The organism is Propionibacterium acidifaciens (assembly GCF_003798325.1).
In the GTDB taxonomy this organism is placed as follows: domain Bacteria; phylum Actinomycetota; class Actinomycetes; order Propionibacteriales; family Propionibacteriaceae; genus Propionibacterium; species Propionibacterium acidifaciens.
This window is the reverse complement of the sequence record NZ_CP033719.1, coordinates 2,983,545-3,040,934: the sequence shown is the minus strand read 5'-3', so window position 1 is coordinate 3,040,934 and position 57,390 is coordinate 2,983,545. Positions and strand designations below refer to the sequence as shown.

At 71.9% G+C, this 57,390-nt stretch carries 45 protein-coding genes and 3 pseudogenes (1 of these 48 cut by a window edge); 15 read left to right on the top strand and 33 right to left on the bottom strand.

Annotated features, from left to right (window positions below; all coding sequences use genetic code 11):
- Nucleotides 1-55 precede the first annotated feature (55 nt).
- The 3 genes from EGX94_RS13055 (at nucleotide 56) to EGX94_RS13045 (ending at nucleotide 3,007) form a co-directional block, all read left to right on the top strand.
- On the top strand, nucleotides 56-1,012 hold the full coding sequence (locus EGX94_RS13055) for an aldo/keto reductase (protein ID WP_021796288.1): 957 nt from the start codon (nucleotides 56-58) through the stop codon (nucleotides 1,010-1,012).
- Between the two features lie 323 nt (nucleotides 1,013-1,335).
- Nucleotides 1,336-2,898: a sodium-dependent transporter gene (locus EGX94_RS13050; RefSeq protein WP_021796314.1), complete on the top strand. Its 1,563-nt coding sequence runs from the start codon at nucleotides 1,336-1,338 to the stop codon at nucleotides 2,896-2,898.
- Nucleotide 2,899: 1 nt separating this feature from the next.
- Complete coding sequence (locus tag EGX94_RS13045) at nucleotides 2,900-3,007, top strand: methionine/alanine import family NSS transporter small subunit (protein WP_123826403.1); 108 nt, start codon at nucleotides 2,900-2,902, stop codon at nucleotides 3,005-3,007.
- A gap of 250 nt (nucleotides 3,008-3,257) precedes the next feature.
- Here EGX94_RS13045 and EGX94_RS13040 read toward each other — a convergent pair whose 3' ends face one another.
- A complete protein-coding gene (locus EGX94_RS13040; protein WP_081707268.1) occupies nucleotides 3,258-4,913 on the bottom strand; it encodes a subtype B tannase in 1,656 nt (551 codons plus the stop codon).
- Nucleotides 4,914-5,379: 466 nt separating this feature from the next.
- Between EGX94_RS13040 and EGX94_RS13035 the strand changes: the two genes are divergently transcribed.
- From EGX94_RS13035 to EGX94_RS13025, 3 genes are all read left to right on the top strand, one after another.
- Complete coding sequence (locus EGX94_RS13035; RefSeq protein WP_319014255.1) at nucleotides 5,380-6,099, top strand: sirohydrochlorin chelatase; 720 nt, start codon at nucleotides 5,380-5,382, stop codon at nucleotides 6,097-6,099.
- Between the two features lie 366 nt (nucleotides 6,100-6,465).
- Nucleotides 6,466-7,005 (top strand): YbhB/YbcL family Raf kinase inhibitor-like protein, encoded by a 540-nt coding sequence (locus EGX94_RS13030; RefSeq protein ID WP_021796285.1) that lies wholly within the window; start codon nucleotides 6,466-6,468, stop codon nucleotides 7,003-7,005.
- 190 nt (nucleotides 7,006-7,195) lie between these two features.
- Complete coding sequence (locus tag EGX94_RS13025) at nucleotides 7,196-8,629, top strand: L,D-transpeptidase family protein (RefSeq protein ID WP_162142542.1); 1,434 nt, start codon at nucleotides 7,196-7,198, stop codon at nucleotides 8,627-8,629.
- A 152-nt stretch (nucleotides 8,630-8,781) separates the two neighbouring features.
- Here the strand turns inward: EGX94_RS13025 and der are convergent, their stop codons facing one another.
- The 7 genes and pseudogenes from der to EGX94_RS12990 form a co-directional block, all read right to left on the bottom strand.
- A complete protein-coding gene (gene der, locus EGX94_RS13020; RefSeq protein WP_021796307.1) occupies nucleotides 8,782-10,134 on the bottom strand; it encodes a ribosome biogenesis GTPase Der in 1,353 nt (450 codons plus the stop codon).
- Between the two features lie 82 nt (nucleotides 10,135-10,216).
- Nucleotides 10,217-10,888, bottom strand: coding sequence for a (d)CMP kinase (gene cmk, locus EGX94_RS13015; RefSeq protein WP_021796309.1), 672 nt, complete (start codon nucleotides 10,886-10,888; stop codon nucleotides 10,217-10,219).
- Between the two features lie 428 nt (nucleotides 10,889-11,316).
- Nucleotides 11,317-12,399 carry a prephenate dehydrogenase gene (locus EGX94_RS13010; RefSeq protein WP_021796312.1) on the bottom strand — a complete coding sequence of 361 codons (1,083 nt, stop codon included), beginning with the start codon at nucleotides 12,397-12,399 and terminating at the stop codon, nucleotides 11,317-11,319.
- Nucleotides 12,399-13,088, bottom strand: a complete 690-nt coding sequence (gene prcA / locus EGX94_RS13005) for a proteasome subunit alpha (RefSeq protein ID WP_021796303.1) — start codon at nucleotides 13,086-13,088, stop codon at nucleotides 12,399-12,401. The genes EGX94_RS13010 and prcA overlap by 1 nt, the downstream gene beginning before the upstream one ends.
- Nucleotides 13,085-13,918 carry a proteasome subunit beta gene (prcB, locus tag EGX94_RS13000; RefSeq protein ID WP_021796321.1) on the bottom strand — a complete coding sequence of 278 codons (834 nt, stop codon included), beginning with the start codon at nucleotides 13,916-13,918 and terminating at the stop codon, nucleotides 13,085-13,087. The genes prcA and prcB overlap by 4 nt, the downstream gene beginning before the upstream one ends.
- Nucleotides 13,919-13,940: 22 nt before the next feature.
- Nucleotides 13,941-14,897, bottom strand: a pseudogene (locus EGX94_RS12995) (tRNA (adenine-N1)-methyltransferase); the annotation flags it as partial.
- A gap of 342 nt (nucleotides 14,898-15,239) precedes the next feature.
- Nucleotides 15,240-15,992: an HAD family hydrolase gene (locus EGX94_RS12990; RefSeq protein WP_021796292.1), complete on the bottom strand. Its 753-nt coding sequence runs from the start codon at nucleotides 15,990-15,992 to the stop codon at nucleotides 15,240-15,242.
- Nucleotides 15,993-16,162: 170 nt separating this feature from the next.
- Between EGX94_RS12990 and EGX94_RS12985 the strand changes: the two genes are divergently transcribed.
- The gene (locus tag EGX94_RS12985) at nucleotides 16,163-17,434 is read left to right on the top strand and encodes a S49 family peptidase (protein ID WP_021796289.1); all 1,272 of its coding nucleotides are present in this window, start codon (nucleotides 16,163-16,165) and stop codon (nucleotides 17,432-17,434) included.
- Between the two features lie 54 nt (nucleotides 17,435-17,488).
- On the opposite strand, the gene metH is transcribed toward EGX94_RS12985, so the two are convergent.
- Nucleotides 17,489-20,971, bottom strand: coding sequence for a methionine synthase (metH, locus tag EGX94_RS12980; RefSeq protein ID WP_226906107.1), 3,483 nt, complete (start codon nucleotides 20,969-20,971; stop codon nucleotides 17,489-17,491).
- A 146-nt stretch (nucleotides 20,972-21,117) separates the two neighbouring features.
- Between metH and EGX94_RS12975 the strand changes: the two genes are divergently transcribed.
- On the top strand, nucleotides 21,118-21,945 hold the full coding sequence (locus EGX94_RS12975; protein ID WP_021798459.1) for a PAC2 family protein: 828 nt from the start codon (nucleotides 21,118-21,120) through the stop codon (nucleotides 21,943-21,945).
- Between the two features lie 126 nt (nucleotides 21,946-22,071).
- On the opposite strand, the gene EGX94_RS12970 is transcribed toward EGX94_RS12975, so the two are convergent.
- A complete protein-coding gene (locus EGX94_RS12970; protein ID WP_021798461.1) occupies nucleotides 22,072-23,403 on the bottom strand; it encodes a C1 family peptidase in 1,332 nt (443 codons plus the stop codon).
- An 83-nt stretch (nucleotides 23,404-23,486) separates the two neighbouring features.
- Nucleotides 23,487-24,146, bottom strand: coding sequence for a ribulose-phosphate 3-epimerase (rpe, locus tag EGX94_RS12965; protein WP_192962712.1), 660 nt, complete (start codon nucleotides 24,144-24,146; stop codon nucleotides 23,487-23,489).
- Nucleotides 24,147-24,351: 205 nt separating this feature from the next.
- Here rpe and EGX94_RS13530 point away from each other — a divergent pair, with 205 nt between their 5' ends.
- The 3 genes and pseudogenes from EGX94_RS13530 (at nucleotide 24,352) to EGX94_RS14490 (ending at nucleotide 26,132) form a co-directional block, all read left to right on the top strand.
- The gene (locus tag EGX94_RS13530; protein ID WP_155948345.1) at nucleotides 24,352-24,636 is read left to right on the top strand and encodes a hypothetical protein; all 285 of its coding nucleotides are present in this window, start codon (nucleotides 24,352-24,354) and stop codon (nucleotides 24,634-24,636) included.
- A 6-nt stretch (nucleotides 24,637-24,642) separates the two neighbouring features.
- Nucleotides 24,643-24,894 (top strand): annotated as a pseudogene (locus tag EGX94_RS12955) (IS256 family transposase); the annotation flags it as partial.
- Nucleotides 24,895-25,997: 1,103 nt separating this feature from the next.
- Nucleotides 25,998-26,132 (top strand): transposase, encoded by a 135-nt coding sequence (locus tag EGX94_RS14490; RefSeq protein WP_226906106.1) that lies wholly within the window; start codon nucleotides 25,998-26,000, stop codon nucleotides 26,130-26,132.
- On the opposite strand, the gene EGX94_RS13525 is transcribed toward EGX94_RS14490, so the two are convergent.
- Nucleotides 26,120-26,599 (bottom strand): hypothetical protein, encoded by a 480-nt coding sequence (locus EGX94_RS13525; RefSeq protein WP_021798455.1) that lies wholly within the window; start codon nucleotides 26,597-26,599, stop codon nucleotides 26,120-26,122. The genes EGX94_RS14490 and EGX94_RS13525 overlap by 13 nt on opposite strands.
- 106 nt (nucleotides 26,600-26,705) lie before the next feature.
- Between EGX94_RS13525 and EGX94_RS12940 the strand changes: the two genes are divergently transcribed.
- Nucleotides 26,706-27,287, top strand: coding sequence for a transposase (locus tag EGX94_RS12940; RefSeq protein WP_021798466.1), 582 nt, complete (start codon nucleotides 26,706-26,708; stop codon nucleotides 27,285-27,287).
- 246 nt (nucleotides 27,288-27,533) lie between these two features.
- Here the strand turns inward: EGX94_RS12940 and EGX94_RS12935 are convergent, their stop codons facing one another.
- The 7 genes from EGX94_RS12935 to mihF form a co-directional block, all read right to left on the bottom strand.
- A complete protein-coding gene (locus EGX94_RS12935) occupies nucleotides 27,534-28,949 on the bottom strand; it encodes an RsmB/NOP family class I SAM-dependent RNA methyltransferase (protein WP_021798456.1) in 1,416 nt (471 codons plus the stop codon).
- Nucleotides 28,946-29,908 (bottom strand): methionyl-tRNA formyltransferase, encoded by a 963-nt coding sequence (gene fmt / locus EGX94_RS12930; RefSeq protein ID WP_021798452.1) that lies wholly within the window; start codon nucleotides 29,906-29,908, stop codon nucleotides 28,946-28,948. Before fmt ends, EGX94_RS12935 begins: the two co-directional genes overlap by 4 nt.
- A gap of 95 nt (nucleotides 29,909-30,003) precedes the next feature.
- On the bottom strand, nucleotides 30,004-32,010 hold the full coding sequence (locus tag EGX94_RS12925; RefSeq protein WP_123826397.1) for a primosomal protein N': 2,007 nt from the start codon (nucleotides 32,008-32,010) through the stop codon (nucleotides 30,004-30,006).
- Nucleotides 32,011-32,082: 72 nt separating this feature from the next.
- Entirely contained in the window at nucleotides 32,083-33,273 is a 1,191-nt protein-coding gene (gene metK / locus EGX94_RS12920) for a methionine adenosyltransferase (protein ID WP_021798929.1), read from the bottom strand.
- Nucleotides 33,274-33,392: 119 nt separating this feature from the next.
- Nucleotides 33,393-33,779 (bottom strand): DNA-directed RNA polymerase subunit omega, encoded by a 387-nt coding sequence (rpoZ, locus tag EGX94_RS12915; RefSeq protein ID WP_021798925.1) that lies wholly within the window; start codon nucleotides 33,777-33,779, stop codon nucleotides 33,393-33,395.
- A 126-nt stretch (nucleotides 33,780-33,905) separates the two neighbouring features.
- Nucleotides 33,906-34,520: a guanylate kinase gene (gene gmk / locus EGX94_RS12910; protein ID WP_021798923.1), complete on the bottom strand. Its 615-nt coding sequence runs from the start codon at nucleotides 34,518-34,520 to the stop codon at nucleotides 33,906-33,908.
- Between the two features lie 3 nt (nucleotides 34,521-34,523).
- Nucleotides 34,524-34,835, bottom strand: coding sequence for an integration host factor, actinobacterial type (mihF, locus tag EGX94_RS12905; protein WP_021798926.1), 312 nt, complete (start codon nucleotides 34,833-34,835; stop codon nucleotides 34,524-34,526).
- Nucleotides 34,836-35,140: 305 nt separating this feature from the next.
- Between mihF and EGX94_RS12900 the strand changes: the two genes are divergently transcribed.
- From EGX94_RS12900 to EGX94_RS12890, 3 genes are read left to right on the top strand one after another with little or no spacing between them, the layout of a single operon-like run.
- On the top strand, nucleotides 35,141-37,915 hold the full coding sequence (locus EGX94_RS12900) for an MMPL family transporter (RefSeq protein WP_021798931.1): 2,775 nt from the start codon (nucleotides 35,141-35,143) through the stop codon (nucleotides 37,913-37,915).
- Nucleotides 37,912-40,146 carry a YhgE/Pip domain-containing protein gene (locus tag EGX94_RS12895; protein WP_021798922.1) on the top strand — a complete coding sequence of 745 codons (2,235 nt, stop codon included), beginning with the start codon at nucleotides 37,912-37,914 and terminating at the stop codon, nucleotides 40,144-40,146. The genes EGX94_RS12900 and EGX94_RS12895 overlap by 4 nt, the downstream gene beginning before the upstream one ends.
- 34 nt (nucleotides 40,147-40,180) lie before the next feature.
- On the top strand, nucleotides 40,181-40,882 hold the full coding sequence (locus EGX94_RS12890; protein WP_021798933.1) for a TetR/AcrR family transcriptional regulator: 702 nt from the start codon (nucleotides 40,181-40,183) through the stop codon (nucleotides 40,880-40,882).
- A 28-nt stretch (nucleotides 40,883-40,910) separates the two neighbouring features.
- Here the strand turns inward: EGX94_RS12890 and pyrF are convergent, their stop codons facing one another.
- The 14 genes and pseudogenes from pyrF to EGX94_RS12820 form a co-directional block, all read right to left on the bottom strand.
- Nucleotides 40,911-41,720, bottom strand: coding sequence for an orotidine-5'-phosphate decarboxylase (gene pyrF / locus EGX94_RS12885; RefSeq protein WP_021798927.1), 810 nt, complete (start codon nucleotides 41,718-41,720; stop codon nucleotides 40,911-40,913).
- Between the two features lie 14 nt (nucleotides 41,721-41,734).
- Entirely contained in the window at nucleotides 41,735-42,823 is a 1,089-nt protein-coding gene (locus tag EGX94_RS12880) for a quinone-dependent dihydroorotate dehydrogenase (protein ID WP_021798924.1), read from the bottom strand.
- Nucleotides 42,824-42,853: 30 nt separating this feature from the next.
- Nucleotides 42,854-46,174, bottom strand: a complete 3,321-nt coding sequence (carB, locus tag EGX94_RS12875) for a carbamoyl-phosphate synthase large subunit (RefSeq protein WP_021798921.1) — start codon at nucleotides 46,172-46,174, stop codon at nucleotides 42,854-42,856.
- Nucleotides 46,174-47,328 (bottom strand): glutamine-hydrolyzing carbamoyl-phosphate synthase small subunit, encoded by a 1,155-nt coding sequence (carA, locus tag EGX94_RS12870; RefSeq protein WP_123826395.1) that lies wholly within the window; start codon nucleotides 47,326-47,328, stop codon nucleotides 46,174-46,176. The genes carB and carA overlap by 1 nt, the downstream gene beginning before the upstream one ends.
- Before the next feature lie 114 nt (nucleotides 47,329-47,442).
- On the bottom strand, nucleotides 47,443-47,958 hold the full coding sequence (gene nusB, locus EGX94_RS12865; RefSeq protein WP_021798928.1) for a transcription antitermination factor NusB: 516 nt from the start codon (nucleotides 47,956-47,958) through the stop codon (nucleotides 47,443-47,445).
- Nucleotides 47,958-48,521, bottom strand: a complete 564-nt coding sequence (gene efp, locus EGX94_RS12860; protein WP_021798930.1) for an elongation factor P — start codon at nucleotides 48,519-48,521, stop codon at nucleotides 47,958-47,960. Before efp ends, nusB begins: the two co-directional genes overlap by 1 nt.
- 147 nt (nucleotides 48,522-48,668) lie before the next feature.
- Nucleotides 48,669-49,364 carry an FMN-binding negative transcriptional regulator gene (locus EGX94_RS12855; RefSeq protein WP_021797541.1) on the bottom strand — a complete coding sequence of 232 codons (696 nt, stop codon included), beginning with the start codon at nucleotides 49,362-49,364 and terminating at the stop codon, nucleotides 48,669-48,671.
- A gap of 51 nt (nucleotides 49,365-49,415) precedes the next feature.
- A complete protein-coding gene (gene aroB / locus EGX94_RS12850) occupies nucleotides 49,416-50,501 on the bottom strand; it encodes a 3-dehydroquinate synthase (protein WP_021797543.1) in 1,086 nt (361 codons plus the stop codon).
- Nucleotides 50,498-51,042, bottom strand: a pseudogene (locus EGX94_RS12845) (shikimate kinase). Before EGX94_RS12845 ends, aroB begins: the two are co-directional and overlap by 4 nt.
- Nucleotides 51,039-52,235, bottom strand: a complete 1,197-nt coding sequence (gene aroC / locus EGX94_RS12840; protein WP_021797542.1) for a chorismate synthase — start codon at nucleotides 52,233-52,235, stop codon at nucleotides 51,039-51,041. Before aroC ends, EGX94_RS12845 begins: the two are co-directional and overlap by 4 nt.
- Before the next feature lie 94 nt (nucleotides 52,236-52,329).
- Nucleotides 52,330-53,661 (bottom strand): endolytic transglycosylase MltG, encoded by a 1,332-nt coding sequence (gene mltG / locus EGX94_RS12835; protein ID WP_021797540.1) that lies wholly within the window; start codon nucleotides 53,659-53,661, stop codon nucleotides 52,330-52,332.
- 95 nt (nucleotides 53,662-53,756) lie between these two features.
- On the bottom strand, nucleotides 53,757-54,242 hold the full coding sequence (gene ruvX, locus EGX94_RS12830; RefSeq protein ID WP_021797546.1) for a Holliday junction resolvase RuvX: 486 nt from the start codon (nucleotides 54,240-54,242) through the stop codon (nucleotides 53,757-53,759).
- Nucleotides 54,226-56,913: an alanine--tRNA ligase gene (alaS, locus tag EGX94_RS12825; RefSeq protein WP_028706078.1), complete on the bottom strand. Its 2,688-nt coding sequence runs from the start codon at nucleotides 56,911-56,913 to the stop codon at nucleotides 54,226-54,228. Before alaS ends, ruvX begins: the two co-directional genes overlap by 17 nt.
- A gap of 118 nt (nucleotides 56,914-57,031) precedes the next feature.
- A protein-coding gene (locus tag EGX94_RS12820; RefSeq protein ID WP_051245286.1) for a replication-associated recombination protein A crosses the window boundary here: on the bottom strand, nucleotides 57,032-57,390 show its 3' portion. The gene runs 1,078 nt beyond the window's last position; the window shows 359 of its 1,437 coding nt (coding positions 1,079-1,437); its start codon lies off the right edge, out of view — the gene reads right to left on this strand; it ends in the stop codon at nucleotides 57,032-57,034.

Here is a 57,390-nt window from a genome sequence, read left to right as displayed (position 1 = left end):
GGCGACCGCGAGGAGCCCGCCCTAGGATGGAGGCCACACGTTGAAAGGGGCCTCCATGGTGCGGATCCCGCGGACCGACATCGACATCCTCCCGCTCGTCCTGGGCGCCAACACCTTCGGCTGGACGAGCGACGAGCGGACCTCCTTCGCCGTGCTCGACGCCTTCGTCGCGGCCGGCGGTTCGCTCATCGACACCGCCGACGGCTACTCGCACTGGGCGCCCGGCAACCACGGCGGCGAGTCCGAGACGATCATCGGACGCTGGCTCTCCGCCCGCCGCTGCCGCGACCGGGTCCTGATCGCCACCAAGGTGGCCACCCATCCCCAGTTCCACGGGCTCTCCCCGGCCACCGTCTCGGCCGCGGCACGGGCCTCCCTGGAGCGTCTCGGCACGGACCGCATCGACCTGTACTACGCCCACTTCGACGACGAGACCCAGAGCATCGAGGACATGGCAGGCGCCTTCGACGCGCTGGTCCGCGAGGGGGTGGTGCGCCACGTCGGACTGTCGAACTTCTCCGTGGACCGCGAGCGGGAGTGGATCGCATACGCCGACCGGGAGGGCCTCGCCCGCCCCGTGGCGCTCCAGCCGCAGTACAACCTGCTGCACCGGGGCGACGTGGAGAACGGCTACGGGCCGCTCGCCCGCGAATCCGACGTGGCGCTGTTCCCCTACTTCTCCCTCGCATCGGGTCTGCTGACCGGCAAGTATCACTCGGCGGAGGAGATCGAGGGCTCGGCCAGGGAGGGCATGATCGGCGCCTATCTGCCCGACGAGGACGCCACGAGGGCCGCCTTCGCCGTCCTCGACACGGCACGGCGCATCGCCGACGCCCACGGCGTGGAGGTGGCCGCGGTCGCCCTGGCCTGGTTGCGGGCCAGGGGCGCCACCGCGCCGATCGCCTCCGCCCGCATCCCCGGGCAGCTGCCCGCCCTGCTGGCCTCGGCCGCCCTCGAGCTGGCCGCCGACGAGGTGACCGCCCTGGACGAGGCCTCCGAGCCGTTCGTGTGAGGGGCCCGAGGGCCTCAGGGCGGCATCCCCGGGCCCCGCCCCTCGCCGCCCTGCACGGGCGGAGGAACGCGCGGGATCAGGCGCCGTCGAGACGCGCAGCTCCCCCAGCGCGAACGGGAGAGGGCCTCGAACGGCGTGCGGCCGGCATCGCGGTGCTGCGCCGCCGGCCCCGGGGCCACATCGCGGACGATCTCATCCCGCGCGAGCGCACTCCCGCATAATGACCGCGCCATGCACGAGGGAGGGCCCCGCCCGCCACTGCGCACAGAGCGCGAGCGGACGCCCCGGCGCCTCCCCCTCCTCCTAGACGGAAGGCGGACACGATGCCCTCCCCGACCTCCTCGCCCGGAGACCCGCCGCGCGAGCAGTGGGGAAGCCAGCTGGGCTTCCTCATCGCCGCGATCGGCTCCGCCATCGGGCTGGGCAACATCTGGCGCTTCCCCGGCGTCGCCTACACCAACGGCGGGGGCGCATTCATCGTCCCCTACGTCATGGCCCTGCTCATGGTCGGCATCCCGGTGCTCTTCCTCGACTACTCGCTGGGGCACCGCTACCGCGGCAGCGCCCCGGCGGTCTTCCGCCGCCTCAGTCGGCGGTTCGAGTGGCTCGGCTGGTGGCAGGTGCTCGTCTGCTTCGTCATCATGACCTACTACGCGGTCATCGTGGCCTGGGCCCTGCGCTACACGGTGTTCTCCTTCACCATGGCCTGGGGCGAGGACGCCAAGGGCTTCTTCTACGACTTCATCGGGCTCAACACCGACGCGGTCGACTACTCGGCGGCACCAGTGAGCGGAGTCGTCGTCCCGCTGCTCATCGTGTGGGCCTTCGGCCTCGTCGTCATCGCCCTCGGAGTGACCAACGGGGTCGAGCGCGCCAACAAGATCTTCCTGCCGCTGCTCGTCGTCATGTTCGCGATCCTCGTCGTGCGGGCCGTCTGCCTGCCCGGCGCCGCCGAGGGCCTCAACGCCCTCTTCACACCGAACTGGTCGGCCCTGGGCGACTACCGGGTGTGGATGGCGGCCTTCGGGCAGATCTTCTTCTCGCTGTCGGTGGCCTTCGGTATCATGCTCACCTACTCCTCCTACCTCGACCGGCGCGCCGACCTCGTGGGCACCGGTCTGGTGGCGGGCTTCGCGAACTCCTCGTTCGAGATCCTCGCCGGCATCGGGGTCTTCGCGACGCTCGGCTACATGGCCGACCAGCAGGGCGTCGCCGTGGGCGATCTGGACGGCATCAGCGGCGTGTCCCTGTCGTTCATCACCTTCCCCACCGTCATCTCCCAGATGCCCGGCGGCGCCCTGTTCGGGGTGCTCTTCTTCGCCTCGTTCGCGATGGCCGGCCTGACCTCCTTCATCTCGATCATCCAGGTGGTCGCGGCCGGTCTCGCCGAGAAGTTCGGCCTCGGCACGGTCAAGGCCTCCTTCCTCGCGGGGGTCCCCTCCGCGGTGCTCTCCTTCGTGCTGTTCGCCACGAGCTCGGGGCTGTACGACCTGGACGTCGTGGACGCCTTCATCAACAACATCGGCGTGGTCGCTTCGGCCATCATCATGTGCGTGGGCGTCGGCCTGGTGCTGCGCAGGACCGGCCTGCTGCGCCGCCACCTCAACGCGGTCTCCGGCACGCGGGTCATCGGCACGTGGTGGCAGGTGCTCGTCTGCGCCGTGGTGCCCGCCCTGCTGTGCTTCATGTTCGTCCAGACCGCGTGGGCCTATGCGCACGGCGGCTACGACTCCACGAGCTACGCCCGCGGCTTCGAGGCCGTCTTCGGGTGGGGCATGCTGCTCGTGTGCGCCGTCGCCACAGCGGTGCTCACCGTGATCGGTTGGCGCACTCCGGTGGACGACTTCGCTCCTGTCGACCCGGACGAGCTCGAGGAGGCGCACTGAGATGACAGCGATCGCCCTGACGATCATGATCGGCGCCATCGTCATCATCTGGGGCGGGCTCGCGGCCTCGGTGGTCGCGCTCGCCCGGCACGGCCGCGCCCACCGCTGAGGTCCGACCGATCCGCCCCCGTCCCGGGAACGCGCCGGCCCGCGCTCCCGACCAGATGGTGCCGGGCCGCGAGCGCCGTCCGCGGGCGCGGGGATGACATGCGTTCGCAGAAGAACGACCCGCCCGGTGACGGCAGCGCCGGGGTTGTCCGGGCCCGCGGCCCCGCTCAGGGTCCTCGTGCGAACTGTCACGGCCGGCCGGGGCCGTACGCCCCTCCGGGCGCAGGGCCGCGGCCCTGCGCCCGGGCCGGTCAGGCCGAGTAGACGGCGAACCCCGTCCGCTCCGCGATCCAGGAGATGAACGCCGCGGCGTCCCGGTTCGCGCCGTGGCCCGCGTCCCAGTACATGAGGGCGTCGACGCTGTCGCCCAACCCGGTCGCGATGGCCGCCAGGTTCGCGACGATCACCGGCGAGGTGTCCGTGTCGGAGGTTCCCACCCGGATGAACCAGTTCCTCGCCCGGCCCGGATTGGCCTCGCGCAGGAAGTGCATCGGATTCATGAGCGTCAGCTTGTCGGGAATGTCCTGGTCGATCGTCGCCGAGTCGTCGCCGGTGGCCAGCCGCAGGCCGAAGTCGGTGAAATGGCGGGCGTCGGTGGTCTCGTCGCCGAACAGGCCGTTCTCGGCGCTGGCCAGGTCCTTCTGGTCGACGGCCGGGCAGGGCTTGGATCGACCCACGTGCGCCAGGAAGTCGGCGAAGCCGAAGCCCGCCCGGGAGTCCTGCCAGCTGATCCAGGGATTGCTCGACAGATAGCTCGCGCGCTCGGAGTCCGACAGCGCGGCCAGATGGTCGGTGGCCGCCGGCGCGAGATGGTTCGTGACCAAGTAGTCGCCGTAGTTGTCGGCGGTGAGCACGCCGTAGTCGCCGACGCCCTCGAGGTTCAGCTCGGCCGCGTACGCGCCGAATCCGGTGGCCAGTTCGTCCGAGACCGTCCGATCGACCGCCGCGCCGTTGTAGGCCTGGGCGCCGAAGGTCCACTCGTAGATGACGTCCTCGTGCTCGATGTCGGTCTGCGGGCAGTATCCGGCCGAGGCGAAGACGGCGTCCGAGGCGTCGGCGGCCCCGATCTCCGCCAGGCGGCTCGTGTACAGCTCCGAGTCGCCGGAGGCCCCGAGCAGGGCCGAGAGCGCACCGCCGGCCGAGGAGCCGGTCGTGATGATGTGGTCCGTGTCACCGGGCAGCCTGCCCCGGTTGTGGTGGATCCAGCGGATCGCCGCCTTGAGGTCGACGATCTGGGCCGGTGCCTTGCCGATCCACGTGCCGTCCGAGGACTGCGCGTCGCGACCGCGGGCCCCGGGGGCGACCACGACGCAGCCGGCGGCCAGGGCCAGTTCCCCGTTGTCGACCGGCTGCCCATCGGAGCCGGTCGTGTCCCCCGCGCCCGAGGCGACGCCGCCGGCGCCGGGCCCGCCGCCCGAAACGTCCGGCGCACTGTCGCCCTCGGGCGGGGTCCCCCCGCCGGGGGCGTCGGAGGAGCCCCGGCCGGGTGCTCCCCCGCCGGACGCTCCCCCGGAGGCGGTCGCCGAGGAGTAGCCGCCGATGTTCAGCGCCACGACGATCGGGGCGTCGCCCGCGTCCCAGGCCGTGCCGTTGAGCACGGTGGGCACCTTCACGGTCAGGCTCTGGTAGGTGCTGTCGACCGGGTCGAGGCAGTAGACGATCGAGTCGTACTGCGTGTAGCCGACCTCGACGTCGCCCGCGTCGGTGCTGACGGTGGTGCTCTGCTCGGCGCCTGCGGTGGCGTCGAAGTCGAGGGCGGAGAAGTCCCTGGTGGAGCCGGTCGAGCTCGAGCCCTGCGACGAGGCGGACGACGAGCATCCTGTCAGCAGGGGCGTGGCGGCCGTGGCCGCGGCCAGGCTGCTGAGTACCGCACGGCGGCTGATCGGGCGAGTGAATGCTTCATGCATGGCGGTGATGATGCGCGGCACAGCTGTGCGATTCTTGTGCCGGTCCTGTGACGGGAACCGGCTTCGGGAGAGTTCGGGGACGGCGCCCCACCAGGGGCGGAAACGGACCCGCAGCAGATGCCGCGCAGGGCCGCCGCATCGGCCCGTCCGGCCCCATCCGCGCACCTGGCCCGTTACCTCGTCGGTGGCCCCGGTGGGAGGGGTCACGGTCGTCGAGGCGTTGTCACCGGGCCTGGTACCGCCGACCGACCTCTGACAGAAACACCTCACCACAGCGTTGCCGCGTCCGATTAGAGTGGCCGCGTGACTGAGCGCGGAGCCGTCCTGCTCGTGGGGCGCCCCCACGTCGACTCCGCCGCCGTGCGCTCGGCACCGTGTCGCTCGCTGACCGGACGGACCGCCCGCGGACTCGCGGGAGGCCATTCCCCCCGCAGCACCCTGTCCCCGCGAGGATCCATGACCATTCCTGCCACCACGTCGAGCGGCGCCCCCGCCGATCCCTCCGCCGGGGTCGGACCGCCCCGCCCTCGTCGTCGTCCTGCACGGCACGCGCAGTCCCGCCGGTTCCGAGGACGCGGAGCTCCTGCGTCGACGGGTCTGCGATCGGCTGCCCGGCACCCGGGTCGACGTCGGCTGGGTGGACGTGCACGAGGAGACCCTCGAGCGGACCCTGCCCGCCGCCGGACCCGCGATCGTCGTGCCGGCCTTCCTGAGCGCCGGCCACCATGTCACCCACGACATCCCCACCGCCATCGAGCGCACCCACGGCCGGGCGCGGATCACCTCCCATGTCGGCCCCGATCTCGACCCGGCCCTGCGCGACCGTCTGACCGAGCTCGGCCCGCTCGGCGACGGCGTCGTCCTGGCCCCGGCCGGCTCGAACCACGAGAGGGCGAACCGGGGGACCCGGGCCACTGCCGAGCGCCTGTCGGCGCTGCTCGGCCGCCCGGTCGAGGTGGGTTTCTTCCACTCGGCCCATCCCAGTCCCGCCGAGGCGCTCGCCCGCCTGCGCACGGCCGGCGCCGAGGACGTCAGCGTGGCCACCAACGTCCTCCTCCCCGGCCTGTACCAGAAGCGGATCGCGGCGCTGGGCCTGCCGACGACTCGCCCGATCGGCGTGCACGAGGCGCTCATCGAGGCGATCGTGCGCCGTCACCTGGCGGCACTGCCGCACCGGCCGTACTGACCGGGTCGCCGGCCCCCGCGCCCGGGCTTGACTGCGGCGCGCCTTCCTCGACGAGGGTGGCCTGGTCGCCGGCCCCCGCGCCCGGGTGTGGCGTACCGCTCGGCCCCAGACCATGGCCGCTTCGTTCTCCTGGTTCTTCCGCGGTCCGTTCGGACGGTCCGGGTCGACCGACACCGGTGGTCATCTACCTATGGTCAGTCTTGCCCCACCTAGTGGGTGACCACGTCATGACACCGGCAGGACCGTCGGCCGGGTCCTGCTCGAGTCCCGAATGGCCGCCGGTCGCCGTGCGCCGTTCCCCGGGCCGGGGCACCATCCGCAGACACGGCGACTAGCCTGTTGACACCACGTCGAAAGGACCCCGAGATGACTCTCAATGACCCCTTCGCCACGATGCGGGCCGTCCCCGCCCTGACCATCACGAGCACCACCGTCCACGACGGGCAGGAGTTCGCGCCCGCCCAGATGTCGGGCCTCATGGGCGTCACCGGGGGCGGCGACGTCTCGCCCCAGCTCTCGTGGTCCGGCGCCCCGGCCGGCACGAGGAGCTACGCCGTGACGATGTACGACCCGGACGCCCCGACCGGCTCCGGCTTCTGGCACTGGGCGGTGGCGAACATCCCCGTCACGTGCACGAGCCTGCCCGCCGGCGCCGGCGACGACACCGGCTCGGGGCTGCCCGACCGGGCCGTCCAGCTGCGCAACGACGCGGGCAGCGCCCGGTACATCGGGGCCGCTCCCCCGGCCGGCCACGGGCCGCACCGGTACTTCCTCACCGTTTTCGCCCTCGACGTCGACCACTTGGATGTCGGGCCGGACGCGACGCCGGCCTTCCTCGGCTTCAACGTCTTCTTCCACACGCTCGCGCGCGGCTCCATCATCGCCATCGCCGAGACGCCCGCCTGAGCCGCCTCGGCCCCTCGGCGGCGGCGCATCGCGCGGGAACCCCGCTGTACGTCCTCCCGGCGGCGAGCGCGTCCGAGCGCCCGGGGAGCGGGCATCCCGATCGGTGAGGTGATCGGTGCGCCGGTGAGCGGGGCCGCGCCAGGGGAGCGGAATGCCCCGACCTGCCCGGGCGCTCGCCTACACTGCGCGGGTGACCATCATTCCGAAGAAGCGGACCGTGCCGCTCGTCGTGCTGCTCGCGGCCGTCCTCGTCGCCGCGGGCGCCGTGGGATACGCGCTGCGCATGGCCGACCACGGCCTGCCCGGTGCGAGCGTCGCGGGCCGGTCGATCACCGGCAGGACCGCCGACCAAGTGCGCGAATCGGTCGAACAGCGCGCCGCCGACCTGTCCGTCGTCGTGACGATGGACGGCCAGGACCAGCGCATCCCCCTGTCCGAGCTCGGTGTGAGCATCGACGCCCAGGCCACCGCCGACCGGGCCTTCGAGGCGAACGAGTCGATCGTCTCGCGCTTCGCCGCCCTCGTCCGCACGAAGGACACCCCGGCCGTCATCGTCGTCGACGAGGACGCCCAGCGGACCCGCCTCGCCGGACTCGTGGCCGAGCACGGCGCCACGGCCAGGGACGCGTCCGTCTCGTTCTCGGACGAGGAGGAAGCCTTCACCGTCTCCCCCGGCGAGAAGGGCAGGGGCTACGACACGAACGCCGTCGCCGATGCGGCCGCCGAGGCCGGACGCTCGCTGAGCGGGCAGTCGCTGGCGCTGACGTTCACCGAGGTCGACCCCGCGGTCACCACCGAGCAGGCCCGCGGCACGGCCGACGCGGCGAACGCCCTCATCGCGCCGGAGGTCTCCGTGAACGGACAGGACGGCGCCGTCATCGCCGCCACCGCCGCCGACAAGGCGTCCTGGGTGGTCACCACCGACGAGGACGGCCGTCCCGTCGATCCGGGCCTCGACCGGGACGCGGTCGCCGGCTGGGTGGGCTCCGCCGCCGCCAGCACCAACACGGCGCCCGTCAACGGCTCCCGCCTCGTGAGCGCCTCGGGCGAGGTGCTGCGCGTCACCGCTGAGGGCACCGACGGCAAGTCGGTCAACAACGCCGAGGCGATCACCGGGCAGCTCCTTGACGCGCTCGGCGCCGGGCGGCCCTACTCGGGCGCCTTCACCTACGACACCGTCCCGGCGCAGAACACGGACAAGGTCATCGCCGCCGGCGCCGAGAACCTCGCCTACCAGGCCGCTCCGGGCGAACGCTGGATCGACATCGATCTCGGCAACGACACCGTCACCGCCTACGTCGGGGCGGACGCCCAGGCCACCATGCTCATGGTGCCCGGCAGACCGGGCATGGAGACCGTCACCGGCACCTTCACGGTGTACCTCAAGTACGAGTCGCAGACGATGAGGGGCACCAACGCCGACGGTACGACGTGGACCGCGCCCGATGTGCAGTGGGTCAGCTACTTCCACGGCGACTACGCCCTGCACGCCGCGCCGTGGCAGCCCTCGTTCGGCTGGGACGGCCCGGGCGGTTCGCACGGCTGTGTCAACATGTCGACATCGGATGCCGCGTACGTCTTCGACTTCGCGCCGGTCGGCACGACGGTGGTCAGCCACTACTGAGCGCACCGCCGACGGCGCCCGGCCCCGGACGGGCCCATCGTCCGCCCCGATCGTGCGCCGGCCCCGGATCATGTCCGAGGGGCGCCGCAGCCGTGAGGCGGGAGGCGTGGACGAACCCGGCCGGCGGGGCACCACCGGCCGGGCGGGCACGGTCAGCGATCCCTGCGCCCGGCCCTGGCCCGCACCTCGACGTGCACCGGGGAGCCCGCGAAGCCGAACTCCTCGCGCAGGCGGCGCTCGACGAACCGCACGTAGCCGGCGTCCAGCCGGCCCGAGGTGAACAGGACGACAGTGGGCGGGCGGCTCTGCGTCTGAGTGCCGAAGAGGATGCGCGGCTGCTTCCCGCCGCGCACCGGGTGCGGGTTGGCCGCGACGATGCGCCCGAGGAAGGCGTTGAGCCTGCCGGTGGGGATGCGGGTCCCCCAGCCCTCCAGCGCGACATCGACGGCCCTGGCAAGGCGCTGCACGCCCCGGCCGGTCAGCGCCGAGATGTTGACGGTGGGCGCCCAGGACCAGGCCCGCAGGTCGCGCTCGATCTCGCGTTCGAGATAGCGCTGGCGCTCCTCGTCGAGCAGGTCCCATTTGTTGAAGACGATGACCGTGCCGCGTCCGGCCTCCTCGACCCCGGAGAGGATCTTGAGGTCCTGCTCGCTGACGGGCTCGGAGGCGTCGATGACGACGACGCAGACCTCGGCCCGCTCGATGGCCGCCTGGGTGCGCAGCCAGGCGTAGTACTCCGAGCCGCTGGCCTCCTTGACACGGCGGCGGATGCCGGCGGTGTCGATGAGGCGGAAGGGCTCGCCCCCGATCTCGACGAGCTCGTCGACGGGGTCGACGGTGGTGCCCGAGACGTCGGAGACGACGGAGCGCTCGGCGCGGGCCAGTTTGTTGAGCAGGGAGCTCTTGCCGACGTTCGGCCTGCCGATGATGGCGACGCGGTGCGGGCCGGACTCCCCGTCCGAGGGGGCCGCGGCGCCACGAGCGGGCAGCACGTCGAGCAGGTGGTCGAGCAGCTCGCCCGAACCGCGTCCGTGAAGGGCCGAGACCGGATGGGGCTCGCCCAGACCGAGGTTCCACATGGCCGCGGCGTCGGCCTCGAACTGGGGGGCGTCGACCTTGTTGGCCGCCAGGACGACGGGCTTGCGGGAGCGGCGCAGGACGCGCACGACGGCCTCGTCCTCGTCGGTGGTGCCGACCGTAGCGTCGACGACGAACAGCACCGCGTCGGCCAACGAGATGGCCATCTCGGCCTGCTCGGCGATCATGGCGGTCATGCCGCGGGCATCGGAGACCCAGCCGCCGGTGTCGACGAGCACGAATTCGCGGCCGGCCCACTCGGCGTCGTAGCTGACGCGGTCGCGGGTGACGCCCGGGATGTCCTGCACGACGGCCTCGCGGCGGCCGAGGATGCGGTTGACGAGGGTCGACTTGCCCACGTTCGGTCGTCCGACGACCGCCACGACCGGGCGGGCGGGCGCTGCTGCTTCGGATGCGGGCTCGGACATGACCCCCAACCTACTGGGTCGGAGAAGCGGTGCGACCCGGCATGCGTGGCATGTCGCCGCTCGCTCCCCCGCCCGGGACCGTTCATCCCAGGGACCCCGGCACCATCGCGATGACCGCTGCGATGACCTCGTCGAGGCCGAGGCGGGTGGTGTCCAGCAGCGTGACGCCCTCGGCCGGGGTCCCGAACCGGCTCACGGTCGAGTCCTTGCGGTCTCGGTCGACGATCGACGAGACGACGCGCTCGTGCCCGGCCGCCCCGGCAAGCTCGGCCTCGCGGCGGGCGATGCGCTCCACCGGGTCGGCCACCATGAGCAGGCGCAGCTGGGCGGTCGGCCACACGACCGTTGTGACGTCGCGCCCCTCGGCCACGATGCGGCCCGAGGCCGCGATGATGTTCCGCATCCGGCCGGTGAGCAGCTCGCGGATCGGGATGACGCGGGCCACCGCGCTCACGCGGTCGGCGATGACCGGTTCGCGGATGGCGGCGGTGACGTCGTGCCCGTCGACCGTGACGCGCGGGTCGGTCGGGTCGAGGCCCATGAGCAGCTCGGCGCCCCTGGCGCGCTCCAGCATGGCGTCGGGGCTCGTCATGTCGACGTCGTCGACCATGCAGGCCCAGCTCACCGCCCGGTACATGGCGCCGGTGTCGAGGTAGTCCAGCCCGAGCCTGGCGGCCACTCCCCTGGCGGTCGACGACTTGCCGGCCCCGCTGGGCCCGTCGATGGCGATGACGAGTTCGCGTGCCTGGGCCATGGGATGCACTCCTTGCTCGGTGGTTCCGCCGGCCCCGGTCGGGCGTACCGGCTGGCCCTCAGACTAGAGCCGTGGGCGGCCCGGCGCATGCCGACGGGCGGGCCGGGGCCGAGGCCCGCACCGGTCGGGGCGTCCGCCCCGGGCCTTCACGAGGAATGCGGGCTCGGCGACGCCCCGACGACTCGGTGCGCCGCGTCCCGCATCGTGCCGCGCTCTGCGCATGCCCTCGGCGACGGGCCCGGACGGGGCCGGTGATCGGGGCGAGGCGCTCGGCCCGTCCCGTCGCCTCGTCGGTGGCTGACGGCATGATGTCTCGCCCCTGTCCGCTCGACGGTCCGGGGCGTCCCCATGCGGTGTGTCGAGGTGGTGCGTCGAGCGGCGGCGGGCGGTCCCCCGGTGGGTTGCGGTCGTAGCGGGCCTGCGGCGTCTCACTCCCGCAGCGACCAGCCCTTCGCGTCCATCGTCTCCCGCAGGTCCTGGGCCTGCTCGGCCTCGACGGCGATCGACAGGTAGCCGACCTCGCGGTCCTGGCCGTGCTCGATCGACAGGTCCTCGACGTTGACGCCCTGCCCCATGATGTCGACGAAGAGCCTGGCCAGCGCGCCGGGAGCGTCGGGGATCTCGACGACGACCCGCTCCAGCGCCTTGTCGGACCGGCGCCCGTGCTTGCCGGGCAGCGCGGCCGCGCCGGCCCGGCCGCGGGCGATGAGCTCGCCGACGGTCCTCACGTCGTCCAGCCCGTCGATGACCCGGTCGAGGTCATCGCGGATGGCCCTGAGCTGGGTGGTGATCTCGGCGCGGTTGCCCGTGATGATCTGGCGCCACAGGCCGGGATCGGAGCCCGCGATGCGGGTGACGTCACGCACCCCCTGCCCGGCCAGACGCAGGTCCTCGGGCGGCGCGTCCGCCAGCCGGGCCGCGGTGAGCGAGCTCATGATCTGCGGAACGTGGCTGATCTCGGCGACGGCCCGGTCGTGGTCGGCCGGTGCGAGGCGCACGAGCCGCGCCCCGCAGATGCCGATGAGCTGCTCGACCCGCCGCACGGCCTCCGGCGAGCCGGTGCCGTCGGCGATCACCCAGGTGCGGTCGGCGAACAGACGCGGGCTCGCGGTGAGCGGCCCCGAGAACTCGGAGCCCGCCATCGGGTGCGAGCCGACGTAGCGGCCCAGGTCCGTGCCCATCGCCTCCAGGTCGGCCAGGACCGGCTGCTTGACGCTCGCCACGTCGGTGACGACGGCGTTGCGGTAGTGCGAGAGGGCGCGGGCAACGGTGGGAGCGACGACGGCCGGCGGGACGGCCACGACGACGAGCCGCACGGTGGTGGCCAGCGGAGTCCCGACCGAGCCCGCGCCGATCCCCGCCGCGACGACGGCATGGGAGCGGTAGCGGTCGCGCAGCCGCACGTCGACGCCGGCCCCGGTGAGCGCGCAGCCGATCGAGGCCCCGATGAGGCCCGCACCGATGACGACGGTGGGGCTGAGCTCCGGGGCGTCGGGGTGCTTCGACGCCATCAGGCCTCGTCCCCCACGAGCCCGGCGATGCGCTCCGCGTCCAAGCGCACGAAGGCGCGCCGGCCCAGCCTCGAGCGGTCGAGCAGGGCGACCTCGAGATCGCCGGCGTTCGCCTCGCCCCCGACGCGCAGGGCCGCGACGGCCGAGCGCAGCGCCTCGGCCAGGGAGCCGTCCGCGTCGTGGCGGCCCTCCATGGCCTCGACGACGGGCTCGGCATGGCCGCCCATGACGGCGAAGTCCCGGGCCTGGAGGATCGAGCCGTCGAAGTCGATGACGAACAACCGGTCGCGCCCGGGGGCCTCGCCCACCTCGGCGACGCACAGCTGCACCTCGAAGGGCTTGTCGGCCCCGGAGCTGAAGGACGCGCCGAGCAGCTGGGCGTAGGAGTTGGCCAGGCCGCGGGAGGTCACGTCGGCGCGGTCGTAGGCGTAGCCGCGCAGGTCGGCGTAGCGGATGCCCTGCACGCGCAGCGCCTCGAACTCGTTGTAGCGCCCCACCGCGGCGAAACCGATGCGGTCGTAGATCTCGGAGATCTTGTGGAGGCTGACCGAGGGGTTCTCGGCGACGAGGGCGATCCCGTCGGCGCAGCGCGCAGCGATGACCGAACGGCCTCGGGCGATGCCCTTGCGTGCGAAATCCGCCCGGTCCTGCATCATCTGGTCGGGCGAGACGTAGAACGGCATGCTCATCGGCCGGCCTCCTCTCCTCCGTGCGCGCCGCCGGGCGCGGCCCTGCGCTCGTCGAGCATGGCGGCGGCGAGCTCGCCGATGCGCTCGGGCGTCCACTCGTCGAGGCCGTCCGGGCCGACCGAGGCGATCGTCGGGTAGATGGCGCGCACGACGTCCGGCCCGCCGGTGGCGGAGTCGTCGTCGGCCGCGTCGAACAGGGCCTGGAGGGCGACCGTCGCGGCCTGCTCCCGGTCGAGCCCGGGACGGTGGAGCTTCTTCAGCGAGCCGCGGGCGAACGCCGCGCCGGAGCCGATGCAGGCGAAGGACTCCTCGTCGTAGTGTCCGCCGGTGGCGTCGTATCCGACGATCCGCCCGGCGCCCGTCCGCTCGTCCCAACCGGCGAGCAGCGGGACGACGACGAAGCCCTGCATGGCCAGCCCTAGGTGATCGCGGATCATGCCGCCGAGACGGTTCGCCTTGCCATCGAAGCTCAAGGGGGCGCCCTCGATCTTCTCGTAGTGGGCGAGCTCGACGCCGAACAGCTTCGCCAGGTCGACGGCGAAACCGGCCGAGCCGGCGATGCCGATGAGGGTGCTCTCGTCGGCGGCGAAGACCTTGCGGATGTCGCGCTGGGCGATCTGGTTGCCCTGGGTGGCGCGCCGGTCGCCCGCCATGAGGACGCCCTCGGCGTGGACGAGCGCGAGCACGGTCGTGCCGCCGGCGGCGAGCTGCTCGCCCCTGCCGGCGTGCGGGAGGGCGTCGGGCCTGGTGCGGGAGACGAGATCGGCGAAGGACTCGTTGGCCCGCGTCCAGAACGACTCCGGATCATGGGGAATGGTGTGAGGGATCATCGCAGCCAGCCTATCGGGCGCGTCAGCGGACGCGGCGGCGCAGCGCCTTGCGGACCGCGGGGGCGATCCGGTCGGAGTCGTCGGCGGCGCGGCGCCTGTTGGCCTCGAGGTGCTCGGCGGCGACGGTGCGCGGGACCGGCCCGTGGTAGTCAGGGCCGTAGGCGCCCGGCGCGGGGCGGCGCTTCCTGACCGGGGCGAGCACGCCGGGGGCCATGCGCCGGCTCACGATGAGGAAGCCGGTGTGGGCGCTCGTGCCGTGGCCGGGCCGGATCGCCAGCCCCTCGGCGTGCCACTCGCGCACCGTGGTCTCGGTGATGGTCGGCTCGGTGAAGCCCCCGTGGTGACGCAGCTGGTCGGCGACGCAGCCCATCTGGGTGGTCGTCGTGACGTAGCAGCACAGCAGACCCCCGGGCACGAGGCGCTCGGCGACGGCGTCGATGCAGTCCCATGGCCTCAGCATGTCGAGGATCGCCCGGTCGACGGGCTCATCGGCGATCGTCTCCACGAGGCCGCCGACGGTGACCGTCCAGCCCGGGTGGGGCCCTCCGAGGAACTCCTCGACGTTGCCGAGCGCCACCTGGGCGAACTCGTCACGGCGCTCGTAGGAGTGCAGCGTGCCGGTCGGTCCGATGGCGCGCAGCAGGTACAGGCTCAGGGCCCCCGAACCGACCCCCGACTCCAGCACGCGGGCGCCGGGGAAGACATCGGCCCACAGCACGATCTGCGCCGCGTCCTTCGGGTAGATGACGGCGGCCTCGCGCGGCATCGACACGGTGTACTCGTGGAGCAACGGGCGGAAGACGGTGAACTCCAGGCCGCCGACCGTGCTCACGACGACGCCCTGCGGGCGTCCGATGATGTCGTCGTGGGCCAGGGCGCCCTTCGTGGTGTGGAAGATCCTGCCGGGCTCGAGCAGCAGCGTGTGGCGGTGCCCCCTCATGTCGGCCAGCGTCACCCGCTCGCCCGCATGGAGCGGCCCGCGCCGAACGCCGGACAGTTCTGCTGGATCGATGCTCATGGGCCCCTCCGTGGTTCACCGGTCCCCGCGAACGGGACCGGGTGCCAAGAGTAGTTGGCCTCCCCCGGTCGAGTGAGGGAGCTCCCGGCCCATCCCGCCCCCATCCCATCGTTCCCGGTTCCCACCTCATTCCCACCTCACCTGTGCGTTCCCACCTCGGACATGGCCCGGGTGGCAACACGAAAGTGGGGTGGGAACGGCAGAGGCGGTGGCGGTGCGGCTTCCCGGGAGGCCTCGGACGACATGATCCGCGGGTCGATGCGACCCCTGGTGAGGGCCACCGGGTGCGGTCCTCGGCGGGCTTCACCGGGCGCGGCCCGTGACGTCCACGGGGGCCGGCTCAGCGAGGTGCTCGTGGACGGCCCGCTCCAGCTCCTCGACGGTCAGGCCCTCCAGCGTGGTGCGGCGCAGCTGACCGGGGGCCGGCGGCAGCGGCACGACCGACGGCACGCCCACGACGAGCGCCCCGGCGCGCCGTCCCGATTCGCACCCGGTCGGCGAGTCCTCGATGACGACGCAGCGGTGCGGGCGGACGTCGAGCATGCGCGCGGCGAGGAGGTAGCCGTCCGGGTCCGGTTTCCCGTGGTCGATCATCGGCCCGGTGACGAGCGCGTCGAATGCGTCGGCGGCCCCGATCACCTCGAGTCCGGCCTCGACGAGGCGGGCCTGGCTGGCCGAGACGACGGCGTTCGGGACGCCGGCGGCGCGCACCCGCTCCAGCAGCTCCAGTACGCCGGGCATGGGCCCGCCGGATGCGCGCAGGCGGCGCACGACGATGCCGGTGACCTCATCGTAGACGCCCCAGGCGGTCAGCGACGGGTCGACGCCGTACTCGACGAGCCTGTCGCGCATCGCACCGCCCGAGGTCGTCCAGGCGGCCCCGGCGTAGCCGCGGGCCTCCTCGGGCGGCCATGGCGCGCCATGGCCGGTCACGTACTCGGTCTCGGCGTCGAACCACATCGGTTCGGTGTTGACCAGGGTGCCGTCGAAGTCCCACAGCACCGCCTCGAGGGCGCGCGGACGGTTCGCATCGGTCGTGTCGGCTGAGTGGGTCACGGAACGCCATTCTTCCAGCCCACGGAACGGCGCTCCTCCGGCCCATCGGCCCGGCCCGGGCGCTGGCCAGACCGCCATCGGTCCGGCTACCCTTCCCATACCCGTCCTGCAAGCGGTCATACGACAAATCGCCATGCCGATCCGGCCGCACCGAACCCGAAGGAGAAGCAGTGAGCGAATCAGACAGCACGCGTCCCGCGCCCGGCCCCGACCGGAGCTCCTCCCCGGACTCGGGCGACGTCTCGGCCCCGTCCGGGGCGGAGCTCGACGACCCGGCCCTCCTGCCGCCGCCCGCGGCCCCGCCGTCGTCCGAGCACCCGGCCCCGCCCGCCCCGTACGCGAAGGAGCCGAGGAGGTCCGGTTTCAAGAAGGGTTTCGGCGCCGGTCTGGGCGCGGCCCTCGGGGTCGGCGTCGTCCTGTGCGCGCTGAGCCTGCTGAGCGCTCTGTCGTTGGTGGTCATGCTCGTCATCATCCGGCCCGGTGAGGCCAACACGAGCGCGAGCACGACGGCGACGACGACCGTCTGGGGCGACGCGGGCGCCTCCCACACGCTGCGCGCCATCGAGGTGAGCGGTGCGATCGAGACGACCGGCGGATCCACGAGCTCGCTGTACACGAGCGCGACCTACGGCTACGACGTGGCCGACGTCATCGACGACCTCGAGGCCGACGACGCCGACGGGTTGCTCCTGCTCATGGACACCCCCGGCGGCACGATCCCCGGAGCCCGCGCCATCGCGCAGGCCGCCGAGCGCTACCGGGATCGCACCGGTCATCCCGTCATCGCCTACGTCACGGGCATGGCGGCCTCCGGAGGCATGTACGCGATGGCCGGGGCCGACCACATCTACGCCGACCAGGGCACGATGATTGGCTCGATCGGCGTCATCATGGGCCCGTTCGCCCACTACAGCGGGGTCACGCAGATCGACAACGGCATCCTCTCGGGCGGCGTGTCGGCCGACTCGATCGAGCAGTTCTACCTGACCCAGGGCACCGGGAAGGACTTCGGCAACGCCTTCCGCGAGATGACCGACGAGGAGCGGGCGGTCTACACGAGCGACATCGCCCGCGAGTACGACGTCTTCGTCCAGTGGGTCGCCGATGAGCGCGGCATCAGCACCGAGACGATCCGCAACGAGCTGGGCGCCTATCTGTACGACGCCCAGACCGCCGTCGACAAGAACCTGGCAGACGCGGTGATGGGGCGCGACGAGGCCTTCCGCCAGGCCGCCACGGATTCGGGCGTCGACCCCGGCGACACGCGGATCATCGCCGACACGACGCCCGGCGCCCTGTCGCGCCTGTTCGGTGCCGACTCCTCACGGATCTTCGGGCACGGCGCCCCGATGACGAACGGTACCGCCACGAGCGAGCTGTGCACCTCGGCGACGACGGTCTTCGCCTGGTCGGCGAACCCGGTGCAGGCGTGCGGCAGTTGAGCCGTACGCCTCCGTCCGGTTCAGTGTGCGTCCGCTGAGGGCGGGCGTCCGCCCTCAGCGGACGGTGAAGTAGTCGGCCTGCGGGTGCGTGAGGATGATCGCATCGGTCGACTGCTCGGGGTGCAGCTGGTTCTCGGCGCTCAGCTCGACACCGATGCGTCCGGGACGCAGCAGCTCGGCGATGACCCGGCGCTGGGCCAGGTCGGGGCAGGCGCCGTAGCCGAGGCTGTAGCGCTCGCCGCGGTAGTCCTGCGAGCGCAGCACGGCGGCGATGTCCTCGTCCTCGGCGGCGATGCCCAGCTCGAGGCGCACCCGGTGGTGCCACAGCTCGGCCAGGGCCTCCGCCAGCTGCACCGACAGGCCGTGCAGCTCCAGATAGTCTCGGTAGGAGTCCGATTCGAAGAGCTCCCGGGTCGCCAGCGACAGGCGCGAACCCATCGTCACGAGCTGCAGTCCCAGGGTGTCGGGGCCGTGTCGCTCGGCCTCGGCGCGGTCGCGCACGAAGTCCGCCAGGCACAGCCACGGCTCGCGGTTCTGGCGCGGGAATTCGAGGCCGGCGACGACGGCATCGGGCTCGTCGGGACGCTGCGGATCGACGATGTTGATCCGGCCGTCCGCGCTCCAGCAGGGGAAGTAGCCGTAGACGACGCCCGGCACCGCCCACTGCTCGGCTCTGATGCGGTCGAGCCAGGCGCGCAGGTGCGGCGTGCCGTCGCTGGCCACGACCTGCTCGTAGGAGCGGTCGTCGTCGGCGCGCAGGCCCCAGCGGCCTCGGAACAGGGCCCGCTCGTCGAGCCAGGCGGCGATCTCGTCCAGGCCGATGCCCTTGGCCACGCGGGTGCCCCAGAACGGCGGGGTCGGCGGTTCGACGCCGCCGGGCACCGGGCGGGTGACGGCCGAGCGCCGCGGGGCGGGTCCGGGGGCGTCGGCGCGGTCGGGCCGACAGACCGGCACCCGGCGCGCCCGCGGCTCGGGCAGGGCCGCGCCCGGCTCGCCGTTCTTGACGGCCATGACCTTCGCCATGAGCGACAGCCCCTCGAAGGCGTCCTTGGCGTAGCGCACCTGGCCGCTGTACTCGCCGGCCAAGTCGTGCTCGACGAAGCCGCGGGTGAGAGCGGCGCCGCCGAGCAGCACCGGGTACTTCCGGCCGAGGCCGCGCCGGTCGAGCTCGGCGAGGTTGTCGCGCATGACCATCGTCGACTTCACGAGCAGTCCGCTCATGCCGATGGCGTCCGCGCCGTTGGCCTCGGCCGCCTCGATGATCGCGTCGATGGACTGCTTGATGCCGAGGTTCACGACCCGGTACCCGTTGTTCGAGACGATGATGTCGACGAGGTTCTTGCCGATGTCGTGGACGTCGCCCCTGACCGTGGCGAGCACGAGGGTGCCCTTGTCGACGCCGCCGACGGCGTCCATGTGCGGCTCGAGGTGGGCGACAGCCCGCTTCATCGTCTGGGCCGAGGCGAGGACGAAGGGCAGCTGCATGCGGCCCGAGCCGAACAGCTCGCCGACCTCCCGCATGCCACCCAGCAGGTCGTTGTTGATGATGTCGAGCGGGTCGCGGGTCATGAGGGCCTCGTCGAGGTCGGCGTCCAGGCCGTCGGTCTCCCCGTCGACGATGCGCCGGTGCAGCCGCTGCGGTAGGGGCAGGGCGGCGAGTTCGGCCGCCCTGCCGGCCCGCACATCGGCCGCCGAGACGCCCTCGAAGAGCTCGAGCATCCGCGCCAGCGGATCGTAGCCGGGGTGTCTGCGATCGTGGACCAGGTCGAGCGCCACCCGGCGCTGCTCGTCGGGGATGCGGTCCATCGGCATGATCTTCGCGGCGTGGACGATGGCCGAGTCGAGTCCCGCCTCGACGGCCTCGTGGAGGAAGACGGAGTTGAGCACGACCCGGGCCGCCGGGTTGAGGCCGAAGGAGATGTTGGAGACGCCGAGCGTCGTGTGGACGCGCGGGTGGCGCCTCGTGAGCCCGGCGATGGCCTCGAGCGTCTCGATGCCGTCGCGGCGGGTCTCCTCCTGACCCGTGGCGATCGGGAAGGTGAGGCAGTCGACGAGGATGTCGGCCTCGTCCATGCCGTAGTCGCCGGTGAGCTTGGCGATGAGGCGCTCGGCGACCCGCAGCTTCCAGCGCGCGGTGCGGGCCTGGCCCTCCTCGTCGATCGTCAGGGCGACGACGGCGGCCCCGTGCTCGGCCACCAGGGGCATCACCTGGTTGATGCGGGAGTCGGGGCGGTCGCCGTCCTCGAAGTTGACCGAGTTGATGATGGAGCGCCCGGCCAGGTGCTCGAGGCCGGCCCGGACGACCGCCGGCTCGGTCGAGTCGATCATGACGGGCAGTGTCACGTCGGTGGTGAAGCGCGCGGCGAGCGCGGCCATGTCCTGCGCGCCGTCGCGTCCGACGTAGTCGACGCACAGGTCGAGCACGTGGGCGCCCTGGCTGGTCTGGGCACGGGCGATCTCGACGCAGCCGTCGAGGTCGCCGGCGAGCATCCTCTGCCGGAAAGCCTTCGAGCCGTTGGCGTTGGTGCGCTCCCCCACCGCGAGATAGCTGGTCTGCTGGGTCAGCTCGGTGGCCGAGTACAGGCTCGAGACGGCGTTGAGGGGCTCGGGGCTGCGTTCGGCGACGGGGCGGTCGGTGCCGATGGCGCGGCGCAGGGCGGCGATGTGCTCGGGGGTCGTGCCGCAGCAGCCGCCGACGAGGGACAGGCCGAAGTCCTCCGTGTACTCCAGCAGGCTGTCGGCGAGCTCGTCGGGCGTCAGCGGGTAACGGGCTCCGCTCAGCGTGATCTCGGGCATGCCGGCGTTGGGCATCGCCATGAGGGCGCACCGGGCGTGGGAGGCCAGGGCGCGCAGGTGCTCGCGCATCTCGGCGGGACCGGTGGCGCAGTTCATGCCGATCATGTCGATGCCCAGTGGCTCCAGGGCCACCAGGGCGGCGGTGATCTCGCTGCCGACGAGCATCGTGCCCGTGGTCTCGACGGTCACCGAGACGGTGATCGGCAGGTCGACGCCGGCCCGGGCGCAGGCGCGCCGCGCGGCGATGACGGCGGCCCTCGCCTGGAGCAGGTCCTGGCAGGTCTCGAGCCGGATGCCGTCGATGCCCTCGGCGATCATCGCGTCGAGCTGTGTCTCGTAGGCGTTCTCGAGGGTGGTGAAGTCGGTCTGGCCGAGGCTCGGCAGTTTGGTGCCCGGCCCGACCGATGCGCTGACCCAGCGCCGTCCAGGGGCCTCGTCCGCCGCCCGCCGGGCGATGCGCGCGCCCGCCGCGGCGAGTTCGCCGAGGCGTTCCTGGAGGCCGTACTCGGTCAGGTTCGCCCAGTTGCAGCCGAAGGTGTTCGTCGTGATGACGTCGGAGCCCGCGTTCAGGTAGCCGTCGTGGACGGCGCGCACGACGTCGGGGCGGGTGAGGTTGAGCATCTCGTTGCAGCCCTCGGCGCCGTCGAAGTCGGCGGCCGTCAGCTCCCGGCTCTGCAGCATCGTGCCCATACCGCCGTCCCCGACGAGGACTCTCTCGGCCAGGGCCTCTCGCAGGTTCAACGCATCCACTCGTCCAAGCGTAGGCGGGCGGGGCGGAACGCCCGGTGGGGCGCGCATCTGGTGGACGCGTTCCCGGCGTCGTGCGTCGGCGTCGGGGAATCACCGGCGGACTCTCGTGCCGCCGGCCCGGCCATTACGCTGGTGGCATGGCCGAGCCAGTTGTGTCGCGCAAGCCGCCCGTCGTGATCGCCGCCTTCGAGGGGTGGAACGACGCCGCCGACGCGGCCACCGGTGTCGTCAGGCATCTCGCCGACACCTACCCGACCGAGCCCCGGTACTGCCTCGACTCCGAGGACTACTACGACTTCCAGGCCACCCGACCGCGAGTCGAGCTCGCCGACGGCGAGCCGCGGATCAGCTGGCCGTCGACCGACATCTCGCTGTGTCATCTGCCGCACCGCGACGCGCTGCTCATCGCGGGCCCCGAGCCGAACCTGCGCTGGCGCGCCTACTGCTCGGCCCTCGTCCAGGCCATCCGCCGCGTCGAGCCGGAGCTGGTCGTCATCCTGGGCGCCATGCTCACCGACTCGCCCCACTCGCGCCCCCTGCCGGTCAACGCGTCGTCGAGCCATGAGCGTCTGACGAGCGAGCTGGGCATCGCCCCGAGCGACTACGAGGGCCCCACCGGCGTCGTCGGCGTGCTCGCCGAGGCCTGCGACCGGGGCGGCCTGACGTGCGTGACGCTGTGGGCCTCGGTGCCGCACTACGTCGCCACTCCCCCGAGTCCGAAGGCGACGCTGAGCCTGCTGAACCGGGTCGAGGACCTCATCGACGAGGCGCTCGACCCGGGCGAGATCCCCGAGCTGGCGAAGGCCTGGGAGCGCGGGGTCGACGAGCTGGCCAGCAGCGACCCCGATGTGGCCGAGTACATCAGCGATCTGGAGGAGCAGCAGGACGCCGAGGACCTGCCCGACACGACGGGCGACACCCTGGCCGCCGAGTTCCAGCGCTATCTGCGCCGACGCGGCCAGTAGCGGCGGTTCTGCGCAGGCAGTGGGGGTCCGCCTTCCAGACCCCCGCGCCGACGGTCGCGCGGGGGCCGGTCGGGCACGATGGTGCGGGCCGGTCCGTCCGCAGCGCCCGTGCGGTGGCCCAGTGGGTCAGGCCAGGGCGCCCATCGGGTCCCACAGCGGCAGCACGGCGGGCTCGGTGTCGAGGACGGCGGCGAGTTCGGCCGGCAGCAGTCGGCGCGGCACGGCGACCTCGTAGACGTACTCGGCGAACCAGGAGTCGTTCATCGTCCAGAAGCCCTTGTCGGCCTTCTCGTCGCCCCAGGAGTTCTCGACCCGCCAACGGCGCGGTGCGCCGTCGAGCAGGTCGACGCCGGTGAGCACCATGGCGTGCGTCATGGCGGACTGACCGCTGACCATGCGTTCGGCCTTCGTGGTGGACATGTCGATGCCGTAGACCCCCTCGTAGTCGTGCAGCCGGGCGTCCCAGATGCCCCGTTCCCGGTCGGACTGCGGGACCGTGTCGCAGCCGAACCAGACCGGCTGGCCGTCGCAGATGATCTGGGCGGCGAGCCGCTTGATGACGTCGATCGCGACGTTGAGGTAGCGCACCGGACGTCCGCCGACGACGTTGCCGAGGCGGTCGACGGTGAGCATGCGGTTGTAGCCGCTGCTCGGGCGCGGGTCGTTGACGAGGCAGACGTAGTCGTCGACGTCGACGGTGAGCACTTGGGCGGCGAACTGGGTCGGGGTGAGCTCGCCGCCGCGCACGAAGTTCCCGTCCTTGTCGCGGTACTGCCAGATGAAGCTGGTCGGCGGGGTGCCCAGGTGGATGGACAGGACGCGGTGCACCTGCTCGAGGATCTCTTGGCGGGCCCGCTCGCCGCGGCCCTGTGCGGCGGCCTCGCGGACGACGAGAGCGCCACGGCGCAGGATCTTCTCGAGCTGGGCGTTCATCGAATGGGTGTTCGAACTGGAGAAGGTCTCGGGCATCGCGTACTTGGGCGCGACGCCGTACTTGGTGACGAGGGCGACGAACATGTCCCACTGGCCGCCGTCGCCGATCGGGTCGGCGAGCATCTGGTGCACGGTGCGGTCGTCGAGCGCACGGTCGGCCAGCTCGATCATCGAGGTGAGGAACCAGTTGGCCTTCTCCAGCTTGTCCCAGAAGTGCAGATGGGCCTGGCTGAACTGGAAGTCCGGCTCGAGATCGAGCCGGTCGATGACGCCGCTGCGCAACAGGTTGAGACCGCTGAACAGCCAGCATCGGCCGGACTTCTTCTGGTTGGCTGCGTGCCAACTGTCCACCCGGTTCGAGACGGTGGGGTCGGTCGAGGCGACGACGGACCGGTCGAGACTGAGCGTGTCGACGTCGGTGGTGGCGACGGCGTTCTGGGCGACGCGGGCCGTCGGGTCGGCAGCGAAGCGCTCGGTCAGCGCCGTGATGGTGTCCTGGTCGATGGCTGGGTTCTGCGTGTTCACCGCACCAGGGTAACCACCGTCAGGTGAGAACGATTCGCAGCCCCAGTCGCTCGGTGCCGTGGCCGTGACCCGGGGGTCGTGGTTCAGTGGGAGCAGGCCGCGGTGGCCTGCTCGCGCAGCTGACGCACCATCGCGTCGGGGTCGTCGGCGCGGAAGACGGCGGTGCCCGCGACGAAGACGTCGGCGCCGGCCTCGGCGCAGCGACCGATCGTCTCGACGCCGACTCCCCCGTCCACCTGGATCCAGATGTCCTGGCCGGTGGCGGCGACGAGCCGACGGGCGCGCCTGATCTTGGGCAGCACGAGGTCGAGGAACTTCTGGCCTCCGAAGCCGGGTTCGACGGTCATGAGCAGCATTTGGTCGAGCTCGCCGAGCATGTCGGCGTAGGGCTCGATCGGGGTGGCCGGACGCAGGGCCATCGAGGCGCGGGCGCCGAGGCGGCGCAGTTCACGGGCCAGTCGGATCGGGGCGGCGGAGGCCTCGGCGTGGAAGGTGACGGACTCGCAGCCGAGCTCGGCGAATTGAGGCGCGTAGACGTCGGGATTGTCGACCATGAGGTGGATGTCCATCGGCAGCTCGGTGCGCCGACGCAGGGCCTCGACGACGGGCAGGCCGAAGGTCATGTTCGGCACGAAGTGGTTGTCCATGATGTCGACGTGCACGGCGTCGCTGCTGGGGATCCTCGCGAGGGTGCCTGCGAGGTCGGACAGATCGGCGTTGAGCACGCTGGGCGTGATGCGCATGGTCACGGGGCAAGTCTAGGGTCATGGCCGGGAGGCGGACCAGCCGGATCACGTGCCTCGAGTGGCAGGACGGTGGTGTCCGCGGAACACCGCCGACGTCCCAGAACTCGGCATCAATCCCGGACTGTGAGGGCGGCTGGGCCAAGACGGCCTTGAGTTCTTCCTTCTGGGCACGGGTGAGTTTCGCCGCGTTCTGGTTCCCCGCATGCCCGGTCAGCACCGAGCACATCCTGCTGTCCCGCCAACCGGCCAGCCACTCCCGGATGGTTTTCACGCTGCGCTCAACCATTTCAGCGATGATGCTCACATCAACGCCTCGAGAAGCGTACAGGATCGCTTCTGCTTTCATCCGCACCAACACATAATTGTCCGCGCGCTTCTTCCACCTGATCAGGACGGCAGTTTCTTCCCCGGTGACCTCAACCTGCATGTCCCAATCATATCCGAAACAGCACAGGAAATCCACGAAAAATACGGTTTCGTTTCATGACGGCCATACCAACTCCGCAAGGTCTCCAAGAACCGGGGACACTTCCCCAACGACACCGCCGCCGTGAAACTACTGTGGCTGGCGATCTGCAACATCGAGGACAAACGCGCTCTCGAACGCGAACGAGACCGAGGCAAACCCGCCGGCAAGCGCAGGGCCAAGCCCCGCCTCGTCGAGGGCCAGACCACCACCAACTGGAAACAAGCCCTCGCCCAGCTGACCACCGCCTACCCAGACCGCATCAACCCCTACCTCTAACCAACCCCGCTTACACAAAAACATTGACAGGCTCCGGTGGTGTCCGCGGAACACCGCCGCGCACCGGGCCACCCACTCTTCCGCGGGCCCCGGCCGATCTCCCTCGCCGAAGCTCACTGTCATCAGCCTCCCACGCCCTCAGGACCCGCTGCAGACGCCCCGCCCCACCAGTGCGCCCCCAGACGCCCCCACAGCAGCACTCGAACCACGACTCGGTCGACCCCCCACGAGCAAACCGCACGGGGCCAGGCCCCAGAAACCGCACCCTCGGAGAGGGATCGAAGAGTCATCGACCTCGATTGCGTCTCGCACCGCATCGACATTGAGGCGTATTTCATAGGGTTGATCTGAGCTGTTGTCGGTGACTTCGCTGAGGCGTGTCGCAGAAGACGAAGGGCGGCCTGTCCCGAGATGATTAATGCGTGACCAAAAACAATCAAGGAGCAGACCGCGAACCGCATGCCATCACACGACTGACTCACGCCCGGATACAAGACCTGTGCCAGAAGATCCACGCGGCAACCGGCGGTGACCCGCCGGCGGCCGGATCACGCAGGCTCGGCCCCCACCGGAGCATCCGACTCGTTCTGGCCAGCCTGCGCCACAACCTCGGACAGGAGTCCCTCGCCGAACCGTTCGCAATCTCCCAACCCACCGTCTCCGGAGTCCTGTTCGCCCAGACGCCCCCGATCGCCGCTGCCCCGGCCGAGAACGCCTCCACCGCAGACGACCTCGAGCCGGGCACCCGGTTGATCATCGACGGCACCCCCATACCTTGCTGGGCCTGGCATGACAAGCCCGAACTCCACTCCGGCGAACACCACACCACCGGAGTCAACCTCCAGGTGGCCTGCTCCCCGACCGGACACCCCGCCTGGCCCCCGACCCGGTGCCCGGCCGCACCCACGACGCGCGGGCCCTCACCGAATCCGGCCTCCTCGACAGCAGCGATGACCCTCAGAGCAATGATCCGACCAGATGTCCTCTCACACCCGGCACACCGCAGACAAGGGATACGTCGGACTGGGACATGACCACCCCCCCCCGTCAAGAAACCAGCCGGACCACCCCAACCAGAAACCGACAAGAACTACAACCGGGCCATCAACAAGATCAGATGGCAGATCGAACAGGTCATCGCCCACCTCAAAACCTGGCACAGCCTCAAACCCCGTTGCAGACGCCCCACCGACACCATCACAGCAATACTCGGGATCATATTCACCTACACCCCATGAATAAACCTCATTGCTTCGTATGGCTGACATGAAACGAAACCGTATTTTTCGTGGATTTCCTGTGCTGTTCCGGATATGATCGGGACATGCAGGTCGGGGTCACCCCGGAAGAAACAGCCGTCCTGATCAGGTGGAAGAAGCGTTCCGACAATCGTGTGCTGGTTCGGATGAAAGCAGAAGCGATTCTGTACGCCTCCCGTGGCGTTGATGTGGATATCATCGCTGAAATGGTTGAGCGCACGGAGCGGACCGTGCAGGAATGGCTGGCCGAGTGGCAGGCCACCAGGATGTGCTCGGTGCTGACCGGCCATGCCGGGAACCAGAACGCGGCGAAACTCACTCGCACCCGGAAGGAAGAACTCAAGGCCATCTTGGCCCAGCCGCCCTCCCGGACGGGCGTCCGCGCCGAGTTCTGGGACGTCCCGGCGATACGTGACGCCGTGAAGACCCTGTTCGACGTGGAACACCAGTCGGACTTCTCGTACCAGCTGCTCCTGCGGTTCTGCGGGCCGAGCCCCGAACCGCCCGGACCCGTTCGGCGAGCACCGCAACGAGAAAGCCACCACCCGACGCATGACCGAGGTGAAGACCCAAGTCAAAAGCTTGTTGGACCAAGGCTGGGAGGTCTGCACGGCAGACGAGGTCCGCTTGGAGCACGAGGCCGAGACCCGCCGCATGCAGCCCCCGAAAGGACAACGCACCAAACTGTCCGTGGACCGGCAGAAGACGTCCCAGTCCTTCTCCGACGCCCTCCCCCCGACCAGCAGAACAGTCACGCCGTACCCGACCGAGCAGAACCAGAACACCGAGCAGACGATCCTCGCGCTGGAACGACTCCAACGCGAAACCGAGGCAGAGAAGATCGCGGTCGTCCTGGACAACGCCCGATTCCACCACGCGAAAGCGTTGACCGGCCTCCACGAGCCCGGCCGGCTGCTGGAGCGCATCACACCGACCCATCCGCCGCCGTACGCGCCCGACCACAACCCGGCCGAGCACGTCCGGAACGCGGCCAAGAACAACATCGCGACCATCCAGCACGAGACCCCCGAAGAAACCTTCGGCGCGTTCGCCTCATACATCGCCGGCCGAACATTCGACTACGACTTCGAGCACCTCCCACTCCGCGAAACCAGAAACGATCCTGTTCCATGACGGCCATTGATGCATCCATGGAATCCCCCTGATTTTTCAATGGAGTGGCGGGTTCGTCCCCTGCTTCTGCTTCTTCGATCGCTTCGGCACATGGATTGCACAGAGATCCGTCCGCATATCCGCATCAGTTGTCACGGCCCTGCGAACCTGTTCATCACTCCGATCAGCAGTTGGCGTCCCGACATGATCTCCCCCGGCTGCGACGATACCGTTCACACGGTTGGGCCATCCGGGCCCTGACATCGCTCATCGCTTGCGCATGAGCGCCAGGAACATGGCATCGGTGCCGTGCCTGTGGGGCCACAGCTGGACGAAGCGGGGATCGGTGGCCGCGGCAGCCCCGGGTATTTCTGGGATGAGGGCCGGGGCATCGAGCAGCTCGACCCGGTCACGCACGCCGGCCACGACGTCGGCGGTCTCGGCACGATGCGGCGAGCAGGTGGCGTAGGCCACCAGCCCGCCGGAGGGCACTGAGCCGAGGGCGACGTCGAGCAGGTCCTTCTGCAGCGGAACGAGCTCGTCGAGGTCGGCCGGGTCGCGGCGCCACCGCGACTCCGGGCGTCGCCGAAGGGCGCCCAGGCCCGAGCACGGCACGTCGGCGAGCACGGTCTGGAAGGCGGCCTCGTCCCAGGCCGGTTCGCCGCCGTCGGCGACGATCACTTGGTGACCGCGCCGATCGTAGCGGCGCAGGGCGAGCCTCACGAGGCGGGCCCGGTGCGGCTGGGCCTCGTTCGCGACGAGGAAGGCGCCGTGGCGGTCGGCGAGACCACGCAGGAGGGCGCTCTTGCCGCCGGGGCCGGCGCACAGGTCGAGCCAGCGCGGTCCGCGCAGGCCCGGGGCGCGGCTCAGTGCCAGGCAGACGAGCTGGCTTCCCTCGTCCTGCACGCCGGCGCGGCCGGTGCGCACCGCCTCGACCTCGGACGGATCGCCGGCGCGCCGGGCGCCCCACGGCGACCAGCGGGTGGGAACGGCTCCGGCCTCGGCGAGCTCGTCGCGCTCGCACAGGCCGGGGCGTACGACGAGCGTGGGCTCGGCGGCCGCGTTGTCGGCCGCCAGGGCCGGCTCGAGTTCGTCTGGGTCGAGCAGTTCGGCGTAGGCGTCGATGATCCACCGCGGGTGGCCGGTGCGCAGTTCGCGCTCGCGGGCCGGATCGGCGCCGGCGATGAGCGCACACCACTGCTCGAACGGACGAGCGACGATCCGGCGCATGACGGCGTTGGTGATGCCGCAGGCGCGCTCCCCCACGACGTGGGCGGCGAGGTCGACGCTCGTGTCGACGGCCGCACGGTCGGGCACGCGCATGGTCAGGCCCTGGTGGGCGCCGAGCCTCAGCACGTCGACGAGATCGGGCTCGAGCTCGTCGAGGTCGCGTCCGGAGGCCTTCTCGATGATGGCGTCGTAGCTGCCGGCCATGCGGCAGGTGCCGAAGACGAGTTCGGTGACGAAGGCCGCGTCGCGGCCGGTGATCCGCTGCTCGTCCAGGACGCGGCTGCAGGCGAGGTTGGCGTAGGCGTCGCCGCGGTCGATGTCGCGCAGTGCCTCGAGCGCGGTGCGCCTGGGCCGGTCGAGGGGACGGCGGGCCCGCGCGCGTCCGGCTTCGTGCCGGGACGGGTTGTGCGGGAACCGCCCGCGTCCGCTGCGGGGGCGGCCGTGGTCGTTCATGCCGGTTCCCGCCCGCCGTCGTCGAAGCGGGCGCCGAGGGCTGGTCTGGCGCCACGCGCCCAGTCGGCCCCGCTCATGGCCCTCCTGCCGAAGTCCTGGACGCGGACGAGCTCGAGCGCCCCGTCTCCGGTGCCGGCCCACAGGTGCCTGGCGTCGGCCTCGATGCATCCGGGGGCGAGCGCGCCGGGGTGGGGGCCCGCTGAGGCCGGGTCGTCGACGCGGGCGGCCAGCACCTTGAAGCGCCGTCCCTCGAGCAGCGTCCAAGCGCCGGGATGGGGACTGGTGCCGCGGACGGTGCGCGCGAGCCGGGCGGCGGGCACGGTCCAGTCGAGCCGGGCCTCGGCGACCTCGATCCGCGGGGCCGTCGTAGCGGCCTCGTCGTCCTGCTCGACGGGGGCGAGTCCGGCCTCGATGTCGGCCATGGTGCCGACGAGCACGTCCGCGCCGAGGACGGCCAGTCGGTCGAGCAGCTCGCCGGCCGTCTCGTCGGTGCCGACGGGCACGCGCAGCCGGCGGTGGATGGGGCCTGCGTCGAGGGCCGGGACGAGTCTGAAGGTGGTGACGCCGGTGACGGTGTCGCCGTTCATGAGTGCCCGCTGCACGGGGGCGGCGCCTCGCCAAGCGGGAAGGAGGGAGAAGTGCAGGTTCACCCAGCCGTGGGCCGGGACGGCCAGGACGTGCTCGGGGATGAGGGCGCCGTAGGCGACGACGGCGCAGACATCGGGGGCGAGCGCCGTGAGGCGCGCGACGAAGTCCTCGTCGCGCGGGCGCGACGGCTTGAGCACCTCGATGCCCAGCTCCTGCGCGGCATCGGCGACGGGCGAGGCCCTGAGTCGCCTCCCCCGCCCGCTCGGCGCGTCGGGCCTGGTGACGACGGCCACGACGTCGTACCCGGCCCCTGTCAGTGCCCGCAGACCGGGGACCGCCGTCCCAGGCGTGCCGGCGAAGACGATGCGCATGGGCCCCTCCTTCTCGCTCCCCCGCTCGGTGCCACAGCCTACCCAGGCTCCGCTCCGGGCGGGCGGTCCGACCGCCGCTCCGGGCGGACCCGCCGTCAGGACAGGTCGACCGGGTCGATGCGCACCCTTACGGCCCCCGGCTCCTTGTGCGCGCTGCGCACCGCGAGGGCCTTCTTGGCGGCGGCCGCCAGCTCGCCCCCGGCCCGCCGCGGCGCCCGGACGAGCAACCGCCACAGTGGCTCGGCCCCCGGCTCGGACGGCGGGAGCTCGACCCGGCCGAGCACCTCGGCGCACTCGGGCCAGGCGGCGAGCCGGGCGAAGTCGGTGATGACGCGCTCGGGCCCCTCGACGGCGCACATGGCCGTGGCCGGCGGGAGGCCCGCCTCGGCGCGCTGGGCCAGCTCGCGGGCGGCGAAACCCGCCGGGTCGAGCCGGACGAGGGCCTGCACCGGAGCGTCCTGCGGGGGGCCGACGAGGCAGACGGAGCCGCCCTCTGCCGCGGGGCGGACGAGCGCGACGGCGGAGAGCCAGCGCCGCAGCGCCTCCTCGGCTGCGCGCAGGTCGGCCCTGCCGAGCATGAGGGAGCCGTCCAGCAGGACGGCGGCCGCGTAGCCGGCCCGTGCGACCGGCTCGGCGCCCGGGGTCGCCACGACGAGCGCCGGCGTCTCGCCGACGCTCTCGCGCACGGTCTGACCGGAGCTGTCGACGAGGACGACCCCGGGGAAGGCCCTGCCGAGTTCCTCGGCCGTGCGCCGCGAGCCCACGAGCGGGGCCCGCAGCCGGGCGGATCCGCACCGCGGGCACTGCCAAGAGGTCATCGTGCGTCCGCACCACCGGCACGAGAGCCTGCGGCCGCCATCGGGCAGACGGTCGGCCCGAACCGGCCCGTTGCAGCCGCGGCACCGGACGGGAGCGCGGCAGTCAGCGCAGGCGAGGGCCGCGAGGTAGCCGGAGCGGGGCACCTGGACGAGCACCGGGCCCGAGGCAAGACCGGCGCGGATCGTCTCGAAGGCGCGCCGCGGGATCCGCACGGCGGAGGCCATCGGGTCGCGGCGCAGCTCCTCGTCCGAGTCCGCCGCCACGCGCACCACGGCGCAGACGCGGCGCGTCGTCGCGGCGGGCGAGGCCAGAGGGACCAGCCAGCCGGACTCGACCCAGCGCTCGATCTCGCAGGAGCGCGCGTAGGACGCGTAGAGCAGGGCGCACGGCTCGGCCGCGGCGCGCAGGGCGGCGACGTCGCGGGCGTGCGGGTAGGGGGCCCGGGGCTCGGCGAACAGGTCGTCCCCGTCGTCCCACAGGCAGATGAGCCCGAGGTCGTGCAGGGGCGCGTAGCAGGCCCCCCGGGTGCCCACCATGACGCGTGCCCGCCCCCTGCTTGCTGCCAAGTAGGTGCGGTAGCGGGCGGCCGGCCCCGACTCGGAGTGGAGCTCGGCGACGCAGCCGTCGCCGAGGCAGGCGGTGAGGGCGTCGCGCATGCGTCGCACGTCGTGCACGTCGGGCACGAGGACGAGGACGCCGCGGTGGGCGTCGAGGGCCGCCACGCAGGCCTGGACGAAGCCGCGGCGCCAGTCGTCGGCCCCGTCCCGGTCGGTGAAGAAGCGCGGTGGCACCTGCCAGTGCGCCCGCAACCGACCGCCCCGGCGCAGCGCCTCGAGGAAGCGGGGCCCTCCGGGCGCGTCCTCGAGGGCCCCGGAGGGCACGTACGATGGTTCCGGCGCGGGCCACGGGTGTTGCTCGGCGGCCTCGGTGGCGGCGTGCCGTGGCGGCACGGCGAGCCGCATGACGTCGGCGAAGGCGCCGGCGCAGTGATCGGCGACCGCCCTGATGAGCGCGATCTGGTGGGCGTCGAGCACCGGCTCGGACGAGACCACCCGCGACAGCGGCGACAGCCGCTCGACCGCGGAGTCGTCGGGCAGCTCGACGATGAAGCCGTCGACCGTGCGTCCTGCGAAGCGTGCCCGGACGCGGGCCCCGACGACGGCCGCGTCGGCCATCGCCTCGGGCACCGCGTAGTCGAAGAAGCGGTCGAGGTGGGGCAGGTGGACGTCGAGAGCGACGCGTGCGATGCGCCGTGTCGGGGCCGGCGCGTCGGTGGTCGTCATGGTGACGATCCTAGGCGGGGGCGCCGACACGGACGCCGCCGGCCGGTGAGCCCCGCGCGAAGCGCGGCCCGGTCAGCCCCGGACGGCGGCGGTGAGGGCGTCGGCGCGGTCGGTGCGCTCCCACGTGGCCTCGGGCAGCTCACGGCCGAAGTGGCCGTTGTTGGTGAACAGCGAGTAGACCGGGCGCAGGAGGTCGAGGGCGGCGATGATCGAGCGCGGACGCAGGTCGAAGACCCGCCGCACCGCCGCGACGAGCTGCTCGTCCGGGACGGCGCCGGTGCCGAAGGTGGCGACGTGCAGGCTCGTCGGATGGGCGCGGCCTATGGCGTAGCTCACCTGCACCTCGCAGCGTTCGGCGAGGCCGGCCGCGACGACGTTCTTGGCGACCCAGCGCGCGGCGTAGGAGGCGGAGCGGTCGACCTTGGAGGGATCCTTGCCGCTGAAGGCGCCGCCGCCGTGGCGGGCCATGCCGCCGTAGGTGTCGACGATGATCTTGCGGCCGGTGACACCGGCATCGCCCTGGGGGCCTCCGATGACGAAGCGTCCGGACGGGTTGACGAGGACCTGCACGTCGTCCGAGGCGACCGCATAGCCGGCGAGCACCGGGTCGATGACCTCGCGGCGGATCGCCGGTGCGAGCACGGAGTCGAGGTCGACGCCCTCGGCGTGCTGGGTGGAGACGACGACGTTCGTCACGGCGATCGGGACGATCCCGTCGTAGTCGATGGTGACCTGGGTCTTGCCGTCGGGGCCGAGGAAGTCCAGGACGCCGTCGCGGCGGACCGTCGACAGGCGCTCGGACAGGCGGTGGGCCAAGTGGATCGGCAGCGGCATGAGCTCGGGGGTCTCGGTGCAGGCGTAGCCGAACATGAGGCCTTGGTCGCCGGCGCCCTGCCGGTCGGCCTCGTCGACGGCCGAGCCGGAGCGCACTTCCCAGGAGCTCACCACACCGCCGGCGATGTCGGGCGACTGGCTGTTGAGGGACACCATGACGCCGCACGTGGCGCCGTCCAGACCCTTGTCGAACGAGTCGTAGCCGATCTCGAGCATGCGGGCGCGGGCGATGTCGGCGATGTCGACGTAGGACTCGGTGGTGGCCTCCCCCGCGACGACGGCGACGCCGTTGCTCACGAGGACCTCGATCGCGGTGTGCGAGGCGGGGTCCTGGGCGAGCATGCCGTCGACGACGGCGTCGGCGACGGCATCGGCCACCTTGTCGGGGTGGCCCTCGGTGACCGACTCGGAGGTGAACGACCTGCTCATTGGCTGCTGCCTGCTTTCCGCCCGGCGAAGAGCCGGGCATGACGCCCCGTCGACGGCCCGGGGACACTGGTGGTGCTCCGCGTCGTGCGCGCCGCGGCGGGCACGATCGACGGGCCGGTTCAGGCCGGGTCCGTGCCCGGCTCGGTCGGGGCGGGGACGGGGTCGGCCAAGGCATCGAGGTCGGCCAGCGGGTCCCCGAAGTCGAAGTCGGGGTCCTTGGCCGCCTCGGCCCGGGCGACCGCCTCGGCAGCGGGGTCGATCTGCTTGTACTCCAGGACGCCCGCGTTGATCTCCCGCATGGCGATGGACAGCGGCTTCTCCTGCGGCGCGGTGTCGACGAGCGGACCGACGTTCTCGAGCAGGCCCTCGCCGAGCTGGGAGTAGTAGGCATTGATCTGACGTGCGCGCTTGGCGGCGACGAGCACAAGACGGTACTTCGAGTCGACGTGCTCGAGCAACTCGTCGACGGACGGCGTGGTCGAGCCCTCAGGAGTCATGCTGGTCAAGATTGCAACCCTCGTCTGAATCCCCGTGGGGAATCGTTGTCGCGACGGGCGCGCCGGCGCCCGTCTGGTGTGACGGCCCGACACCGGGTGCGAGCCGCGGGAACAACTGCGTCGTGAGCGCGGGGCTCACAATCGCATCAACTGTACCAGCCTGTCGACGGTCTCATCGAGCTCGCCGTTGACGACGACCTCGTCGAACTCGGACCGGGCCTCGAGCTCGCGGGCGGCGGTGCGAAGTCGACGCTGCTGCTGCTCGGGCGTCTCGGTGCCGCGGTCCTCGAGGCGGTGCACCAGCTCGTCCCAGCTCGGGGGGGCGAGGAAGATGTGGGTGGCCATCGGGTAGGAGCCGCGCACCTGGCGGGCCCCCTGGAGGTCGATCTCGAGGATGACGGTGCGGCCGGCGGCGACGGCCTCCTCGACGGGGCGGCGCGGCGTGCCGTACCGGTGGGTGCCGTGCACGACGGCCCACTCGAGGAGCCCGTCCTCGGCGATCAGCCGGTCGAACTCCTCATCGGTGACGAACCAGTAGGCGGAGCCGTCGGTCTCGCCGGGACGGGGGTTCCTCGTCGTCGCCGAGACGGACACGAAGATCTCCGGGTGGAGCGCCTTCAGCCTGCCGCAGACCGTGCCCTTGCCCACGGCCGTGGGTCCCGAGATGACGTAGACCCCCGGTCGTGCGGCACCGATGCGGCCGCCGGGCTCGTGAGGGGTGGCACCGGCAACCGATCGCTGCTCGCCCATGGGTCAGTGGAACTCCTTCTTGAGCCCTGCGATCTGGTGGTGGCCGAGACCGCGCACGCGACGGTTGGGGGCGATGTCGAGCCGCTCCATGATGGCGGCGGCGCGCTTCTCGCCGACGCGCGGGAGGGCCTTGAGGAGGTCGACGACCTTGATGTGGGCCAGCACGTCGTCCCCCGCCGCCTGGTCGAGTGCCTGACCCAGCGTGAGCTCGCCCCTGCGCAGTCTGTTCTTGAAGTCCGCGCGAGCGCGACGGGCCTGCGTGGCGGCCGAACGAGCTGACTGGAGCTGTTCGGGCGAAAGAGTCGGAATGGCCATGGATCCTCTCCATTCGAACGTGCCGGGGACTCCTTGGACCCGGCTTTGGGAACAAGGTACCCCCTGAGTGGCGGTTTTTCTTCCTCCGTGCCTTGTTAGTGGCCAATTTCTGGGCAAATCCTCACGAAATGGACCCCTTCGACCCCTGAGACAGCCTCAGGGGGGTTCCCCAGGGGACCCTGACGGGTCGACTCAGGACGTCTCGCGGGGTGCCCTGAGGCCCGATTTGATCCTGAGGGGCTTACCATAAATGATGGTTTCATCAGTTCCGATGGTTCCGTCCCCGCCCTGAAGGTCCGCATCCCATGTCCTCCCACCTGTACCGCCTCGGCCGCGCGGCCTACCGCCGACGCGTTCTCGTCGTCCTGGCCTGGCTGCTCGTCCTCGTCACCGGCATCGTCCTCATGAACACGCTGTCGAAGGGCACGAACGACACGGTGCGCATCCCCGGCTCGTCCTCGCAGAACGCCCTCGACACGCTGAACCACGTCTTCCCGCAGGTCTCCGGCACCTCGGCGAAGATCGTCGTCGCCATGCCCGAGGGCTCCTCGGTGAGCGCCCAGCCGGTGAAGGACGCGGTGGGCGCCGCCGTGGACGAGATCGACGCGCTCGACCAGGTCTCGACGGTCGCCTCCCCGTTCTCGTCACTGGTCGACGGCGCCGTCTCCGACGACGACACGACGGCGATCATCACCGTGCAGTTCGACGGGCAGAAGAACGACCTGACCGGGGCGACGCTCGACGCCGTGCGGGGCTCGGCGGCCCAGCTCCAGTCGAGAATCGGCGACGGCGCCCGGGTCGAGGTCGGCGGCTCGGCCTTCGACAACGTCATCCCGACGATCTCCGTCACCGAGGCGATCGGCGTCGTGCTCGCGCTGATCTTCCTCATCATCTTCCTGCACAACGTCCTGGCCGCCTTCGTCCCGATCGTCATGGCGCTCGTGGGCGTGGGGGTCACCGAGTCGCTCGTCTACGCGGCCACCGGCGTCATGACCATCATGAGCACGACGGTGCTGCTGTCGGTGATGATCGGCCTGGCCGTCGGCATCGACTACTCGCTGTTCATCATCTCCCGCTACCGGGACAACCTCGCGCAGGGTCTCGACCCGGAGGAGTCCGTCGCCCGGTCCATCGCGACGGCCGGCACCGCCGTGCTCTTCGCCGGCATGACGGTCGTCATCGCCCTCGTGGGCCTGTTCGTGGCGCGCATCCCTTTCCTCACGATCATGGGCGTCGCCTCGGCGTTCGGCGTCGCGACGGCGGTGTGCGTGGCCCTCACGCTGCTGCCCGCCACGCTCGGCTTCTTCGGCACCCGCATCACCCCGCGGGCGCGCCGCAGCCGCTCCGGCCGGGACGGCTTCTTCGGCCACTGGGTGCGCCTCGTCACCGCGCGCCCGCTCGTCACCATCGTCCTCGTCGTCGCGGCCGTCGCCGCCCTCGCCGTGCCGGCCACCGGTCTGAGGCTGTCGTTGCCCATGGAGAGCGCCGCCGAGGCCGGCACCGACGTGCGCACCACCTACGACACGATCAGCGACGAGTTCGGCCCCGGCTACAACGGCCCGCTCATCGTCGTGGTGAACGTGCTCGACAGCACCGACCCGATCGACGGCATGAACAGGCTCGGCGACGACCTGGCGACGATCGACGGGGTCGCGCACATCGCCATGTCCACCCCCAACGAGTCGGGCACCTACGGCATCGTCCAGGTCATCCCGTCCGGCTCCCCCGACTCGGCCGCCACCGCCGACCTCGTGCAGGCGCTGCGCGACCGGGGCCCGGCCATGGCCGACCGGTACGGCTTCCGCGACTTCGCGGTGACCGGCATCACGGCCGTCGCGGTCGACGTCTCGGCGAAGCTCACGAGCGCCCTGCTGCCCTACGGCGTCTTCGTCGTCGGCCTCTCGCTCGTCCTGCTCGTCATGGTCTTCGGCTCGATCGCCGTGCCGATCAAGGCGACCATCGGCTACCTGCTGTCGATCCTCGCCTCCTTCGGCGTGACGACGAGCATCTTCGTCGACGGTCACCTGGCGTCGCGGCTCGGCGCCGACTTCACCGGCTCGTTGATCTGCTTCCTGCCGATCATCGTCATGGGTGTCCTGTTCGGGCTGGCCATGGACTACGAGGTCTTCCTCGTCTCGCGCACCGCCGAGGAGTACGTCCACAGCGGCGACCCGGTGCAGGCCATCCACAACGGCTTCCGCAAGGCGGCCCCGGTGGTCAGCACGGCCGCGCTCATCATGCTGAGCGTCTTCGCGATGTTCATCCCCGAGGGCAGCTCCGGCATCATCAAGCCGATCGCCACGGCCCTGACGGTCGGCGTCTTCGTCGACGCCTTCATCGTGCGCATGACCTTCGTCCCGGCGGTCCTCACACTGCTGGGACACCGGGCCTGGTCGATGCCCGAGCGGCTGGCCAGGGCGCTGCCCCGCTTCGACGTCGAGGGCGCGGGCCTGGCCCGTCAGCTCTCGCTCGAGGGCTGGCCCGCCGATCCCCGCGAGGCCGTCGCCACGCGCGCCATGGTCGTGCGAGACCGCAACGGCGCGGCGCTCAACCGTCCGATCGACCTCGACCTGCACCCCGGCCGGATCGCCGTCCTCACCGGGCCGGAGGGCTCGGGCAAGTCCGAGCTGATGCTCGGCCTCACCGGCCGACTCGCCGGCTTCGACGGCGACGCGCGGGTGGCCGGGCTCCTGCTGCCCGAGCGCAACGCCGCGGTCCGGTCCCGCAGCGTGCTGGCCTCCGGCGGCAAGGACGTCAACGGCGTCCTCGCCGAGGGGCTGCACCGCGGGGTCGCGCTGGCGGCCGTCGACGACGCGGACGCCGTCATCGGCGCGAACCGCACGGCCCGGGCCCGCGAGCTCATCGGCCGGCTCGTCGCGGACGGAGCCTGCGTCCTGCTCACCGGCGCGAACCCCGGTTCGGTCGCTCACGTGCTGCCCGCCGGCGCGGTCCCGGTCGAGATCCCGATGGAGCCGCCGCCGCAGCACGCCCGCCCGGCGCCGCAGCGCACCGGTGACACCGCCGGCGCGGACGAGCGGTCCGCCCGATCCACCATCCTTCTCGAGGAGGCCTCACGATGAGAGCACGAACGATCGGCAATCTGCGGGGACGCGCCTCCTGGCGCACCTGGGTGGCGCTGCTGTGCGTGCCCGCCCTCCTCATGGGCGTCCTCGTGCTCGCCTTCCACGACCCCGGATCCCAACTGGACAAGGTGAACGCCGCCGTCGTGAACGACGACACCCCGGTCACCGTCGACGGCCAGGTGCGCCCGATGGGCCGCCAGCTCGCCAAGGAGCTCGTCAACGCGAGCGGCGACGACTACAACTGGGTGCTCACCACCGCAGACGACGCCTCCCAGGGCCTTGCCGACGGCGACTACTCGGTCGCCGTCGAGATCCCCTCGGACTTCTCGGCGAAGGCCACCTCGGTGGCCGGGAACGACGCGGGCGCCGTCACCCAGGCCTCCGTGACGATCACCACGGCGGCCGACTCCCCGCTGCTCGACGCCCAGGTCGGCACGACACTGGCCGACGCCGCCGAGCGCTCGCTCGGCCAGCAGATCACCCAGACCTACGTCGACACGGTCCTCACGAGCATGGGGACTCTGCATGACGGGCTGTCGACAGCGGCGGACGGGGCCGACGAACTGTCCGCCGGCACGACGAGCGCCGATGACGGCGCCTCCCGACTCGCCGACGGCGCCGGCACGCTGGCGGACGGCATGGACACCCTGGCGACCGGCCAGCAGGGCCTCGCCGACGGCCTCGGCCAGCTGCAGACCCGGACCGCCGACCTGCCGAACCAGACCCAGCAGCTCGCCGACGGCGCCTCCCGGCTGGCCACCGGCGCCCACCAGGTGTCCGACGGCACGACGGACGTCGTGAACGGGGCGAACCGGCTCGCCGGCGCGAACCAGACCCTCAGCTCCGGGGCGAGCACCCTGTCGGGCGGCGCCTCCCAGCTGGCCGGCGCCCTGTCGGGCGCCCAGCAGCAGCTCACCGGTCTGCCCGACCAGACCCAGCAGCTCGCCGACGGCGCCGCCGGAGTGAGCACCGGGGTCGACACCGTCGCCACCTCCGTGACCCAGCTCCAGCAGGCCGCGAACGCCTGCGCCCAGGGCGTCACGGCGTACTGCCAGGGCGTCGCCGACGGGCTGGACCAGCTGGGCGGGCAGATGGGCGCCCTGCAGTCCGGGGCCTCCCAGGTCGCCACCGGCACCTCGGCCCTCAACACGAGCGCCGCCGGGCTGTCCGGCGGCATCGGCGAGGCGGCCGACAGCGCCGGCCGGCTCGCGGACGGGGCGGGCTCGCTCGCCGACGGCGCCTCCCAGGCCGCCGCCGGCGCGAACGACCTCGCCTCCGGCGCGACGAACCTCCAGTCCGGCGCCCAGCAGGTCGCCACCGGCGCGGACGGCCTCTCCGGCGCCACGAGCACCCTGGCCTCATCCTCGCAGTCCCTCGTCGACGCCATCTCCTCGGCCAAGAGCGGGGCCGACCAGCTCGTCACCGGCATGAACACGGCCCGGGACGGCTCGCACTCTCTCGCCGACGGCGCCCGGAGCCTCCACGACGGCACCACCGGGCTCAAGGACGGCGCCGGCACGCTCGCGAGCAGCCTGCGCGACGCCTCGAACCAGGTGCCCAGCTACACCTCCGACCAGCGCGACCAGATCTCCGACGTCGTCACGACCCCTCTCGTCTCCACGACGAGCGGTCTGGGCTCCTACACCCGCTCGGCGGTCGCCCTGTTCGGGGTCGTGGCCCTGTGGGTGGCGGCCATCGCCTTCAGCGCGGTGAGCCCCGCGATCACGAGGACGGCCTTCGAGTCGAACCTGCCGACCTGGCAGCTGGCGCTGCGCTCGCTCGGCCCGACCCTGCTGTTCTCCGCGGCCTGCGGCCTCATCGTCGGCGCCGTCGCGGCCCTCGCCCTGCACCCGGGGCTCGGGGCCTTCTTCGCCGTCGCCGCGGCGGCATTCGTCATCGAGCTCGTCTTCCTCGCCATCAACCAGGCCCTCGGCTCCGTCCACCGCATCGGGGGGCCCGTCGTGGCACTGGCCGTGCTCATCCTGGCCGTCGTCGGCGGCGTCTGGTCAGCCCAGCCCGCCTGGATGCAGTCGGTCGCCGGCTTCCTGCCGACCGATCCCTCGGTGGGTCTCCTGCGCGCCATGGCGGTGCCCACGAGCGCCGGCCTGGCCGGCATGATCGCGGCGCTCCTGGTGTGGTGGCTGGTTGCGGTCGTCGCGCTCGTCGTCCTGACCGGCCGTTCGCGCACGACGACACTCCCCGCGACCACGGATCCGACGCTCGGGTGAGCGGCTCGGGACGGGGTGCGCGACAATGAGTGCGATGAACATCGTCGAAGCAGCGGGGAAGGCCGCCGGCACGGTCGGCAAGGGCCGCCACGGCAGACGCCGGGCGGCGACCCGCGCCGCCCTCGTCCAGGCGGCGCAGCAGCTCATCGCCGAGGGGCGCACCGATGTCCCGATCTCGACGATCACCGAGCTCGCCGACGTGGGCTTCGGCTCGTTCTACAACCACTTCAAGACGAAGGAGCAGCTGTTCTCGGTGGCCTTCGCCGAGGCGATGGAAGGCTTCAGCCTCACCCTGGGACGGCTCATCAAGGGCGTCGACGACCCGGCCAGGGCCGTGGCGATCGGTTTCCGCGTCATCGGGCGGGTCGCCGAGGTGGCCCCCGGCTTCGCCTCGCTCGTGACCCGCTCCGGGCCGGCCTCGCTGCTGTTCGACGGCGCCCTGCGCCAGACCTCCGTACACCTCATCGGCCGGGGCATCCGGTCCGGGCGGTTCTCCCTGCCGAGCGCGGAGGTCGCCTACGCGGCGATCGGCGGATCCCTCCTGGGGGTGGTCTCCTGGCTCCTGTCCGAGCCCGGCGAGAGCACCGAGGACGTCGTCGATGCCCTCGCGGCGGGCGTCCTGCGCATGCTCGGCCTGCCCGACGACGAGTCGGAGCTCATCGCGCGCGAGGAGCTGCCCGAGTGCATCCCTGACGAGTCGCTGGCCGCGCTGGCCACCTTCGTCAAGGCGTCCTGACCGGCGTTCCGGCCCGGACAGGGACGGCTCAGCGCAGGACGAGCGCGGACGCCGCGTCGCGCAGCGCGGCCGGGTCGGGTCCGGCCCGCAGCACCCCGCGCGAGGCGCTCGGCAGCACCCGGTCGACGGCGTCGCCGAAGATGCCGGCGAGGGACTCGACGGTGCCGCCCTGGGCGCCGATGCCAGGCGCCAGCACCCAACCCGTGAAGCCCGCCAGGTCGATGCCAGCGCTCTCGCGCGTGGCGCCGATGACGAGGCCGATGTCGTCGAGGCCGGTCCGGTCGTTCTCGGCGCGGGCGGCGTCGAGCACCCGCTGGGCGACGCTGCGGCCCCCGGCGTCGGCGAGCTGGACATCCCCGCCCTCGGGATTGCTCGTGCGGCACAGGACGAACAGGCCGCGGCCCGTCCCGTGGGCCAGGTCGACGGCCGGGCGCAGCGACTCGAAGCCCAGGTAGGGGCTCACGGTGATCGAGTCGGCCGCCAGCGGGGCGCCGTCGGCCAGGGTGGCCCTGGCGTAGGCGTCCATCGTCGAACCGATGTCGCCGCGCTTGACGTCGAGGATCGACAGGGCGCCGGCCTGGGCGATGTCGCCCAGGACGCGCTGGAGCGCGGCGAGGCCGGCGGGGCCGAAGACCTCGAAGAAGGCGCTCTGGGGCTTGAAGACCGCGACCTGCTCGCCGAGGGCCTCGACGGCGCGGCGGGCCATCGTCTCGATGCCCGCGGCGTCGTGGGCCAGACCCCAGTCGCGGACGATCCGCTCGTGGGGGTCGAGGCCGACGCACAGCCGGCCGCGCTGGGCTGTGGCGGCGGCGAGCCGCGCACCGAAGGACTCCGTCATCGTCGTCCCCGCTCTCATTCCGGGCGGCACAGCTTGTTGATGCCCATGACGAGGGCGGGGCCCTCGAAGATGAAGCCGGTGTAGACCTGCACGAGCCGGGCCCCGGCGTCAAACATGGCCTGGGCGTCCGCGGGCGTCATGATGCCGCCGACGCCCATGACCGGGAGCCCGGTGCGGTGGGTGATCCAGCCCACGCGCTCGAGGGCCATCGCCGTGAGGGGCCGGCCGGACAGGCCACCCGCCTGGCCCGCCAGGTGTCGGTCGGCCGGGGCGAGGCCCTCGCGCCCCATGGTGGTGTTCGTCGCGATGATGCCGGCGATGCCGGCGCCCTCGCAGGCCGTGAGGAGGTCGTCGAGCTGGCCGGCGGACAGGTCGGGGGCGAGCTTGACGAAGACCGGGACGGGATGCTCGGGGTCGAGCTCGCGGGCGCGGCCGACGAGCGCGCCGGTCAGCTCCTCGATCTCGCGCTGGCTCTGGAGGCTGCGCAGCCCCGGCGTGTTGGGGCTCGAGACGTTGATGGCGATGTAGTCGGCGTACGGCGCGAGGGCCTCGAGGCTGAACAGGTAGTCCGGCACGGCCTCGGCGAGCGGGGTCTTCTTCGTCTTGCCGATGGAGACGCCCATCGGCGCGCCCAGCCGGTTGTTGCCGCGTCGGACGCCGGCTGCGTCGAGCTTGGCCGCCATCGCCTCGGCGCCGTTGTTGTTGAAGCCCATCCGGTTGATGATCGCCTCGGAACGGACGAGCCGGAACAGGCGGGGGCGCGGGTTGCCGGGCTGGGCGTGGCGGGTGACGGTGCCGAGCTCGGCGAAGCCGAAGCCGAGCGAGCCCCACGCAGCGGCGGCCACGGCGTCCTTGTCGAGGCCGGCGGCGACGCCGACCCGGCCCGGGAAGTGGATGCCGGCCACGTCGACCGGGTCGCGGTCGGTGCCGAGGAGGCGCTCGACGAGCCCGAGCAGCGGCTCGGGCAGGTGGCCCAGCGTCGAGATGAGCTGGCCGTGGATCCTCTCCGGGTCGCCGCCGTGCATGCGGAACAGCACGGGTCGGACGACCTCCCTGTAGCCGCAGCGGATGGCCCGCACGTACAATTCGTCGGCACTGGGCATGACCGGTCTCCTCGTTCTCGTGTGCCTGCTTCAGCCGCGTCGGGCGAAGTGCTCGTCCATGTCGGCGCCCCACTTCTGGAGCGGGCGCACCGAGATGCCCCCGCCGCGCACCGCCTGGATCGCCTGGACGGCCGACTCGAGCGCCTGGACGGTGGTGATCGAGGGCACGCCGTGCAGGATCGCCGCCGTGCGGATCTCATAGCCGTCGCCTCGAGGCCTGCCTCCGCGGGTCTCACCGGTCGGCGTGTTGAAGATGAGCGAGACCTCGTCGGCCTCGATGAGGTCGACGATGGTGGGTTCGCCGTGGGGCCCGCGGCCCTGGGTGTACTTGCGCACCGGCGTCACGTCGATGTCGTGCATCATGAGCACACTCGCGGTGCCCTCGGTGGCGAGGACCCGGAAGCCCATCTCCAAGAGCTCCTTGAGCGGCAGAATGATGTGGCGCTTGTCGCGGTTGGCCGCCGAGACGAACACGGCGCCGCTCGTGGGCAGCGAGCCGTAGACGGCCTCCTGGGCCTTGGCGAAGGCCACGCCGAAGGTGCGGTCGATGCCCATGACCTCGCCCGTCGAGCGCATCTCGGGTCCGAGCAGGGTGTCGACGCTGCGGCCCTGCTTCGTGAGAAAGCGGCTGAACGGCATGACGGCCTCCTTGACGGCGATCGGCATGCCGCGCCAGCGGGCGGCGCCGTCGCCGGTGGGGCGCAGCATGCCCGTCGCGCGCAGTTCGGCGATCGAGGAGCCGAGCATGATGAGCGTCGCCGCCTTGGCCAGCTGGGTGTTCGTCGCCTTCGAGACGAACGGGACCGTGCGCGAGGCGCGCGGGTTCGCCTCGATGACGTAGAGCGTGTCGGCGGACAGGGCGTACTGGATGTTGATGAGGCCCTGCACGCCGACGCCGCGCGCGATGGCCTCGGTGCTCGTGCGGATCTGCTCGAGGACCGCGTCGCCGAGCGTGGCCGGGGGCAGCGAGCAGGCCGAGTCGCCGGAGTGGATGCCCGCCTCCTCGATGTGCTCCATGATGCCGCCGACGTACAGTTCGGAGCCGTCGTGGAGGGCGTCGACGTCGATCTCAATGGCGTCGTCGAGGAAGCGGTCGACGAGCACCGGGGACTCGGGTCCGATGAGCGTGGAGTTCTCGATGTAGGCGGCCAGCGAGGGCTCGTCGTAGACGATCTCCATGCCGCGCCCGCCGAGCACGTAGCTGGGCCGCACGAGCACCGGGTAGCCGATGCCCTCGGCGACGGCCCGGGCCTGGTCGAAGCTCGTGGCCATGCCGTACTTCGGCGCGGGCAGGCCGGCTGCGTCGAGCACCTTCTCGAAGGCCTCCCGGTCCTCCGCGAGGAAGATCGCCTCGGGGCTCGTGCCGACGATCCGCACGCCCGCGTCCTCGAGCCGCTGGCTCAGGCGCAGCGGGGTCTGGCCGCCGAGCTGGACGATGACGCCGGCGACGGGGCCGGCCTGGCACTCGGCGTGATGGACCTCCAGCACGTCCTCGAGCGTGAGCGGCTCGAAGTAGAGGCGGTCCGAGGTGTCGTAGTCGGTGGAGACGGTCTCGGGGTTGCAGTTGACCATGACCGACTCGTAGCCGTTGGCGCTGAGCACCTCGGCGGCGTGGACGCACGAGTAGTCGAACTCGATGCCCTGACCGATGCGGTTGGGGCCCGACCCGAGGATGAGGACGGCGGGCCGCTCGCGCGGGGCGACCTCGGTCTCCTCGTCGTAGCTCGAGTAGTGGTACGGGGTACGGGCGGCGAACTCGGCGGCGCAGGTGTCGACGGTCTTGTAGACGGGCCGCACGCCGAGCTCCCAGCGCCGCGCGCGCACCTGCGCCTCGTCGATGCCCCGCAGGACCGCGATCTGCCGGTCGGACAGGCCGTGACGCTTGGCCAGGCGCAGCAGCGGCTCGTCGAGCGCATCGGCGGTGCGGACCTGCTCGCCGACCTCGTGGACGAGGGCGACCTGGTCGAGGAACCACGGGTCGATGGCGGTGATCTCCTGGATCCGTTCGACGGGCACTCCGGCGCGCAGCGCCTCGCCGATCTCCAGGATGCGGCCGTCGTGCGGGCGGGCCAGGGACGCGAGGATCGCATCGGCGTCGCCGTCGAACTCGTCCGACAGCCAGAAGCCGGAGCCCTGCTCGGTGGAGCGCAGCGCCTTGCCGAAGGCCTCGGTGAAGTTCCGGCCGATGCCCATCGCCTCGCCCACCGACTTCATGTGGGTGGTCAGCGTGGCGTCGGCGTAGGGGAACTTCTCGAAGGCGAAGCGCGGCACCTTGACGATGACGTAGTCGAGGGTGGGCTCGAAGCTGGCAGGCGTCTGCCGGGTGATGTCGTTGGGGATCTCGTCGAGGGTGTAGCCGACGGCGACCTTCGCGGCGATCTTGGCGATCGGGAAGCCGGTGGCCTTGGAGGCCAGCGCCGAGGAGCGGGAGACGCGCGGGTTCATCTCGATGACGATGAGCCGACCGTCGTCGGGGTTGATCGCGAACTGGATGTTGCAGCCGCCGGTGTCGACGCCGACGGCGCGGATGATCGCGATGCCGACGTCGCGCATCCGCTGGTACTCGCGGTCGGTCAGCGTCATCGCCGGGGCCACGGTGATCGAATCGCCGGTGTGGATGCCCATCGGGTCGAAGTTCTCGATGGAACACACGATGACGACGTTGTCCGCCTTGTCGCGCATGACCTCCAGCTCGAACTCCTTCCAGCCCAGCACCGACTCCTCGACGAGGACCTCGGTGACCGGGCTGGCGTCCAGACCGATGGCGGCCATCGCGACGAGCTCGTCGTGATCGTGCGCGAGGCCGGAGCCGACGCCGCCCATCGTGTAGCTGGGGCGCAGCACGAGCGGGTAGCCGAGGTCGTCGGCGGCCCGCTCGACGTCGGCGATGCTGTGGCAGATGTGGGAGCGGGCGACCTCGGGGTCGCCCACCGGCAGGCCCTCGACGATCTCCTTGAACCGCTCGCGGTTCTCGCCGCGCTGGATCGCCTCGACGTTCGCGCCGATGAGCTCGACGCCGTACCGCTCGAGGGCGCCGGACTCGTACAGCGAGATGGCGGTGTTGAGGGCGGTCTGCCCGCCGAGGGTGGCCAGCAGGGCGTCCGGTCGCTCGGCGGCGATGACCTTCTCGACGAACCCGGGGGTGATCGGCTCGATGTAGGTGGCGTCGGCGAACTCGGGGTCGGTCATGATGGTGGCCGGGTTGGAGTTCACGAGGATGACGCGGTAGCCCTCGTCGCGCAGGACGCGGCAGGCCTGGGTGCCGGAGTAGTCGAACTCGGCGGCCTGGCCGATGACGATCGGGCCGGAGCCGATGACGAGAACGGATGAGATGTCGGTGCGCTTGGGCATCAGGCCTGCTCCCCCGCCGTGGTCGTGCGTGCATTGTCGGCCATCATCGCGACGAACTCGTCGAAGAGGTACGAGGCGTCGTGCGGGCCGGCGGCCGCCTCGGGGTGGTACTGCACCGAGAAGGCGACGAGCCGGCCGTCGCGGGTCAGTCGCAGACCCTCGACGACGCCGTCGTTGAGGCAGACGTGCGAGACCTCGACGCGCCCGTACGCCGTGTCGACCGGGTGGTCGGTCGGCGCGTCGACGGCGAAGCCGTGGTTGTGGGCCGTGATCCCGATCCTGCCGGTGGCGCGGTCGAGGACCGGCTGGTTGATGCCGCGGTGGCCGTACTTGAGCTTGTAGGTGTCGAAGCCCAGGGCCCGGCCGAGCACCTGGTTGCCCATGCAGATGCCGAACAGCGGCAGGCCCGCGGCGAGCGCCCTGCGGCACAGCTCGGCGGCGGCGGCGGCGGTCGACGGGTCGCCCGGCCCGTTGGACAGGAAGAGGCCGTCGGGGCCGATGGCCCGCACCTGCTCCCAGTCGGCGGTGGCGGGCAGCACGTGGACCTCGATGCCGCGCTCGGACAGGCGGTGCGGGGTCATGGACTTGATGCCGAGGTCGATGGCGACGACGGTGAACCGCTTCTCGCCCCGGGCCGGCACGACATAGGGCCTCGCCGTCGTGACGCGCCCGACGAGGTCGGCGCCGGCCATCGGCGGGACGCGCCGGACCCGGGCCAGGAGGGCGTCGACGTCGGCACCGAGGGAGCTGATGCCGACCCGCATGGCACCGCGCTCGCGCAGATGGCGGGTCAGGGCGCGGGTGTCGATGGCGGAGATGCCGACGACGCCCTGCCGCACGAGCTCCTCGTCGAGGCTGCGCCTGCTGCGCCAGTTCGAGGGAACCCGGGAGGGATCGCGCACGACGTAGCCGGCGACCCAGATGCGACCGGACTCGTCGTCCTCGTCATTCCAGCCGGTATTGCCGATGTGGGGTGCGGTGGCCACGACCACCTGGCCCTCGTAGCTGGGATCGGTGAGGGTCTCCTGGTAGCCGGTCATGCCGGTGGAGAACACCGCCTCGCCGAAGGTCTCGCCGAGGGCCCCGAAGGCCCGGCCGTGGAAGACCCGGCCGTCCTCGAGAACCAGGATCGCGTCTTTTCCGTGCGCGCTCATGACCATCCTTCCCCGCCCTGAGCGGGCCGCGAGTACGAGACCTGGGCTGAGTTCTCGGGGGAACGATACCAGTGCGCCGGCCCCGCCCCGACAGCCACGGCGTGGCCGGACGGCTCACTCGGAGTCGTTCCCGGGGCGCGTCTCGGCGGCCCTGTTCAGCAGGCCGCTGAGGAAGGCGACGGACTCGTCGCTGCTCAGCTCGTTGGCGAGTTCGAGGGCCTCGCTGATGGCGATCCGCGGGGCGATGCCGGTGCGGTCCAGCTCCCACACGGCGATGCGGGCCAGGTTGCGGTCGACGCGGGGCATGCGTTCGAGCGTCCAGTCGCCGCTCAGGCATTCGGCGATGCGGCGGTCGACCTCGCCGGCGTGCTCCCAGTATCCGTGCAGAACCGTGGCGGCGTACTCGCGCACGTCGGGCTCGCCCTGGGCGGCACGGCGCGCGAGCACCGCGTCGAGGGACTCGTCGCGCAGCTCGGCCTGGAAGAGGACGTCGAGCGCCTGCTTGCGGGCCTTGGTCCGGGTGGAGTGGTGGGCGCCCGCGAAGTCGGTGCTGGCCACCTTCACCGCGCCGGGCACCGGGGGGTGCTCCCCCGGTGCCAGCGCGATGACCCGTTCGTCGTCTGCGTCCATCAGCTCTGGGCTCGTCCGAGGTAGGAGCCGTCGGCGGTGCTGATCCTGATGCGTTCGCCGGTGGTGATGAACAGGGGCACCTGGACCTGCTTGCCGGTCTCGACGGTGGCGGGCTTGTTGCCGCCGGTGGAGCGGTCGCCCTGCAGGCCGGGCTCGGTATAGGTGACCTCGACCTCGATGGAGGCCGGCAGGTCGACGTACAGCGGGTTGCCCTCGTTGGTGGCGACGGTGACGATCATGCCCTCGAGCAGGTAGTCCTTGTCGTCCCCGATGACGTCCTCGGGGATCGTGAGCTGCTCGTAGGTGTCGGTGTCCATGACGACGTAGCCGCTGGCGTCAGCGTACAGGTACTGCATGTCGCGGCGATCGACCTGGGCCATCTCGATCTTCGTGTCGGCGGGGAAGGTGCGGTCGACGACCTTGCCGTTGAGCACGTTCTTGATCTTGGTGCGGACGACGGTGTTGCCCTTGCCCGGCTTGTGGTGCTGGAACCACAGGACCCGCCAGAGCTGACCGTCGAGGTTCAGCACGGTGCCGTTCTTGATGTCGTTGGTCGTAGCCACTGATGGAAGCCTTTCGCGCAGTTGTCAACGGCCGGTCCGGGCGCGGGGCCCTCCTGGCGTCGGGGCGGTGCGCGGCCGGAGTCGGCGCGACCGGCCGGGCGGCCTGCGGTCGCGGAACCGGGCGGCACACGGCCGCGAGGATCCATCCTAGCCGACGGTCCGGCCCGGGCCCTTCGCGGCGCGGGCGCGCTCGACGGCCCGTTCGCGGGCCAGGGCGTGCTCCCGGGCGGGCCCGCGCAGGAAGGCGATGGCGCCGGCGGACGGGCGCCGGTACCGCGGCTCGGCCTCCTGGGTGCGGCGCGCCTCGAGCGCGTCGGCGATGGCCCCGATGTCCGAGCTGGGCCGGTTCTGGCTCATCTTCGCCTTGCCGACGATCGAGGTGATGCGCAGCTCGAGGCCGACGATCGCGGCGACCATTCCCCGGAGCCGCTCGGGGTCGAGCTCCTCCATCCGCCAGTCGGTCGGCTGGGCGTCGACCAGCTCGCCGAGCGAGGCGATGATCCACTCCGGCTCCTCGTGGGCGACGAGCGTGCCGTGCACGTGCATCGTGAGGTGGTCCCAGGTGGGCACCTGACCGGGGGCCTCGTGGTCGGACGGGTCGATGTAGTCATCGGGGCCGTGCAGGATCACCATCGCCGGGCCCTGCGCCCGCCACTGGGGGTTGACCCTGGCCATGTGGGTGCGCAGGCAGCCGAGCCGGCCGGCGTGCGGGTCGAGGCTCCAGGGCAGGAAGGTCGCGTCGAGGCCGTCGGGTCCGTTCGTCACGAGGTCGCCGGCGCCGACGCGGCGCAGCAGCGCGCCGAGCCGGTCGGCGGCGAGCGCAAAGTGCTCGGGGACGTACATGCCAGTCTCCTGTTCCTCGGTCTCCGGTCGGGCGGTTCGGTGCCGCACGGCTCAGCCGGTGAGGGCCTCCCAGGCGCCGATCAGCGCCCGCTCGGGTGGGTCGACGATCATCGTGACGCGGCCCGGTTCGCGCAGTCCGACGAAGCGCAGCGTGGCGCCGCGGGTCTTCTTGTCGCGGGCCATGAGCGTGCGGGCCCGCTGCCAGCCGATGCCCCGGTAGCGGGTGGGCAGGCCGACCAGCCCGAGCATCCGGCGGTGACGCTCCACGTGCTCGGGCGCGAGCCCGATGACGCGGTGGGCCAGCTCGGCGGCGAAGACCATGCCCAGGCCCACGCACTCGCCGTGGCGCCGGGTGTAGTGCTCGCCGGCCTCGATGGCGTGGCCCATCGTGTGGCCGTAGTTGAGCTGTTCGCGACCGACCCGGTCGCCCACCGAGGTGGACTCGCGCAGGTCGGCGCCGACGACGTCGGCCTTGACCCGCACGGACCGCGCGATGAGCTCGGGCATGAGGGCGCTCGTCGGGTCGAGGGCCTCGAGGGGGGAGGCCTCGATGAGTTCGAGCGTACGCTCGTCGGCGATGAGGCCGTGCTTGATGACCTCGCCGAGGCCGGCGCGCACGTCATCGACCGGCAGGCCGGCGAGCAGTCCGGTGTCGGCCAGGACCGCCGAGGGCTCCCAGAAGGCGCCGATGAGGTTCTTGCCCTCGGGCAGGTCGGCGCCCGTCTTGCCGCCGATGCCCGCGTCGACCATCGCGAGGACGGTGGTGGGGACGCTCACCCAGCGGACGCCGCGCATCCACGTGGCGGCGATGAAGCCGGCCAGGTCGGTGGTCGCTCCCCCACCGATGCCCACGACGAGGTCGCTGCGCGTGAAGCCGGCGACGGCCAGGGCGCTCCAGCACCGGGCGAGCACCTGCGGGGTCTTGGCCGCCTCCCCGTCGGGCAGCTCGATGAGGACGGGCTCGGCCCCCGCGATGCGCACGAGGTCGCCCGCACGCCGGGCCGCCGAAGCCAGCGGGGGCGCGTGGAGGATGCCGACCAGTGCCGCGTCGCGGACGTGCTCGCCCAGCCGGTCGAGGGCCCCGGGGCCGATGAGGGCCCGGTAGGGCCGCTCGGTGATGAAGTCGACGACGGTCATGCCCGGTTCTCCTCGTCCCATCCGAGGGCGGCGGCCAGTTCGGCGGCGACGCACCCGGAGTGCCTGCGGTCGGTGTCGATGCGGATGGTGGCGACCTCGCGGTAGAGCGGGTCGCGCTCGGCCTTGAGGCGGCGCAGGACGGCGGCGACGTCGCCGGTCATGAGCGGGCGGTGGGTCGAGTCGCCGATGCGCTGGACCCCCTGCCGCACCGACTGCGGCAGCCAGGCGACCTCGTGCCCGGCGAGCGCCCGCCGGCCCGTTTCGTTCGTCACGGCTCCCCCGCCCAGCGCGATGACACCGGGCCGGGACAACAGCTCGACGACGGCGTTCGCCTCGAGACCCGGAAGGCCGGTTCGCCGTCGGCGGCGAAGGTCTCAGCGATCGTGCGGCCCCGCCGGGCCTCGAGGCGGTCGTCGGCGTCGACGAAGTCCAGGCCGCAGGTGCGGGCCAGGAGGGTGCCGACGGTGGCCTTGCCGACGCCCGGCAGACCGACGAGGACGACCTGACGGCGCCCGGCGGGCCCGGCCCCGGCCGCGCTCACGGCAGCACCGACAGGCCGCGGTCGGCCAGGTGGGCGAGATAGGCCCGGTGGTTGCGGCGGCACTCCTCGAGCGAGTCGCCGCCGAACTTCTCCAGACAGACCTCGGCGAGGGTGAGGGCGACCATGGCCTCGGCGACGACGCCGGCGGCCGGGACGGCGCAGACGTCGGAGCGCTGGTGGTGGGCCACGGCCGGTTCGCCGGTGCGCACGTCGACGGTGCGCAGGGCCCTCGGAACCGTGGCGATCGGCTTCATGGCCGCGCGCACGCGCAGCACCTCGCCGGTGCTCATGCCCGCCTCGGTCCCGCCGGCCCGGCCGGTGGCGCGCCGGATGCCGTGGGGGCCGTTGACGATCTCGTCGTGCGCCTGCGAGCCGCGCACCCGGGCCAGGCCGAAGCCGTCGCCGAACTCGACGCCCTTGATGGCCTGGATGCCCATGAGGGCGTAGGCGATCTTGGCGTCCAGGCGGGTGTCGCCCTCGCGCATCGCGCCGAGCCCGGGCGGGCAGCCCCAGGCGAGCACCTCGACGACGCCGCCGAGCGTGTCGCCGTCCTTCTGGCAGGCCGCGATCTCGGCCTGCATGACCCGTGAGGCCTCCGGGTCGAAGCAGCGCACCGGGTCGGCGTCGATGAGCTCGAGGTCGGCCATGCGCGGCGGCTCGCCGGCCCGGGCGGCGGCGCCGCCGAGCTCGACGACGTGGCTGAGGATCGTGATGCCGAAGGCCTGGGCGAGGAAGTTCCTGGCGACCTGGCCGATGGCGACGCGAGCGGCCGTCTCCCGGGCGCTGGCCCGCTCCAGCAGCGGGCGGGCCTCGTCCCAGTCGTACTTCTGCATGCCCGCCAGGTCGGCGTGGCCCGGGCGGGGGCGGGTGAGCGCCTCGTTGCGGGCGAGACCGGCCAGCTCGTCGGGATCAACCTCGTCGGGGCTCATCACCGTGCGCCACTTGGGCCACTCGGTGTTGCCGATGACGATCGCGACGGGCGAGCCGAGGGTCTCGCCGTGGCGCAGGCCGGCGAGCATCGTCACCTCGTCGGCCTCGAAGGACATGCGCGCCCCCCGGCCGGCGCCCAGCCGACGACGGGCCAGCGCCCGACGGATGTCGTCCGAGGAGACGCGGACGTGGGCGGGGATGCCGTCGAGGGTGGCGACGAGCGCCTGACCGTGGGACTCGCCGGCGGTGAGATAACGCAGCATGCTCTCCAGTATCCCAGCAGCCCGCGGGGCCGAGCGGCGGACCCGCGGTGCGGACGTCGGGCCGGCCCGGCCGCGAGGGTCCCCGCCGGTGCGGTCACTCCCCGCAGCGGTCGGCGTTGTCCTGGCACCAGGCCTGGAACTCGGCGACGTTGGCGGCGTGCTCCTCCTCGGTGACGGCAAACTTCGTCTCGCCGGTGTCGGGATTGACCGCGACGAAGTACATGTAGTCGCCGCTGGCCGGGTTGAGCGCTGAGTGCAGCGCCTCCTGGCCCGGGTTCGAGATGGCGCCGGGGGGCAGGCCCTCCCTCGTGTAGGTGTTGTACGGCGAGTCGACGGAGCGCTCCTCGTCGGTGGTCGTGATCCGCCCGGTCATGTTGTTGGCGTAGATGACCGTCGCGTCCGACTGGAGTTTCACGTTCCGCTCCAGGCGGTTGTAGAAGACCTCGGCGATCTGGGGGCCGTAGTCGAAGTTCGTCGTCTCCTTCTCGATGATCGAGGCGACGACGACCACGTCGTGGGGCGAGCGGCCCAGCGCCGCCGCCCTGCCGGCGAGGTCCTCCTCGGTGGCGATCCGCTTGAACTGGTCGATCATCTTCGTGAGGACGTCGGCGGCCGTGTCCGCCGGGTCGTAGGTGTAGGTCTCGGGGAACAGGTAGCCCTCGACGTCGCCCTGGGCGTAGTCGGGCAGTCCGAGCGCGGCGGGGTCGGCGGCAGCGGCCTCGAAGTCGGACACGGGGATGCCGGTCGTCTGGCTCAGCTGGGCGAAGACCTCGGAGTCGCGCAGGCCCTCGCGCAGCGTGATGAGGTTCGTCGCGAGGTTGGCGGGGTCGAGGAGCAGGTCGAGGGCGGCCCTGGCCGACATGTGCTGGCGCATCATGTAGGTGCCCGCGTGGATGCTGCTGGAGCGCTCGTCCTGGTTTGCGATGCGCACGAAGGCCCGGGACGAGGCGACGACCTGGTCGGCGGCGAGGGTGTCGCCTATCTCGGTGATCGTCATGCCCTCCCGGATGGTCACCGGCACCGAGGTGGACTCGTCGCCGGCGCCCTCGTAGTCGACGCCGCGGTAGCTCGTCCAGGCCTGGGAGGCCTTCTGGAAGCCGAGGTACCCGCCGCCGCCGATGATGGCGATCGACAGGAGCACCGCGATGACCGACTTGAGGCGGGAGCCGCGGCGGCCCCTGCGCCCGCCCGGGGTCGCGCCGTCGGCGCCGAGCAGGTCGTCGCCGAGGTCCTCGTCGTCCTCGTCGGCCGGTTCGTCCTCGCGCGCCTCGTCGGGTTCCTCTTCCTTCTCGTCAGGGTCCTGGGCGCGGCCGGGTCTGCGGCGCGGCTCGTCATCGTCGTCGGCGCGGCTCGTGGCGCGCGCGGGGCCGGGCGCTGCGAAGAAGTCGTCGAGGTCGCCGTCATCAGCGGCTCGTTTCGGTTTCATGACGCCACCTCCCCATCATTCAGGCCTGCCCGCCGAGTCCGGGCCGCCCGCCGCGTGCGGGCGCCCATCAGGTCTGGCCAGAACTGTATCGGACTTCAGGCCCTGTCGATGACCTCGCCCGGCGCTGAGCCGTCTCGTTTCTCCATGTCAATCGCCTGTTCAAGGATCGTCACGGCGGCTGCCTGGTCGATGACCGGTTTGCGGGCCCGGGAGTCTAGGCCGGTGGAGGCCAGCCGGCGGGCCGCCGTGACGGTCGTGAGGCGCTCGTCGACGAGCCGCACCGGCAGGTTCGTCTCGGCGTTGACCCGTCGCGCGTTCTTCCGCATGGCGCGGGCCGCCACGCCGGCCCTGTCACCGCGCAGGTCGGTGGGCAGGCCCATGACGATCTCGATGGGCCCGTACTCGGTGATGAGCGCCCGGATGGCAACCATCACCTCGTCGTCGTTGGGCACCGTCGCGACCGGGTAGGCCAGGACGCCATCCCGGTCGCAGGCGGCCACACCGATGCGGGCCCGGCCCCAGTCGAGGCACAGGCGCGCACCGGGGCGCCAGGCCGGCCGCTCCTCAGCCGAGGAGGACATGGCCGATCGCGTACTCGACGGCCTGGAGCGCCTCGTCGGCCCTGGCGGCGTCGGAGCCGCCGCCCTGGGCCAGGTCGTCCTTGCCGCCGCCGGCGCCGCCGAGCCTCGTCGCGCCCTCGCGGACGAGGACGCCGGCCCGCAGCCCGCGCTCGCGGGCGGCCGGGGTGGTCGCCACGACGATGGTGGGCTTGGCGTCGGCACCGCCGACGAGCGCCACGACGGCCGGGCGGTCGCCGAACCGGTCGCGCACGTCGACGGCGAGGGTCCTCAACCGGCCGCCGTCGACGCCGGGCAGGCGCTGGGCGGCATAGGCGACGCCCCACATGTCCTTGGCGTCCTCGACGAGCGCGCCGGCCCCGGCGAGCAGCTGGGCCCGCCGCATGTCCTCGATCTGCTTCTGCGCGGCCTTCAGGTCGGTGACGAGGGAGCCGACGCGCTCGGCGAGCTGGTCGGGCTGAACGTGCAGCATGCCGGTGAGTCGGCTCACGAGGGCGCGCTCGCCCGCCATGTGCGTGAAGGCGTCCGTGCTGACGAGGGCCTCGATGCGCCGGGTGCCGGCGCCGACGGACTGCTCGGAGACGAGGTTGAGCAGGCCGATCTGGCTGGAGTGGGCGACATGGGTGCCGGCGCACAGCTCGCGGCTCCAGGCGCCGTCCATCTCGACGACGCGCACGATGTCGGGGTACTTCTCGCCGAACATCGCCATGGCGCCCATGGCCCGGGCCTTCTCGAGCGGCATCTGGGTGGCGCGCACCTCGAGGTCGTCGCGGATGGCCTCGTTGCAGCGGGCCTCGATCTCGCAGACCAGTTGCTCGGACAGGCCGTGCGTAGCGCCGAAGTCGAAGCGCAGGTAGCCGGGCTTGTTGTAGGAGCCGGCCTGCGTCGCCGTGGGGCCGACGAGCTGGCGCAGGGCGGCGTGCAGGATGTGGGTGGCCGAGTGCGCCTGGCAGGAGCCCTGGCGGTGGAAGGCGTCGACGACGGCCTGGACCTCGTCGCCGACGGCCAGCTCGCCCTCGGCCCGCACGGTGTGGACGACGAGGCCCGGCACCGGACGCTGGACGTCGACGACCTCGAAGTCGCCGCCGGGGGCCCGGATGACGCCGGCGTCGGAGTCCTGACCGCCCATCTCGGCGTAGAAGGGGGTCTCCTCGAGGACGATCTCGACCGTCTGGCCCGCGGCGACGCGGTCGACCACCTGGCCGTCGGCGATGAGGCCGCGGACCTTCGTGGGCACGTCGAGCTCGGAGTAGCCGACGAAGTTCGTCTCGCCGGCGGCGCGCAGCTGGGTGTAGGCCTCGGCGCCGCCCGTCGTGGCCTTCTTCGACAGGGAGTCGGCCTTGGAGCGGGCGCGCTGGGCGTCCATGAGGGAGCGGAAGGACTCCTCGTCCACCGTCAGGCCCTGCTCGGCGGCCATCTCGAGGGTGAGGTCGATCGGGAAGCCGTAGGTGTCGTGCAGCTGGAAGGCCCGGTCGCCGGGCAGGACGAGGGATCCGGAGGCCCTCGTCTCGGCGACGGCCGTGTCGAACAGCTGGGTGCCCGAGCTCAGGGTGCGGGCGAACGCGGCCTCCTCGGCCGCGGCGATGTCCTGGATGCGGGCCCAGGCCTCGTCGATCTCGGGGTAGGTGACGTGCATGCACTGGCGCGAGACGTCGAGCAGCTCGACGATCGACGGCTTCTCGACGCCGAGCAGGCGCATCGAGCGGATGGAGCGGCGCAGCAGGCGGCGCAGAACGTAGCCGCGGGCCTCGTTGCCGGGCCGCACGCCGTCGGTCATGAGCATGAGCGAGCTGCGGACGTGGTCGCCGACGACGCGCAGGCGCACGTCGTCGGTGCCGTCCTGCCCGTAGGCGCGGCCGGACAGCTCGGAGGCGCGGGCGATGACCGGAAAGACATCGTCGGTCTCGTACATGTTGTCGACGTCCTGCATGAGGTAGGCGATGCGCTCCAGGCCGGCGCCGGTGTCGATGTTGCGCATGGCCATCGGGCCGGCGATGTCGAAGTCGTCCTTGGCGCGGACGGCGCTGAGCACCTCGGTCTCGAAGACGAGGTTCCAGATCTCGAGGAAGCGGTCCTCGTCGGCCTCGGGGCCGCCGTCGGGGCCGTACTGGGGGCCGCGGTCGATGTAGATCTCGGAGCAGGGGCCGCCGGGCCCGGGAACGCCCATGTGCCAGTAGTTGTCCTTGAGAGTGCGCCCCTGGATGTGCTCGGCGGGGACGCCGACCCCCAGCCAGGCCTCGCGGGCCTCGACGTCGCCGTCGGGGTAGTCGGGGTGGTGGCCGGGGCCGAGGACGGTGACCCAGACCTTGTCGGGCCCGAAGCCGAAGCAGCCGTCGTCGAGGGAGCCGGTGACCAGCTCCCAGGCGTACTCGATGGCCTCCTTCTTGAAGTAGTCGCCGAAGCTGAAGTTGCCGAGCATCTGGAAGAAGGTGCCGTGCCGGGTCGTCTTGCCGACCTCGTCGATGTCGAGCGTGCGCACGCACTTCTGGATGCTCGTCGCGCGCTTCCAGGGCGAGGGCTGTTCGCCCATGAGGTACGGCTTGAAGGGCACCATGCCCGCGTTGACGAACAGCAGCGTGGGGTCATTGTAGAGCAGCGAGGCGCTCGGCACCGCGGTGTGCCCCTTCGAGACGAAGAAGTCCTGGAAGCGACGGCCGATCTCAGCAGCTTTCATGGTGCCTTTCCCTCTTTGTCCCTCGGGGGTGACGCCCCGTGGTGCACGAGGCCGCGGCCAAGACTACCGCGGGGCGCTGAACGGGCCTTGCCGCGAGGCGTGTCGCGCAGGCCGGCCCTCAGCGCGGCTCGTCCGGGCCGTCGGCGCCGGGGGCGAGGAGGCGCCGGATCGTCTCCAGGCGCGCGGCGATCGCCTCCTCGTTGCCGTGGTCGGTGGGCTCGTAGTAGTGGGTGCCGACGAGCTCGTCGGGAAGGTACTGCTGAGGCGCCACGGCGTGCGGCCAGTCGTGGGCGTAGCGGTAGCCGACGCCGTGGCCGTGGTCGGCGGCCGCCGCGTAGTGGGCGTCGCGCAGGTGCGCCGGGACCGGCCCGACCCGGCCGGCCCGCACATCGGCGAGGGCCCTGTCGATCGCGACGATGACGGCGTTCGACTTCGGAGCGGTGGCGGCGGCGATGGTTGCCTGGGCGAGGTTGATGC

Coding starts and splice junctions, on each gene's coding strand:
- EGX94_RS12935 (WP_021798456.1), bottom strand. CDS start 28,949: ATGAACGACCACGGCCGCCCCCGCAGCGGACGCGGGCGGTTCCCGCAC.
- mltG (WP_021797540.1), bottom strand. CDS start 53,661: ATGAAACCGAAACGAGCCGCTGATGACGGCGACCTCGACGACTTCTTC.
- mihF (WP_021798926.1), bottom strand. CDS start 34,835: ATGGCCATTCCGACTCTTTCGCCCGAACAGCTCCAGTCAGCTCGTTCG.
- aroB (WP_021797543.1), bottom strand. CDS start 50,501: ATGACCGTCGTCGACTTCATCACCGAGCGGCCCTACCGGGCCCTCATC.
- carB (WP_021798921.1), bottom strand. CDS start 46,174: ATGCCCAAGCGCACCGACATCTCATCCGTTCTCGTCATCGGCTCCGGC.
- prcA (WP_021796303.1), bottom strand. CDS start 13,088: ATGAGCATGCCGTTCTACGTCTCGCCCGACCAGATGATGCAGGACCGG.
- der (WP_021796307.1), bottom strand. CDS start 10,134: ATGTCCGAGCCCGCATCCGAAGCAGCAGCGCCCGCCCGCCCGGTCGTG.
- EGX94_RS12890 (WP_021798933.1), top strand. CDS start 40,181: ATGAACATCGTCGAAGCAGCGGGGAAGGCCGCCGGCACGGTCGGCAAG.
- EGX94_RS12895 (WP_021798922.1), top strand. CDS start 37,912: ATGAGAGCACGAACGATCGGCAATCTGCGGGGACGCGCCTCCTGGCGC.
- prcB (WP_021796321.1), bottom strand. CDS start 13,918: ATGATCCCTCACACCATTCCCCATGATCCGGAGTCGTTCTGGACGCGG.
- pyrF (WP_021798927.1), bottom strand. CDS start 41,720: ATGACGGAGTCCTTCGGTGCGCGGCTCGCCGCCGCCACAGCCCAGCGC.
- alaS (WP_028706078.1), bottom strand. CDS start 56,913: ATGAAAGCTGCTGAGATCGGCCGTCGCTTCCAGGACTTCTTCGTCTCG.
- EGX94_RS13010 (WP_021796312.1), bottom strand. CDS start 12,399: ATGGCGTCGAAGCACCCCGACGCCCCGGAGCTCAGCCCCACCGTCGTC.
- EGX94_RS12940 (WP_021798466.1), top strand. CDS start 26,706: ATGACCGAGGTGAAGACCCAAGTCAAAAGCTTGTTGGACCAAGGCTGG.
- EGX94_RS12975 (WP_021798459.1), top strand. CDS start 21,118: ATGGCCGAGCCAGTTGTGTCGCGCAAGCCGCCCGTCGTGATCGCCGCC.
- metK (WP_021798929.1), bottom strand. CDS start 33,273: ATGAGCAGGTCGTTCACCTCCGAGTCGGTCACCGAGGGCCACCCCGAC.
- rpe (WP_192962712.1), bottom strand. CDS start 24,146: ATGCGCATCACGCCCAGCGTGCTCAACGCCGATCTGTCCGACCTCGCA.
- EGX94_RS13055 (WP_021796288.1), top strand. CDS start 56: ATGGTGCGGATCCCGCGGACCGACATCGACATCCTCCCGCTCGTCCTG.
- nusB (WP_021798928.1), bottom strand. CDS start 47,958: ATGGACGCAGACGACGAACGGGTCATCGCGCTGGCACCGGGGGAGCAC.
- carA (WP_123826395.1), bottom strand. CDS start 47,328: ATGAGCGCGCACGGAAAAGACGCGATCCTGGTTCTCGAGGACGGCCGG.
- EGX94_RS13045 (WP_123826403.1), top strand. CDS start 2,900: ATGACAGCGATCGCCCTGACGATCATGATCGGCGCCATCGTCATCATC.
- aroC (WP_021797542.1), bottom strand. CDS start 52,235: ATGCTGCGTTATCTCACCGCCGGCGAGTCCCACGGTCAGGCGCTCGTC.
- EGX94_RS12880 (WP_021798924.1), bottom strand. CDS start 42,823: ATGCCCAGTGCCGACGAATTGTACGTGCGGGCCATCCGCTGCGGCTAC.
- EGX94_RS13030 (WP_021796285.1), top strand. CDS start 6,466: ATGACTCTCAATGACCCCTTCGCCACGATGCGGGCCGTCCCCGCCCTG.
- fmt (WP_021798452.1), bottom strand. CDS start 29,908: ATGCGCATCGTCTTCGCCGGCACGCCTGGGACGGCGGTCCCCGGTCTG.
- ruvX (WP_021797546.1), bottom strand. CDS start 54,242: ATGTCCTCCTCGGCTGAGGAGCGGCCGGCCTGGCGCCCCGGTGCGCGC.
- EGX94_RS13040 (WP_081707268.1), bottom strand. CDS start 4,913: ATGCATGAAGCATTCACTCGCCCGATCAGCCGCCGTGCGGTACTCAGC.
- EGX94_RS12855 (WP_021797541.1), bottom strand. CDS start 49,364: ATGTACGTCCCCGAGCACTTTGCGCTCGCCGCCGACCGGCTCGGCGCG.
- gmk (WP_021798923.1), bottom strand. CDS start 34,520: ATGGGCGAGCAGCGATCGGTTGCCGGTGCCACCCCTCACGAGCCCGGC.
- cmk (WP_021796309.1), bottom strand. CDS start 10,888: ATGGCCCAGGCACGCGAACTCGTCATCGCCATCGACGGGCCCAGCGGG.
- EGX94_RS13530 (WP_155948345.1), top strand. CDS start 24,352: ATGCCCGGTCAGCACCGAGCACATCCTGCTGTCCCGCCAACCGGCCAG.
- EGX94_RS12900 (WP_021798931.1), top strand. CDS start 35,141: ATGTCCTCCCACCTGTACCGCCTCGGCCGCGCGGCCTACCGCCGACGC.
- EGX94_RS13050 (WP_021796314.1), top strand. CDS start 1,336: ATGCCCTCCCCGACCTCCTCGCCCGGAGACCCGCCGCGCGAGCAGTGG.
- EGX94_RS12925 (WP_123826397.1), bottom strand. CDS start 32,010: ATGACGACCACCGACGCGCCGGCCCCGACACGGCGCATCGCACGCGTC.